Origin of the sequence: Candidatus Kurthia intestinigallinarum (assembly GCF_003991225.1) — a bacterium.
GTDB classification, from domain to species: domain Bacteria; phylum Bacillota; class Bacilli; order Bacillales_A; family Planococcaceae; genus Kurthia; species Kurthia populi.
Map to the genome: position 1 here is coordinate 57,672 of NZ_JTFC01000007.1, position 50,259 is coordinate 107,930.

The 50,259-nt window shown below is 40.1% G+C and carries 50 protein-coding genes, 1 tRNA gene, 1 riboswitch and 1 other annotated feature (1 of these 53 cut by a window edge); of the genes, 46 read left to right on the top strand and 5 right to left on the bottom strand.

Features of this window, described 5'->3' with window-relative positions; translation table 11 throughout:
* The 20 genes from QI30_RS01800 to QI30_RS01895 all read left to right on the top strand — a co-directional run.
* A protein-coding gene (locus QI30_RS01800) for a DUF5776 domain-containing protein (RefSeq protein WP_126989239.1) crosses the window boundary here: on the top strand, window positions 1–346 show its end. Its footprint begins 1,382 nt before the window's first position; 346 of the gene's 1,728 nt are visible here — the last part of the coding sequence; its start codon lies beyond the left edge, outside the window; its stop codon occupies window positions 344–346.
* A 98-nt stretch (window positions 347–444) separates the two neighbouring features.
* Entirely contained in the window at window positions 445–879 is a 435-nt protein-coding gene (gene dut / locus QI30_RS01805; protein WP_126989240.1) for a dUTP diphosphatase, read from the top strand.
* 104 nt (window positions 880–983) lie between these two features.
* A complete protein-coding gene (locus tag QI30_RS01810; RefSeq protein ID WP_126989241.1) occupies window positions 984–2,075 on the top strand; it encodes a M42 family metallopeptidase in 1,092 nt (363 codons plus the stop codon).
* A 70-nt stretch (window positions 2,076–2,145) separates the two neighbouring features.
* Window positions 2,146–3,060, top strand: a complete 915-nt coding sequence (locus QI30_RS01815; RefSeq protein ID WP_126989242.1) for a LytTR family transcriptional regulator DNA-binding domain-containing protein — start codon at window positions 2,146–2,148, stop codon at window positions 3,058–3,060.
* A gap of 133 nt (window positions 3,061–3,193) precedes the next feature.
* On the top strand, window positions 3,194–4,042 hold the full coding sequence (locus tag QI30_RS01820) for an ABC transporter ATP-binding protein (RefSeq protein WP_126989243.1): 849 nt from the start codon (window positions 3,194–3,196) through the stop codon (window positions 4,040–4,042).
* Window positions 4,039–4,707, top strand: coding sequence for an ABC transporter permease (locus QI30_RS01825; protein WP_126989244.1), 669 nt, complete (start codon window positions 4,039–4,041; stop codon window positions 4,705–4,707). Before QI30_RS01820 ends, QI30_RS01825 begins: the two co-directional genes overlap by 4 nt.
* Window positions 4,708–4,935: 228 nt before the next feature.
* Window positions 4,936–5,907 carry an ornithine carbamoyltransferase gene (argF, locus tag QI30_RS01830; RefSeq protein ID WP_126989245.1) on the top strand — a complete coding sequence of 324 codons (972 nt, stop codon included), beginning with the start codon at window positions 4,936–4,938 and terminating at the stop codon, window positions 5,905–5,907.
* 692 nt (window positions 5,908–6,599) lie between these two features.
* The gene (locus QI30_RS01835; RefSeq protein WP_126989246.1) at window positions 6,600–6,845 is read left to right on the top strand and encodes a hypothetical protein; all 246 of its coding nucleotides are present in this window, start codon (window positions 6,600–6,602) and stop codon (window positions 6,843–6,845) included.
* A 231-nt stretch (window positions 6,846–7,076) separates the two neighbouring features.
* Entirely contained in the window at window positions 7,077–8,510 is a 1,434-nt protein-coding gene (locus tag QI30_RS01840) for a hypothetical protein (protein WP_126989247.1), read from the top strand.
* A gap of 41 nt (window positions 8,511–8,551) precedes the next feature.
* Window positions 8,552–9,550 carry an NEAT domain-containing protein gene (locus QI30_RS01845; protein ID WP_126989248.1) on the top strand — a complete coding sequence of 333 codons (999 nt, stop codon included), beginning with the start codon at window positions 8,552–8,554 and terminating at the stop codon, window positions 9,548–9,550.
* Window positions 9,551–9,641: 91 nt separating this feature from the next.
* On the top strand, window positions 9,642–10,625 hold the full coding sequence (locus tag QI30_RS01850; protein WP_126989249.1) for a zinc-binding dehydrogenase: 984 nt from the start codon (window positions 9,642–9,644) through the stop codon (window positions 10,623–10,625).
* A 12-nt stretch (window positions 10,626–10,637) separates the two neighbouring features.
* Window positions 10,638–11,390, top strand: coding sequence for a Cof-type HAD-IIB family hydrolase (locus tag QI30_RS01855; RefSeq protein ID WP_126989250.1), 753 nt, complete (start codon window positions 10,638–10,640; stop codon window positions 11,388–11,390).
* A 91-nt stretch (window positions 11,391–11,481) separates the two neighbouring features.
* Entirely contained in the window at window positions 11,482–12,240 is a 759-nt protein-coding gene (locus QI30_RS01860; protein WP_126989251.1) for a TrmH family RNA methyltransferase, read from the top strand.
* 51 nt (window positions 12,241–12,291) lie between these two features.
* Window positions 12,292–12,518: a binding site (T-box leader), on the top strand.
* A gap of 102 nt (window positions 12,519–12,620) precedes the next feature.
* Window positions 12,621–13,658 (top strand): phenylalanine--tRNA ligase subunit alpha, encoded by a 1,038-nt coding sequence (gene pheS, locus QI30_RS01865; protein ID WP_126989252.1) that lies wholly within the window; start codon window positions 12,621–12,623, stop codon window positions 13,656–13,658.
* A 15-nt stretch (window positions 13,659–13,673) separates the two neighbouring features.
* Entirely contained in the window at window positions 13,674–16,079 is a 2,406-nt protein-coding gene (pheT, locus tag QI30_RS01870; RefSeq protein WP_126989253.1) for a phenylalanine--tRNA ligase subunit beta, read from the top strand.
* Between the two features lie 457 nt (window positions 16,080–16,536).
* A complete protein-coding gene (locus QI30_RS01875) occupies window positions 16,537–17,556 on the top strand; it encodes an ABC transporter ATP-binding protein (RefSeq protein ID WP_126989254.1) in 1,020 nt (339 codons plus the stop codon).
* Window positions 17,553–18,503 carry an ATP-binding cassette domain-containing protein gene (locus QI30_RS01880; protein ID WP_126989255.1) on the top strand — a complete coding sequence of 317 codons (951 nt, stop codon included), beginning with the start codon at window positions 17,553–17,555 and terminating at the stop codon, window positions 18,501–18,503. Before QI30_RS01875 ends, QI30_RS01880 begins: the two co-directional genes overlap by 4 nt.
* A gap of 1 nt (window position 18,504) precedes the next feature.
* Window positions 18,505–19,467, top strand: a complete 963-nt coding sequence (gene opp4B, locus QI30_RS01885; RefSeq protein WP_126989256.1) for an oligopeptide ABC transporter permease — start codon at window positions 18,505–18,507, stop codon at window positions 19,465–19,467.
* Between the two features lie 30 nt (window positions 19,468–19,497).
* Window positions 19,498–20,412: an ABC transporter permease gene (locus QI30_RS01890; protein ID WP_126989257.1), complete on the top strand. Its 915-nt coding sequence runs from the start codon at window positions 19,498–19,500 to the stop codon at window positions 20,410–20,412.
* A 29-nt stretch (window positions 20,413–20,441) separates the two neighbouring features.
* A complete protein-coding gene (locus QI30_RS01895; protein WP_126989258.1) occupies window positions 20,442–22,226 on the top strand; it encodes an oligopeptide ABC transporter substrate-binding protein in 1,785 nt (594 codons plus the stop codon).
* A gap of 59 nt (window positions 22,227–22,285) precedes the next feature.
* Here QI30_RS01895 and rnhC read toward each other — a convergent pair whose 3' ends face one another.
* Window positions 22,286–23,218 (bottom strand): ribonuclease HIII, encoded by a 933-nt coding sequence (gene rnhC, locus QI30_RS01900; protein WP_126989259.1) that lies wholly within the window; start codon window positions 23,216–23,218, stop codon window positions 22,286–22,288.
* A gap of 91 nt (window positions 23,219–23,309) precedes the next feature.
* On the opposite strand from rnhC, the gene zapA reads away from it, so the two are divergent.
* From zapA to QI30_RS01965, 13 genes are all read left to right on the top strand, one after another.
* Window positions 23,310–23,582: a cell division protein ZapA gene (zapA, locus tag QI30_RS01905; protein ID WP_126989260.1), complete on the top strand. Its 273-nt coding sequence runs from the start codon at window positions 23,310–23,312 to the stop codon at window positions 23,580–23,582.
* Window positions 23,575–24,114, top strand: a complete 540-nt coding sequence (locus QI30_RS01910) for a CvpA family protein (protein WP_126989261.1) — start codon at window positions 23,575–23,577, stop codon at window positions 24,112–24,114. Before zapA ends, QI30_RS01910 begins: the two co-directional genes overlap by 8 nt.
* A gap of 60 nt (window positions 24,115–24,174) precedes the next feature.
* Window positions 24,175–25,881 carry a DNA polymerase/3'-5' exonuclease PolX gene (gene polX, locus QI30_RS01915; RefSeq protein ID WP_126989262.1) on the top strand — a complete coding sequence of 569 codons (1,707 nt, stop codon included), beginning with the start codon at window positions 24,175–24,177 and terminating at the stop codon, window positions 25,879–25,881.
* A gap of 12 nt (window positions 25,882–25,893) precedes the next feature.
* A complete protein-coding gene (locus tag QI30_RS01920) occupies window positions 25,894–28,263 on the top strand; it encodes an endonuclease MutS2 (protein ID WP_126989263.1) in 2,370 nt (789 codons plus the stop codon).
* A gap of 15 nt (window positions 28,264–28,278) precedes the next feature.
* Window positions 28,279–28,686: a DUF350 domain-containing protein gene (locus QI30_RS01925; RefSeq protein WP_186439524.1), complete on the top strand. Its 408-nt coding sequence runs from the start codon at window positions 28,279–28,281 to the stop codon at window positions 28,684–28,686.
* 868 nt (window positions 28,687–29,554) lie between these two features.
* On the top strand, window positions 29,555–31,267 hold the full coding sequence (locus tag QI30_RS01930) for an AMP-binding protein (RefSeq protein WP_126989265.1): 1,713 nt from the start codon (window positions 29,555–29,557) through the stop codon (window positions 31,265–31,267).
* A gap of 77 nt (window positions 31,268–31,344) precedes the next feature.
* Window positions 31,345–31,926, top strand: coding sequence for a TetR/AcrR family transcriptional regulator (locus tag QI30_RS01935; protein WP_126989266.1), 582 nt, complete (start codon window positions 31,345–31,347; stop codon window positions 31,924–31,926).
* 52 nt (window positions 31,927–31,978) lie between these two features.
* On the top strand, window positions 31,979–32,752 hold the full coding sequence (locus QI30_RS01940; protein WP_126989267.1) for an enoyl-CoA hydratase: 774 nt from the start codon (window positions 31,979–31,981) through the stop codon (window positions 32,750–32,752).
* A 27-nt stretch (window positions 32,753–32,779) separates the two neighbouring features.
* Entirely contained in the window at window positions 32,780–33,553 is a 774-nt protein-coding gene (locus tag QI30_RS01945) for an electron transfer flavoprotein subunit beta/FixA family protein (protein ID WP_126989268.1), read from the top strand.
* A 35-nt stretch (window positions 33,554–33,588) separates the two neighbouring features.
* Complete coding sequence (locus QI30_RS01950; protein WP_126989269.1) at window positions 33,589–34,566, top strand: electron transfer flavoprotein subunit alpha/FixB family protein; 978 nt, start codon at window positions 33,589–33,591, stop codon at window positions 34,564–34,566.
* A 222-nt stretch (window positions 34,567–34,788) separates the two neighbouring features.
* Window positions 34,789–35,103, top strand: a complete 315-nt coding sequence (trxA, locus tag QI30_RS01955) for a thioredoxin (RefSeq protein ID WP_126989270.1) — start codon at window positions 34,789–34,791, stop codon at window positions 35,101–35,103.
* A gap of 108 nt (window positions 35,104–35,211) precedes the next feature.
* Complete coding sequence (gene uvrC / locus QI30_RS01960; protein WP_126989271.1) at window positions 35,212–36,984, top strand: excinuclease ABC subunit UvrC; 1,773 nt, start codon at window positions 35,212–35,214, stop codon at window positions 36,982–36,984.
* A 56-nt stretch (window positions 36,985–37,040) separates the two neighbouring features.
* Window positions 37,041–37,224: riboswitch (Lysine riboswitch) on the top strand.
* Between the two features lie 111 nt (window positions 37,225–37,335).
* The gene (locus QI30_RS01965) at window positions 37,336–38,565 is read left to right on the top strand and encodes an aspartate kinase (RefSeq protein ID WP_126989272.1); all 1,230 of its coding nucleotides are present in this window, start codon (window positions 37,336–37,338) and stop codon (window positions 38,563–38,565) included.
* A gap of 222 nt (window positions 38,566–38,787) precedes the next feature.
* Here QI30_RS01965 and QI30_RS01970 read toward each other — a convergent pair whose 3' ends face one another.
* Window positions 38,788–39,207, bottom strand: coding sequence for a YslB family protein (locus tag QI30_RS01970; protein WP_126989273.1), 420 nt, complete (start codon window positions 39,205–39,207; stop codon window positions 38,788–38,790).
* Window positions 39,208–39,480: 273 nt separating this feature from the next.
* Between QI30_RS01970 and QI30_RS01975 the strand changes: the two genes are divergently transcribed.
* The 10 genes from QI30_RS01975 to QI30_RS02020 all read left to right on the top strand — a co-directional run bounded on the left by QI30_RS01975 (window position 39,481) and on the right by QI30_RS02020 (window position 46,473).
* Window positions 39,481–40,092: a succinate dehydrogenase cytochrome b558 subunit gene (locus QI30_RS01975; protein WP_126989274.1), complete on the top strand. Its 612-nt coding sequence runs from the start codon at window positions 39,481–39,483 to the stop codon at window positions 40,090–40,092.
* Window positions 40,093–40,151: 59 nt separating this feature from the next.
* On the top strand, window positions 40,152–41,906 hold the full coding sequence (gene sdhA / locus QI30_RS01980; protein ID WP_126989275.1) for a succinate dehydrogenase flavoprotein subunit: 1,755 nt from the start codon (window positions 40,152–40,154) through the stop codon (window positions 41,904–41,906).
* 2 nt (window positions 41,907–41,908) lie between these two features.
* Window positions 41,909–42,676, top strand: a complete 768-nt coding sequence (gene sdhB / locus QI30_RS01985) for a succinate dehydrogenase iron-sulfur subunit (protein ID WP_126989276.1) — start codon at window positions 41,909–41,911, stop codon at window positions 42,674–42,676.
* Window positions 42,677–42,807: 131 nt separating this feature from the next.
* Window positions 42,808–43,257, top strand: coding sequence for an acyl-CoA thioesterase (locus QI30_RS01990; RefSeq protein ID WP_126989277.1), 450 nt, complete (start codon window positions 42,808–42,810; stop codon window positions 43,255–43,257).
* A gap of 74 nt (window positions 43,258–43,331) precedes the next feature.
* Entirely contained in the window at window positions 43,332–43,775 is a 444-nt protein-coding gene (locus tag QI30_RS01995) for a MarR family winged helix-turn-helix transcriptional regulator (protein ID WP_126989278.1), read from the top strand.
* A 10-nt stretch (window positions 43,776–43,785) separates the two neighbouring features.
* Entirely contained in the window at window positions 43,786–44,580 is a 795-nt protein-coding gene (racE, locus tag QI30_RS02000) for a glutamate racemase (protein WP_126989279.1), read from the top strand.
* 89 nt (window positions 44,581–44,669) lie between these two features.
* Window positions 44,670–45,260 carry an XTP/dITP diphosphatase gene (locus tag QI30_RS02005; RefSeq protein WP_126989280.1) on the top strand — a complete coding sequence of 197 codons (591 nt, stop codon included), beginning with the start codon at window positions 44,670–44,672 and terminating at the stop codon, window positions 45,258–45,260.
* 10 nt (window positions 45,261–45,270) lie between these two features.
* Window positions 45,271–45,765 (top strand): metallophosphoesterase, encoded by a 495-nt coding sequence (locus tag QI30_RS02010; protein ID WP_126989281.1) that lies wholly within the window; start codon window positions 45,271–45,273, stop codon window positions 45,763–45,765.
* 80 nt (window positions 45,766–45,845) lie between these two features.
* Window positions 45,846–45,919: transfer RNA gene (locus tag QI30_RS02015), tRNA-Arg, on the top strand.
* A 113-nt stretch (window positions 45,920–46,032) separates the two neighbouring features.
* Window positions 46,033–46,473, top strand: a complete 441-nt coding sequence (locus tag QI30_RS02020; RefSeq protein WP_126989282.1) for a hypothetical protein — start codon at window positions 46,033–46,035, stop codon at window positions 46,471–46,473.
* Window positions 46,474–46,643: 170 nt separating this feature from the next.
* On the opposite strand, the gene QI30_RS02025 is transcribed toward QI30_RS02020, so the two are convergent.
* Window positions 46,644–47,084 carry a hypothetical protein gene (locus QI30_RS02025; RefSeq protein ID WP_126989283.1) on the bottom strand — a complete coding sequence of 147 codons (441 nt, stop codon included), beginning with the start codon at window positions 47,082–47,084 and terminating at the stop codon, window positions 46,644–46,646.
* Window positions 47,085–47,270: 186 nt separating this feature from the next.
* Here QI30_RS02025 and QI30_RS20800 point away from each other — a divergent pair, with 186 nt between their 5' ends.
* Window positions 47,271–47,420, top strand: coding sequence for a hypothetical protein (locus QI30_RS20800; RefSeq protein WP_029499375.1), 150 nt, complete (start codon window positions 47,271–47,273; stop codon window positions 47,418–47,420).
* A 38-nt stretch (window positions 47,421–47,458) separates the two neighbouring features.
* Here QI30_RS20800 and QI30_RS02030 read toward each other — a convergent pair whose 3' ends face one another.
* Window positions 47,459–47,995: a cupin domain-containing protein gene (locus QI30_RS02030; protein WP_126989284.1), complete on the bottom strand. Its 537-nt coding sequence runs from the start codon at window positions 47,993–47,995 to the stop codon at window positions 47,459–47,461.
* 89 nt (window positions 47,996–48,084) lie between these two features.
* Window positions 48,085–48,543 (bottom strand): DUF1307 domain-containing protein, encoded by a 459-nt coding sequence (locus QI30_RS02035; RefSeq protein ID WP_126989285.1) that lies wholly within the window; start codon window positions 48,541–48,543, stop codon window positions 48,085–48,087.
* A gap of 133 nt (window positions 48,544–48,676) precedes the next feature.
* Between QI30_RS02035 and QI30_RS02040 the strand changes: the two genes are divergently transcribed.
* Window positions 48,677–49,039 (top strand): DUF2252 family protein, encoded by a 363-nt coding sequence (locus QI30_RS02040; protein ID WP_126989286.1) that lies wholly within the window; start codon window positions 48,677–48,679, stop codon window positions 49,037–49,039.
* A 228-nt stretch (window positions 49,040–49,267) separates the two neighbouring features.
* A partial coding sequence (gene tnpB / locus QI30_RS02045) for an IS200/IS605 family element RNA-guided endonuclease TnpB (RefSeq protein WP_148113846.1) occupies window positions 49,268–50,259 on the top strand: 992 nt, incomplete at its 3' end.

The window sequence follows — 50,259 nt, forward strand, 5'->3', positions numbered from 1 at the left end:
TCCAAAAAATAAAATTATTAAAGTAGCTGCTGTGACTTATTCAAGTGGTGGGGTACCACGTTTGAAATTAACGAGTGGGCAGTATATGACAGCGAAAAAAACAATTATGCAAAAAGTGGCATCGAATATTAATGAGTTCTATACAGAGATTCCAGAGCAAGTTGTAACGAAGTCACCAACATATGCCTATGATGGTTTATACTTTGGTAAGGCATCAATCACAAATACAATTGCAGCAAACACATCACTTGCTGTGAAAAGGATTGTGTACACATCAAATGGCTATCCGAAATTTGTGTTAGCGGATCATTCAATTGTTGGGGCAGAAAAAGCACTTTATTATTAAAACGAAGGACTGTACTTAAAAAGGTGCAGTCTTTTTTTATTCAAGTCTTTTTCTTTTCATCGAATTTCGTTACGATAAAGGGGATAGGAGTGAAGACAGTGACAACGTTTAAAGTAGAAAAATTAACGGAAGATGCCATTCTTCCGTATAAGGCACATGCAAGTGATGCGGGTTTTGACGTATTTGCAAATGAAGAAGTAGTAATTCCAGCAGGTGAATCACGTGGCATCGCTACAGGAATTCGTATGGAATTGCCTGAATGGACAGAGGCGCAAGTACGTCCACGTAGCGGTTTAGCACTGAAGCATGCTGTGACAGTATTAAATGCACCAGGTACAATTGATGCAGGGTACCGCGGCGAAGTGAAGATTATTTTAATCAACCACGGGAAAGAACAATTTATCGTCGAAAAAGGCATGAAAATGGCTCAAATGGTCATTGCACCTGTCATGAATATTACGATGGAAGAAGGCCCTGTAAATTTAGAGTCAGATCGTAAGGAAGCAGGCTTTGGTTCAAGCGGCAAATTTTAATCGAATGCGACTCGGTTAGTAATACTGAGTCGTTTTTTTAATGTGATAGTTCGGACTTCGTAGTATAATTAGTAAGAATGAGTAAAAATAAAGGGGATGCGAAGATGACACAACAAGTAGATGAAACATTGCACATGCTAAAAGAGTTAACAGATGCACGCGCCATTGCGGGAAATGAAAAAGAATCACGTGAGGTTATGGAAAAATACATTACACCTTATGCGGATGAAATCGATCATGATAATTTAGGCTCAGTTATCGCGAAGAAGGTCGGCGATGCCAATGGTCCGAAAATTATGGTGGCTGGACATTTAGATGAAGTCGGCTTTATGGTAACGCAAATTACAGAAAAAGGCTTTATTAAATTTCAAACGGTAGGCGGCTGGTGGGGTCAAGTCATGCTTGCACAACGTGTTCAAATTGTGACATCAAAAGGGGAAACAATTGTCGGTGTTATCGGTTCAAAACCACCACATATTTTACCGGCAGCACAGCGCTCAAAAACATATGAAATTAAAGACATGTTTATTGATGTAGGTGCCACATCAGATGAAGAAGTAAAAGAATGGGGTATTCGTCCAGGGGATATGATTGCACCATACTTCGAATTTACTGTCATGAAAAATGATAAACATTTATTAGCAAAAGCATGGGATAACCGTATTGGTTGTGCGATTGCAATTGAAGTATTAAAACGCTTAAAAGATGAACAGCATCCAAATGTAGTGTATGGCTGTGGTGTTGTACAAGAAGAAGTTGGTTTACGTGGCTCAAAAACAGCGACACATAAAATTAATCCAGATATCGGTTTTGCGGTTGATGTTGGTATTGCAGGCGATACACCGGGAATTTCGAAATCAGAAGCAGCAAGTGAAATTGGTAAAGGACCACAAATTATCGTTTATGACGGCTCAATGGTGTCACACCGCGGTCTACGTGAATTAGTTGTAGAGACAGCGGAAGAAAATGATATTCCATACCAATACGAGGCCATTCCTGGCGGTGGTACGGATGCAGGATCAATTCATTTAACGATGAATGGTGTACCCGCATTATCAATCGGCATCGCAACACGCTATATTCACTCACATGCAGGTATTTTACATCGTGATGACTTCGATAATACGGTGGATTTAGTTGTAGCCGTTATTAAAAAATTAGATGCAGACACAGTAAAACACATTACATTTGATTAATTAGAACAAGAGCTAGCTTCAAGCTAGTTCTTTTTTTGTGGTAAAATATTGAAAAAGAAAGGAGCCATCAATGAATATTCCAGCAGTGATTCAACATCAAAAAATCATTTATCCAGCATTTCATTTACCACTAAAACGGGGACTTATCGGCATTCATGCGAATGTTGCCTGCAAAAAAAGCTTGTTGCAGCAATTAGCCAATAGAGAAGGCTATATTTTCACAGCGAATCAGGGAGACTATGAGCGCCTAACGGTTCGTGAGACAGTACGGTTTTTATGCCAATTGAGCACGACGAAGCAACAGGACAAAGAATGGCTAAAGCGTTATCAACTAGAAGAAATAAAACGCATGAAGGTAGGCTCACTATCAGAAAGTGAACGAGCCTTTTTAAAGTTGCTACGCATAGGCTTTGCCGAACAGCAATTAATTGTTGTAGAAGAACCTTTTTTAGAATTAATGGATGCAGAACGACAAAAAGGACTTCAATTGTTTGAGGATTTACAACATAAAAACATAGTGATTTTATCGGCTAATTTAGAGGATTTATTGTCTTGTGACGAAATTTATCGTTTAGATGAGACAGGATTACATAGTATGGATATTTCGGATGACGCGGATGAGGTAGTTGAAGAAAATTCAAAGCCACTTGTTGTCGAGAAAATTAAGACGAAGAAAAATGATAAAGTTATTTTATTTAATCCACCTGAAATTGATTTTATTGAGAGTATTGAAGGTGTTGTACATGTCCATGTGGCGGGTGAGAGCTACATATGCCAAATGACGCTGACAGAAATGGAAGCAAAATTGCAGACCTATGGCTTTTATCGTTGTCATCGCTCGTATATTGTCAACTTGCAGAAAATACGTGAGATTATTACGTGGACAAAAAATAGCTATAGCTTACGCTTATCAACAGGGAAAGAAGCTGTTGTGCCATTATCAAGAGCAAAGCTGCAAGAGTTAAAAGAATTGCTACATATTTAATTTCCCGGGAAACTTTTTTACGGAAAAATAAGTACCATTCAGCCGGTATTTGCTACTGTTAAGCAAAAAACAGCAGTCAGATGGGCTTTTGTTGCGTATTGTTGAGGTACAAACGATACAAGGAGTGAGCGACATGCTAGCAGTCGATGTACAGCATATTCAAAAGCATTTTAAGCAGCAAACCGCATTAAATGATGTAACCTTCTCGATTAAAGAACGTGAAATTTTTGGTTTTCTTGGTCCAAGTGGCGCAGGAAAAACGACGTTAATTAAATTATTAACGGGACAACTTAGTCCAGATGCAGGGACTGGGGCGTTACTAGGACATTCGTTAAAAGATATGACGAAGCCTGCGATGCGTCAAGAAATCGGTGTGCTATCAGATAATAGTGGTCTATATGAACGGTTGACGATTCAAGAAAATTTAGTGTTATACCGGGATTTATATAATTTGCCGAAGGAAGCGGTGGACGAGGCACTTGCTTTTGTTAATTTATCAGAGCATCGAAAAAAACGTGTCACGCACTTATCAAAAGGGATGCGTCAGCGTGTAACATTGGCCCGCACCATTATGCATAAGCCAAAAATTCTTTTTTTAGATGAGCCGACTTCAGCATTAGATCCAGCGAATACGGCACATATTTATCGTGGATTACGTGCGTTAAATGAGCAGGGCACGACCATTTTCTTAACGACACATGATATGGCTGAAGCCGAAAATTTATGTGACCGTGTAGCCTTTTTACATGATGGTATGATTCAAGCGATTGGTACCGTAGAGGAACTAAAGGCACAGTACCGCGAGGAATTGATGATTGTTGAGTTAGAAGGTGGCGCTTCACATGAGTTAGCTTTAAATGGTGAAGAAACAGCTACAAAGGTAAGTGAGTGGATGCGTCAGGGAATGATTCAGCGTATTTTAACGAAGGAACCGACGCTAGGTGATATTTTTATGAAAGTAACGGGGAGTGATTTAATATGAATCTATCGATAAGACGAATACAGGCTATTTTTATGAAGGATTATAAAGAGTTTACACGTAATTATGCGATTTCGATTATGTTATTGGCACCGATTATTTTTGCCGCCATGTTTGAAAAAGAATTGATTATTGTCGTATTAAACTTAACATTTGGTATGTTGACAGCGTTTGTTCAGGCAACGTTAATTGCGGAGGAAAAAGAGCGCAATACCTTGCGTTCACTGACCTTAACTCCGGCATCGCCACTAGATATTTTAATTGGTAAAAGCAGTTTAGTATTTGTGATGACGGCATTTATTATTGCAGTAGTTGCCTTTGTGATGGATTTTGTACCGGATGCACCGATGACAATAGCCCTTATTTTGATGACGATTTTATTTATTGCGCTTGGTACAATTTGTGGTCTGTATGCGAAATCAGTAATGGAAGCAACATTGACAGTATTACCTGTACTATTTATTTTCTCATTAGGTAGTATGCTAAGCAGCTTTGCTGACCGTTTTCCATTTTTAAAAGTAGCGGATTATTTACCGAGTGCACAGCTACTACTACTTGATTTAGGTGAAAAAGGTGCGCCAGCTGTTATTATGAACATTTCGATTTGGACGATTATTGCCTGTATCGCCGCGTATCTATTGTATGTGAAACGCCTGAAAGATGAATAATATACAAAATAAAGTGTATAAACAGTATATTTTGCATAATGAAATTTGAAATTTGAAAATAAAAAAGAAAAATAATAAGCGCTGTAAATATTGTTAAATCAATGTTTATAGCGTTTTTAAAATGCAAAAATTAAAATTTTTTAGAAAAAACATAAAAATGCAGTTGACTTCATAAATATACAGTTGTATGATAGGTACATAAAGTTAAACGTTTAGGAGCGATGACAAATGAAATTACTAGAAGAAATTGAATTACAACCCGTTCATACATTAAAGGGCAAACACTTATTGTCATTAGTTGATTACACAAGCGATGAAATCAAACAGCTTGTCGAATTAGCTATCAAAATGAAAATTGTCACAAAAGAATCAGGTTCACCTAAATTATTAGAAGGTAAAACATTAGCGATGATCTTTGAAAAGAACTCAACTCGTACACGTGTTTCTTTTGAAGTCGGTATGCACCAACTAGGTGGTAAAGGCATGTACATGAATGCCCGCGACTTACAAATCGGCCGTGGCGAAACAGTTCACGATACAGCGCTTGTACTATCAGGCTATGTAGATGGCATCATGATTCGCGCAAACGAACATACAATGGTACAAGAATTAGCACAGTATTCAAAAGTACCAGTAATCAATGGCTTAACAGATGTGTCACATCCATGCCAAGCATTAGCTGACCTTGAAACAATTGCTGAAGTAAAAGGCTCATTTGAAGGCTTAAAAGTTGCGTATATCGGTGACGGTAACAACGTAGCGCATTCATTAGTAGCTGCTTGTGCACATGTTGGTATGGATTCAGTTATTGCTGCACCAGTTGGCTATGAACCAGATCCAGCAGTAATCGCTAAAGTACAACAAATTGCCGCAAGCAATGGCTGTACCGTAACGGTGACAACAGATCCTGTTGAAGCCGTAAAAGATGCAGATGTTATTTACTCAGATGTGTGGACATCAATGGGTCAAGAAGAAGAAGCAGCGAAACGTTTAAAAGACTTCGAAGGCTATCAAATTAACGAGGAATTAGTAGCACATGCAAAACCAGGTTATATGTTCCTACACTGCTTACCAGCACATCGCGAGGAAGAAGTAACAGCTGCAGTTATTGATAACCCAGAGCATTCATACATTTTCCATCAAGCTGAAAACCGCATGCACGCTCAAAAAGCTGTACTTGTGTCACTTTTAGCAGACTAATAAATACGAACAATCATTAAAAGGCGTCAGAGAACGTCAATGATAGCTAATAGGGAGTTCACTGAGTCGTAATCCACAGAGGGGGATGAACACTCAGCCGCTATTATACCCGGACCAACTTGGCAGAGGACAAGTTGGTCTTTTTTTTATTTAAGTGATGAATCGACTCGTTCAGATTCGAAGGGCAAATAAAGCTTCTGACAAGCGGTGTCTAGCCGCGTAGGAAGAAGTGATTTGACCCAAGAATCTAGTCGATGAATCCGGATAAGTTCGCTGGACGCTTATCTTCCTTGAGAAAATAAAGCAAGTGACGATCTATGTCACGTAAAAGAGTGCGAAACAGCCCAAAGAGTTAGCGCTTGCATTCGGATAAATCTAAGTGATGAATCGAATCTAGTCGATGAATCCGGATAAGTTCGCTGGATGCTTATCTTCCTTGAGAAAATAAGCGGTGTTCTTCGTCGAGTCGGAATGAACAAAACGACTCGAAGCACTGGTGTTTGAATCCAGATAATTTCAACTGCATACTTCTTTTCATGCAATAAATACGAAACTAACTACTTGATAGATGAAGTGAAAAACGTTCTTATAATTTAGTCACCTAAACAAATAGCCATCTATCGTCATTGCTAATCATTGAAAATATACCTATTTTTCTCTACAATAAGTGAAGGTAGAACGGAGGAAATAATGTGGTAGGCTTTATCTATTTACTTGTTGCATTGACGTTTTTAAAATTGACGTATGATACAACAAAATGGACAGCGCAAGATGAAGGAGACGAGAAGAACGCGATTCATCGTGGGCAATCGTCATTCGTTGCGGTGTTAATGGTAACATTACGTTTTATGCCATTAGATATTCGTAAAAAGGTCATGATTGCAGTATTTGCGATTATTACAATGGTGTTCTTTGTATTATTTTGGAAAACGTTTTAAGACATGAATTTCATGTCTTTTTTTATTGAAATTTTAATTGACAGAAAAAAAGTTCGGTGCATACTGAATAAATAGTGTGAATAGCTAATTTTACTCCTAAAAAATGGTAAAAAACAACGAAATTCGATTATCTATTTGAAAATGATAATTATTTTCAATTAGATGTTTACTTTTCGAAAATACCCTTGTTAAACTGTTAGTAACTTACATAATAAAAGGGGTTTTATTGACATGTATAAAAAATTATTCACAGCACCAATTGCACTAACAATCGCATTATCAGCAATTGCACCAACAATGGCACACGCAGAAGAAAGCGTAACGACTACCGAAGCAACGCAGGCAACAGCGGTAACACCAACGATTTTATACAAAGGTGTTCCAACAGCAAACTATAACGCAATGTTTGCGAACACAGAGGTTGTCAAAGATGGCGATGTATATAAAGTAACAATGGATGTTAGCAGTCTATTCACATTATTCCAAGTAAACGGTAAAGATGTTGTGCTAGAAAAAGGGGCAACAGATAAAGACCTACAAAAAGTGACGTTTACAATTGCGTCATTAGAAGAAGATCCAACGATTAAAATTGCATACACAGCAGGTCCAATGGGCGTGATGTCGCATGAATTCACATTTGATTTCACACCAACAGTTGCAGAAGTGCAAGCAGCATTCGATAAAGCGATTGCGACTATTAAATTAGCACCAATTACAACAGCAGAAGAGTTAAAAGCAGCAACAGCACAAATTTCAGCAGTCGATAATATTGTAGCATCTGCAAAAGCTTCGAATTTAGACGAATCAACATTCGTAAAACCAGCAGTCTATGCAGCACAACAAGAGGCGATTGCAGCATACAAAGCACCGTTCACAACAAAAGCAGCGGATGCATTTAGTAAATTAACATTTACAGCGGCAGAATCAATTACAACAAAAGCGCAGCTAACAAAAGCAACAGCACAATTACAAGCAGCGCAAGCAGCCATTACAAATGCGGTAGCTGCAGGTTTAACTGAGCGTACAGATTTAGCAGGGGTAGCTGGTTATGCAAATGTAGCAGCGCAAAAGGCAGTAGTGGAAGCTGGCGTGAAGGCTCCAGTAGAAGTGACACCAGTAGAAAAGGCTAAAACAGTCCGTACATTAACAGGTAAAGTGAGCAATGTAAAAGGTGCGGCAGATATCGTAAAAGTATATGGTCTGCAAAAAGGGGATACAGTCCGTCTTTATAACGCTAAAGGGAAAGTGCTTAAAACAGCAACAGCGACTGGTGCATACTTACGTGTTGCAGATGTAAGCTTAGGTAAAGCTGCTGGTAAAGTGTATGTGACAGCACAAGCGAAAGATGAAAAAGAATCAGCGAAAAAAGCCGTAGCATTCAAGGCTGAGCCTGTAGCTAAAGCAGTTGCGAAAACGCAAATTAGCGTACAAAACAATAAAGGCAAGGCGGATGTTGTGACTGTAAAAGGAACAGCAAAAGGTCAAAAAATTCGTGTTTACAATGCAGCGGGTAAATCATTGAAAACTGTAACGGCAACAGGGAAAACAACAAAAATCAGCATTAAGCAATTAGGTAAAGCAACCGGTAAAATTTCAGTGGCGCGTATTCAAGATGGCAAGCATATTAGTGCAAAAACAACTGTGAAATTCTCAAAAGAAAAATAATATAATGTGGCGATGGCCGCTTTTTAAAGGGAGCGAACGACATGAAGAAATGGTCTACATTTTGTTTGACGGCAGCACTTAGCGTCGCGACGATTGCACCGGCAACATTCGCACTATCACCAGAAACCGCACAGGCAGCAACCATTGATAATGGTGCATATACGGTACAGGTAGCACCGTATTATAAAGGTGAGTTATCAAAAAATACGCAAGCGAATATGAATTCAACAGCACAATTGACGGTACAAGATGGTATTGAAACGGTGAAAATTTCATTGCTAAATGGCTCGAGCTATCAAGACATTATCGATGAAAATGGAAATGAAATCCCACTTGAACGTCATGCAGATGGTACCGCAACATTAACGGTTAGCGGCAAAGATGTAATTGCAAATGGCATTCAAGCGAAGTTCCATATTGTCGTTGCAGAAATCAATTACGATCACTACTATGATATGAATTTGAAATTTGATGCGTCGACATTGATTTCAACTGCGGCACCAAAAACGAAGCGTACATTAAGTGCTACGGCTACAAACCGTGTAGCGAAAAGTGATACCGTAACGGTAAAAGGTGTGAAAAAAGGCGATATAGTGCGTGTTTCTCGTGGTAGCGCGGTGCTGGCAACAACGACAGCAACGTCATCCACAGTGAAATTATCAGTGAAACAATTAGGCAAAAAAGCAGGAAAAATCGCCATTACAGCACAAGCAGCTGGTGAGCAAGAATCAGCGAAAACACGTACTGCATTTAAAGCAGAGCATGTTAGTAAAGCGGTATCTGCAAAAAATGTCACAATTACGAATAAAAAAGGCAAAGCCAATGACAAAGTTGTCGTGAAGGGTCTTAAGAAGGGCGATGTCGTGAAATTTTACGATACGCTTGGGAATGGACTCGGGCGTGTAACGGCTACTTCATCTACGGCTACCTTTAAGCCAAAGTCGCTAAAGGCAAAAGGTGGGAAGCTCGTGATTACCCGCACAGAAGCAGGGAAAAATACGAGTGCGAAAATCAAGAAAAGCTATCAAGCTGAAAAATAATCACAAGAGCAGTCCGAAACGCTTTAGGGACTGCTCTTTTTTTGCTACACTTACAAATAGATTGATTATTTAGAAAAAAGGGGTTTTGGATATGAAAGCAGTGTATGTGGAGCAGCAACAAGTATGTGTAGGGGAGCTTGAGGTGCCAAAAATTGGTGCAAAAGATGTATTAGTACGAATTAAGGCGGCGGGGCTTAATCGTCGTGATTTATATACACCAAAGCGTCTTGCAAAAGATGCTACGCCGCTTATTTTAGGAAGTGATGCAGCGGGCATCATTGAAGCGGTAGGAGATGAAGTTACGCGCGTACAAGTCGGAGATGCGGTCATCGTTAATCCATCGCTTCGTTGGTACGACGAAAGTGCGGTACCACCAGATGACTTTGAAATTTTAAGCTTGCCGGATCATGGTACCTTTGCAGAGTTTTTAGCGATTTCAGAGGAGCAGGTAGAGGCAAAGCCTGCGCAGTTATCATTTGTTGAAGCGGCAACAATCGGCATTGCACCACTGACGGGCTACCGAGCTGTTGTGACAAAGGGGCAAGTAAAGGCTGGTGATACGGTGTTTATTCCAGGAGCAGGTAGCGGTGTTGCGACCTTTATGATTCCTTTAGCGAAAAGCCTTGGTGCACGTGTTATCGTATCTTCTCGTTCCGCAGAAAAACGCCAGGCCGCACTGGAATTAGGCGCAGATATGGCGTTAGCTAATGATGCAGACTGGCTACAGGAGCTCGCCGATGAAACAGTTGATGTCGTCATTGAAAGTGTTGGTCGTGCGACGTTTAATCGTTCATTAGCGGTGCTAAAACGTGGTGGTACGCTAGTTGTTTTCGGTGCTACAACAGAAGATATGGTGGACTTTGATTTGCGTACATTTTTCTATGCGCAACAAACGTTAAAAGGCAGTACACTTGGGAGTCGCGATGAGTTCCGTGCGATGCTACAGTGGATTGAAGCACAAAATATGCACCCGGTAATTGACCGCACGTATTCACTAGATGAAGCGGCGGCCGCGCTTAAATATTTAGAAATCAACGAACAATTTGGTAAACTAGTATTTGAAGTGAACAACTAGGAGGCAAATGGAGTGACAGTTCGATTACTAGCAATTGATGTGGATGGGACGCTGGCCAATTCAAAGGGTATCGTGACAGAACGTACACGACAAGTACTACATGAGGCGGTAGCACGCGGTCTTTACGTCGTGATTTCAACAGGACGCAGTCGAAGCTTTTTACAATGTGTGTCGGACCAAGTAGCGCTTGAGCAGCCACTCATTTGTAATAATGGCGCCGAAATTTGGAAAAATGCTGCTGAATTATTAGCACGTCGTTTTATGCCGGTTGAAACGGGGCAAGAGATTATCCATATTTTTAAACGTTACGGTGTGGAGCATATGTGGGGCAATGATGAACAGGGCGATTTTTCACCTGAAATGTTTCAGCAGGTATTACAAAACCCGCCAATGAAGCTCGGTGCTTTCTTTGAAGATGAGCACCAGCTAGCTGCTGTTCGCGCAGAAATTAATGCTCTACCAGATATAGAAATTACAAGTTCGGATGAATTGAATCTTGAGGTAATGAAATATGGTACATCGAAGGCGCATGGCTTAGCAGAGCTAGCGACTGAATTTTCGATTTCGCTTGATGACGTGATGTGCTTTGGTGATAGCTATAATGATATGGAAATGTTTGAAGAATGTGGTACGGCAGTCGCAATGGGAAATGCCAATGATGAATTAAAAGCGATGGCAACCTATATTACGGCCACAAATGATGAAGACGGTGTCGCACAGGCAATTGAACAATATGTTTTTGCTGTGCAGGAGCCGATTGCGTAAAATCCATCAGAAGATGTTCTCGAAATAATGGGGACATCTTCTTTTTTCGTGTATACTATTTGGAGGACTACAAACTAAAGGCGGTAAAAACATGAAATATATTGAATCAAACCAAAACTCGCTCGTGAAATATTGGAAAAAACTTGCGACAACTCGTAAAGAACGCGATAAATCAGGAGAATTCCTTGTTGAAGGTTTCCACTTAGTTGAAGAAGCGCTAAAACATACAGAAGTATTACATTTAATCATTCGTGAAGGTGTAGCGATTCCCGTATCATGGAATTTAGATGATGTTTTCTTAATCGAAGTATCTGAGGCGATTGCAAAAGAATTATCGGAAACAGAGCACTCACAAGGTATTTTTGCACAATGTAAACAAAAAGAAGTGGACGAAGCGGCACAAGCAGGCTGGACACGTCTATTATTAATCGATGCTGTACAAGACCCAGGAAATATTGGTACGATGATTCGTACAGCCGATGCAGCAGGGATTGATGCCGTTATTTTAGGCAAAGGCTCAGCCGATCCATACAATCCAAAAACAGTACGTTCAACACAAGGCTCTATTTTCCATATTCCTGTTGTACGTGGTGATTTACATGATTGGGTAGCAGATTTAAAAGAGCGTAATGTGCCTGTATACGGTACAGCGCTTGAAAATTCAGTTGTTTACAATGAAGTAGAAAAAGAGCATGATTTTGCTTTAATTATGGGTAATGAAGGTAGCGGTATTGATGCATCACTACTTGCACAAACGGATGCGAACGTCATTATTCCAATTAAAGGCGCTGCAGAATCATTAAATGTAGCGGTAGCGACAGGAATCGTTCTTTACCATTTTGCACTGTAACAACACTTGAAGTTATGACGTGACTTGTTTATAATGAATGGGAAACATAATGGAAATGCATTGACCGGGAAAAGTATAAGGATGTTGACTAGTAGGGACGCCACGCCATAGACTGCAAGCGAGGCGAGTGCCGCATTCTTAGAAGTTCACCCCGCTAGCAGCCACCGGGACCAGCATCACGCTGTAAAGGTTGGCCGGCAGATGAGCCGTTAATTCAAATGAGTGACTGCTTTGGCAGTAACTAGGGTGGTAACGCGAATTTTAACCTCGTCCCTTTTTGGGGGGCGGGGTTTTTCTTTTTTTACTGCGATTGAATGTAACGAAACCTAGAAATGCATCGGGGTTGAAGAGACCCTACACTTGGAAGGAGGAGCAAAAAAATGCAAGAGCAATTAGCACAATTAAAAGCAGAAGTACTGGAAAAAATCGCTGCTGCACAAGACTTGAAACAATTAAATGATGTCCGTGTTGCTTATTTAGGTAAAAAAGGACCAATCACGGATTTATTAAAAGGTATGGGGAAACTTCCTCAAGAAGAACGTCCAAAGATGGGTGCATTAGTAAATGAAACACGCGCACAAGTCCAAGAAGTTTTAGATGCTCGCAAAGTGGAGCTTGAAGCAGCTGCATTAGATGCGCAATTAGAATCTGAAACAATCGATGTCACATTACCAGGTCGTACGGTGAAAGTGGGGAATCATCATCCATTAACACGTATCATTGAAGAAATCGAAGACTTATTCATCGGTATGGGCTATGAAGTAGCGGAAGGTCCAGAAGTGGAAAAAGATTATTATAACTTTGAAGCATTAAATCTACCAAAAGGTCACCCTGCTCGTGATATGCAAGATACATTCTACATCTCAGAAGAAATCTTAATGCGTACACATACTTCTCCAGTACAAGCTCGTACAATGGAAAAAGCACAAGGTAAACCAATCCGTATTATTTGCCCAGGTAAAGTATTCCGTCGTGACAATGATGACGCGACACACTCACATCAATTCAACCAAATCGAAGGATTAGTTGTGGGCGAAGATATCGCAATGAGCGACTTAAAAGGAACACTTGATTTATTCGCTAAGAAAATGTTCGGCGAGGACCGCGAAATTCGCTTACGTCCAAGCTACTTCCCATTCACAGAGCCATCTGTTGAAATGGATATTTCTTGCTTCAAATGCGGCGGCGAAGGCTGTAATGTATGTAAAGGCACAGGTTGGATTGAAATTCTAGGCGCAGGTATGGTTCACCCGAACGTACTTGAAATGGCTGGCTATGATCCGAAAAAAGTAACTGGTTTCGCATTTGGTATGGGACCAGAACGTATTGCAATGCTGAAATATGGTGTGGATGATATTCGTCACTTCTATACAAATGACGTGCGTTTCTTAGAACAATTCCACCGCGCAGAAGATTAGGAGGAGGACGAAACAATGTTAGTATCATTAAAATGGTTATCTCAATATGTTGACATCAGTGGCTTAGAACCAGAAGAATTAGCGGAAAAAATTACGCGTTCAGGTATCGAAGTTGAAGCAGTCAATCACTTATCAAAAGGGCTTAAAAAATTACAAATCGGTCAAATCAAAGAAGCAACTCCGCATCCTGATTCAGACCACTTAAATATTTGCCAAGTTGATTTTGGCGAAGAAGAATTAGCACAAATCGTTTGTGGCGCACCAAATGTAGCGGTTGGTCAAAAAATCGTTGCTGTTCGTCCAAATGGTTATGTAGGCGGCAAAAAAATCAAAAAAGGTAAACTTCGTGGTACAGTTTCAATGGGGATGATTTGCTCGTTACAAGAACTAGGTATCGACGGTAAAACGGTTCCAAAAGCTTATGCTGATGGTATTTATGTCGTATCAGATGATGTTCCTGTTGGCGCAGACGCAATTGAAGTATTAGGTCTTGATGACGTTGTGCTTGAATTAGGCTTAACACCAAACCGCGCAGATGCGATGTCTATGCTAGGTGTAGCGTATGAAGTAGCGGCAATTTTAGACCAAGAAATTACTTTACCAGATACAGCACATGAAACAATTGCTGAAAAAGCAGCAGATGTCATCAAAGTATCAGTGGAAGATACAAAACTGAATCCAATGTATGCAGCGAAAGTTGTTAAAAATGTGAAAGTGGCAGAATCTCCATTATGGCTACAACAATATTTAATGGTTTCAGGTATCCGTCCATTAAATAACATCGTTGATATTACAAACTATATTCTTTTAGAATATGGTCAACCACTACATGCTTTTGACTATGACCAATTAGGTACTGGTGAAATCGCTGTTCGTTTAGCAACAGAAGGCGAAGCAATTAAAACATTAGATGAAAAAGACCGTACGCTAAAAGCGACAAACTTAGTCATCACAAATGGTGAAAAACCAGTAGCAGTTGCCGGCGTTATGGGTGGTTTTGACTCAGAAGTAACAGAAGCGACAACAACGGTTGTCATTGAATCAGCTTACTTCGACGGCTTATCAGTACGCTACACATCAAAAGACCTTGGCTTACGTAGCGAAGCATCAGCTCGCTTTGAAAAAGGCTTAGATCCAAACCGCGTATTACCAGCAGCAGAACGTGCCGCACAATTAATGGCAGAGCTTGCTGGCGGGGACGTCTTAGAAGGTACAGTTTTAGTTGATGAATTAGATAAAGAACCAGCACGCGTTGTTGTGTCACCTGACTTTATTAACAACCGTTTAGGTATGAAAATTTCATTAAACGAAATGGTATCTATTTTAAAACGTTTACGCTTTGATGTTGAGCCTGCAAATGGTTTATTAATTATTGATGCGCCAACACGCCGTCAAGATATTAAAATCGAAGAAGATATCGTTGAAGAAATCGCACGTTTGTACGGCTATGATGAAATTCCAACAACATTACCAGTTGCTGAAATCGTACCAGGTCACTTGAATCGCAATCAACAAGTCCGTCGTACAATCCGTTACCAATTAGAAGAAGCAGGTCTTTACCAAGCACTAACATACTCATTAACATCAGATGCATTAGCACAAAAATATGCATTAGAAACAGCACCAACAACACGCCTTCTAATGCCAATGAGTGAAGAACGTAGCACATTACGTCAATCCGTTTTACCACACTTAATCGAATCACTTGTTTATAACATATCTCGTCAAGCTGACACAGTGGCGTTATATGAAATTGGTTCAGTATTCTTAGGTGAAACAGCAGAAGGCCTACCACTAGAACGTGAACATGTAGCACTTGCGATGACAGGCAAATGGGTAGAAAATGCTTGGCAAGGTGAGCACAAACAAGTGGATTTCTTCGTCTTAAAAGGCGCGCTTGAAGCATTATTTGAAAAATTAAGCGTAGCAGACCGCATCACTTACGTAGCGGCAAAAGTTGACGGTATGCACCCAGGACGTACTGCGGACATCTTATTAGATGGTGAACGTATTGGTTTCTTAGGTCAATTACATCCACAAGAACAAAAAAATCTTGGCGTGAAAGATACATTTGTAGCAGAGTTCAATTTAGCGCAAGTACTTGCGGCTGACATTGCACCATTACAATATGTAGCAGTTCCTCGCTTCCCATCAATTTCTCGTGATATCGCATTAGTTGTAGACCGTACAACAACTGCTGCATCATTAGAAGAAATTATTACAGCTGCTGGTGGTAAATTACTAAAAGCAGTCAATGTATTCGACGTTTATGAAGGCGACCATATGGAAGCTGGTAAAAAATCAATCGCATTTAGCTTAACGTACTTCGATCCTGAACGTACATTAACAGATGAAGATGTCACAGCAGTACATGACAAAGTTGTTGCTGCATTACAAGAAAATGGCGTAACATTACGTTAAGACTATAAGCAATGTAAGACACCTCCAATAAAATTTTGTTGGAGGTGTTTTTTTGTGCGTAAAAATATGTCCGGGTATTACTGCGTATGATTGTTGCTTTTTCGACCTTGAAAAAGTATAAAAAGGGATTTTTTAGGTTTGATTTTATAGTAAAATGAGGAATAGATAGATGATATAAAACATTAATGAGAAAATTTAACTAAATTTTATTGTATAAAGACAGATGTTAATTTGAAAAATACAATAAATGTGTAAATAATTGTAATATAACAAAAAACTTTCAAGCGCCTATTGGACTAAAAATAAATTTTATATAGGTATGATTCATTTTAATGTTCTAAATATATAGACAATTTAGAAATTTATGTTATATTAATAAACAATATAACATTTTAATTACCGAAATATTTTTCTTTCGTAATAGTTTTGTGAATATAAACAGAAAGGAGTGGGCATGATGACACTTTCAAAGCCATTGTTAGAAATTAATCATTTATTTACAAGTTTTCGAATTAAGGATACATATTATGATGCAATTCACGATGTGAACTTAACATTAAATGAAAATGAAGTACTTGCGATTGTTGGAGAGTCAGGATGTGGTAAAAGTACACTTGCAACATCCATTGTAGGTCTACACCCACCGGGCAATACAACCGTAATTGGCGAGATTTTATACAAAGGAGAAAATCTTGTTAATTATTCGGAGGATAAATTAAATAAAATACGAGGAAATGACATCGGTTTTATTTTCCAAGATCCCCTTTCTGCACTAAATCCATTAATGCGTATCGGCGACCAAATCGAAGAGGGGCTTGTGTTCCATACGAAGATGACCGATCAAGAGCGAAAAGCACGTGCGCTAGAGCTGCTTGACCAAGTAGGAATCGTTAATCCAGAGCGTGTTGCGCGTCAATTCCCACACCAATTATCAGGCGGGATGCGTCAACGTGTAATGATCGCGATTGCGATTGCGTGTAAGCCACGTATCATGATTGCGGATGAACCAACAACGGCACTTGATGTAACGATTCAAGCACAAATCTTAGACTTATTAATCGAGCTACAGCAAGAAACAAATGCGGGAATTATGCTAATCACGCATGATTTAGGTGTTGTAGCAGAAGTCGCGACACGCGTAGCTGTAATGTATGCAGGACAGGTAATCGAGGTAGCACCAGTTGAGGAGCTATTTAGAAATCCGAAGCATCCATATACACGCTCATTATTAAATTCGATTCCACAAACAGAGCGTGATCATGACCGTCTGCAAGTGATTCAAGGGATGGTACCAACGCTTACGAAAATGCCAAAATCAGGTTGTCGTTTTGCGCCACGTATTCCATGGGTGAGCGAAAATGCACATGAAGTGGAACCACAAATGCATGAAATTTCACCAGGACATCTTGTACGCTGCACATGCTGGCAAACCTTCAATTTTGAAGAGCAAGAAACGAAGGAAGGTGTCGTACAATGACGTCGTTTATGGAAGTAAAAGATTTAAATGTGCATTATCCGATTCGCGGTGGCTTCTTTAATACAGTCGTTGACCATGTTTATGCGGTTGATGGTGTATCAATGGAGTTTGAAAAAGGGAAAACATACGGCCTTGTAGGCGAGTCAGGTTCAGGAAAATCAACGACAGGGAAGGCGATTATTGGTCTTGAAAAAATTACATCTGGAAAAGTGATTTACGAAGGACAGGATGTGACGAATCAACGTCGAAAACGTGATAGTGCGTATAATCGTGATATCCAAATGATTTTTCAAGATAGCCATTCTGCAATGAACCCACGTAAACGCGTACAGGAAATTATCGCAGAACCGATTCGCAACTTCTTGAACTTATCACCGCAAGAGGAGAAACGCCGCATTATCGAGCTGCTTGAAATTGTCGGCTTATCTGAGGAAGCAATGGTGAAATACCCGCATGAATTCTCTGGTGGTCAAAAGCAGCGTCTTGGTATTGCACGTGCAGTTGCTTGTAATCCGAAAATGATTATTGCGGATGAGCCGGTATCAGCACTTGATTTATCGGTACAAGCACAGGTACTGAACTTTATGAAGGATATTCAAACGGAATATGGTCTTAGCTATTTATTTATCTCACATGACTTGGGCGTTGTACGTCATATGTGTGACCATATTTCAATTATGTATAAAGGGCGCTTTGTTGAAACGGGTACACGAAATGATATTTTCAACAACCCACAACATATTTACACGAACCGTTTATTATCAGCGATTCCAAATATCGAGCCTGAGACACGCATCGAGCGTAAAATCGAGCGTCAAAAGGTCGAAGCCATTTATAAAGCCGATTCACATCGTTACTACGATCCAGACGGTAAAGTATATCCATTAAAAGAAATTTCATCGACGCATAAAACGGCGATGATTGGTCTCGAAAAGGGGGCTGAATAATATGTGGAAAACAGTTGTTAGACGATTTTTAATTATGATTCCACAGCTATTCGTGCTGAGTATGTTGATTTTTATTTTGGCGAAATTTATGCCAGGGGATCCATTTACAGGCTTAATTACACCACAAACAGACCCGGCGCGTTTAGAAGAGTTACGTCAGCAAGCAGGCTTCTATGATCCGTGGTATGTACAGTACTGGCACTGGGTAACAAATATGTTCCGCGGGGACTTCGGGGATAGCTATACCTTTAAAGTAAGTGTGGCCTCACTAATTGGTGACCGTGGTCTAAATACACTATGGTTATCACTGGTAAGTGTTATTTTAACGTATTTAATTGCGATTCCATTAGGTGTGATTGCAGGTCGTTATCAAAATACATTACGCGATAAAACAATTGTGCTTTATAGCTTTGTCAGCTATGCGATTCCAACATTCGTATTAGCGTTAATTTTCCTTTATATTTTCGGCTACCAGTTACAATGGTTCCCGACGTCAGGTACTGTATCTGTAGGGGAGGACCCTGGTACATGGGGGTACTTCTGGAGTAAGGTGTATCACTTAATTTTACCAGCGATTACGTACGCATTCTTAGCGACAACAAGTATCATTCAGTACTTACGCTCTGAAATTATTGACGCACAAACGCAGGATTTTGTGAAAACAGCTCGCAGTAAAGGGATTCCGATGAATAAAGTGTATACACGTCACATTTTCCGTAACTCATTATTACCGATTGCGGCATTTCTAGGTTTCTCTATTACAGGTATTCTTGGTGGTTCTGTATTCATCGAGACAATTTTCGGTTTCCCTGGTATGGGACAATTATTCATTCAGTCAATCATGGGGCGTGACTATAGTGTTATTACGGCACTTGTTATGCTATATGGCTTCCTTGCGTTATTAGGTAGTCTATTGTCAGATATTATTTTAAGTATCGTCGACCCACGAATCCGTATCGAATAATAACTTAAACCGAAAGAAGAGGTGAATACGATGGAACAACAATTTAACAATGATCAATTAACTGAACATGAGTTAGAAAGTACGCCAGCGACTGGTTTTCGGGTCATTTGGCGTGAGTTTAAAAAAGATAAAATCGCGATGGGTTCTTTAATCATCGTCGCATTCATTATATTAGGGTCGATTATTTGGGCACCATTTATCGACAAAGAAGCATTAATGAAAATTAGTTTATTAGATGAATTTGCGAAGCCAGGTGAAAATGGCTTCATCCTTGGTGCAGACCAGGGTGGTAGTGATATTTTAGGGCAATTAATTATCGGGGCGCGTAACTCTATTGTTATCGCCATTGCCATTACAGTCATTACGGGTATATTGGGCGTTGCGGTTGGGATTATTTGTGGCTACTACGGTGGCATCATTGATAACTTCTTCATGCGTCTAATCGATTTCATCATCACATTACCATCTACAATGATCATCATCGTATTCGTGACGATCATTCCAAAATATGATGTATGGTCATTTATTCTTATTATGAGTGCGTTTATGTGGGTAAGTACCGCAAGGCTTGTCCGCAGTAAAGCATTGTCGGAAAGTCGACGTGATTATGTTAGCGCCTCAAAAACGATGGGTACAAGCGACTTCGCGATTATGTTCAAAGGTATTATGCCAAACTTGAGCTCATTATTAATCGTCGAATTAACGCTTAACTTCGCCGGCAATGTCGGTATTGAAACAGGTCTTACATTCTTAGGCTTTGGTTTACCAGATACGACACCAAGTCTAGGAACCCTTGTCAGCTTTGCCAATAATCAAACGGTAATCGCTGAGAAGTGGTGGGTATGGTTACCAGCATCGCTGCTGATTTTAGTATTGATGCTTGGCATAAATTATATTGGACAAGCTCTACGACGTTCAGCAGATGCTAAACAAAGATTGGGGTAACAAAGAGGGAAAAAAGAGGAGGAGATTGGATGAAGAAAAAGAATTGGCTGATGCTACTTCTTGTCGGTATCATTACGTTAGTACTTGCAGCTTGTGGCGGCGGTAGTGACAGTGAAAAAGGCAAAGATAGTGGTAAAGAAGAGGTAGACACAAGTAAGTTAGCAGATACTGTGAAAAATGATGCAGAAGCAAAAAGCGGCGGTACATTACAAGTTGGCCTTGTAAGTGACTCACCATTCCAAGGGATTTTTAACTGGGAATTATACGAGGATGCTTATGATTCAACAATCATGGAATGGACTTCTAACTCGATTTTTGATACAAAAGAAGACTTCTTAATTAGTGATGAAGGCTTAGCATCTTTAAAAGTAGATGAAGATAAAAACACGGCAACTGTCACAATTAAAAAAGATGTAAAATGGTCTGACGGCAAACCATTTACAATCGAAGATGTTATTTATCCGTACTATATTATTGCCGACAAAGATTACACAGGTGTACGTTATGATTCTGATTTCCAAAACATCGAGGGTGCAAAAGAATACCACGATGGTAAAGCAAAAGAAATTAGCGGTATTAAAAAAGTGGATGACTACACAATGGAGTTAACACTTAAGAAAGTTTCACCAGCAATTTACTCTGGTGGTGACGGTCTATGGGGCTACGCAGCACCTAAGCACCAACTTGAAGGCATTAAAGCAAAAGATTTAGTAAAATCTGATGAAGTACGTAAAAATCCAGTAACACTTGGTGCATTCGTTGTTGATAAAGTTGTTAATGGTGAGTCTGTTCAAATGGTAGCAAACGAAAACTATTTCCGCGGCAAACCGAAATTAGATAAAGTTGTTATCGAAGTTGTGCCTTCATCTTCTGCAGCAGCAGCGATGAAAGCAGGTAAGCACGATATTTTACAAAGCTATGCAGCAAACCAATACGAAGATGTAAAAGATCTTAAAAACGCACAAATTCTTGGTCGCCCAGAATTAGCTTACTCTTACCTAGGTTTCAAAATGGGTAAATGGGATTCTAAAAAAGGCGAAGTTGTTGTAAATGAAGATGCAAAAATGAAAGATGTTAAATTACGTCAAGCAGTTGCTTACGCAATGAACGTTGAAGAAGTAGCGAAAGCTTACTACGATGGCTTACGTACACGTGGTAACTCATTAATTCCACCAGTATTCGAGTCATTCTATGATGATTCATTAACAGGCTTTAACTATGATGCTGAAAAAGCGAAATCTCTTCTTAAAGAAGCAGGTTACGAAGATAAAAATGATGATGGTTTTGTAGAAGATCCAGACGGTAAAGAATTCACAATCAAAATGGCAACAATGGCTGGTACGGATAAAGATGATAAAATCGTTCAATTCTATATCCAAAACTGGAAAGATGTTGGTCTTAAAGTTGAATTAACAACAGGTCGTCCAATCGAATTCAACAGCTTCTACGATAAAGTACAAGCAGATGATAAAGATATCGACATGTTTATGGCTGCATGGGGTACAGGTACAAACCCATCACCAATGGGCTTATATGCGAAAAATGCACAATTTAACTACAGCCGTTACACAACGCCTGAGTTAGAAAAATTATTAGCAGATATCGATTCAAAAGAATCATTAGATGCTGATCACCGTGGTGAAGCGTTCAAAGCTTGGCAAGAGTATATGTTTGAACAAGCAGTAACTGTTCCAACATACTTCCGTACAGAAATCGTTCCTGTAAACAACCGTGTGAAAAACTACGATATTAAATACGTAGATGGCGCACAATTACAAGATATCGAAGTAACTGAAGACGCTCCTGCAAAATAAGATTTAGAACACAAAAAAAGGGGAATGGTCCATAGCGGGCCATTCCTCTTTTTTGTTCGTTAAATCATACGGTTTTTCGCGGCAATACGCGATGCTTTTGTTGTATTGGCGAAATGCCATTTTGTAACGGATTGTAACGCTTCCTCACCTTGTGATAGTAAGATATTTGCAGCGACTTGGTCTACTTTCGCACTGGCACCTTTTGGTAGCTCAACACCGATTTCCACCGATAATTGGTCCATCGTAGAAAGAAAAGCATAGCGTGCGATAATCGATGCGGCAGCGACAGAGAGATGCAGTTGTTCTGCCTTTGTTGAGAATAAAACGTTATCACGAATGATATCTTTTTCTTCTTGGATATGACGATAATATGTGTCACGCTCTTCGAATTGGTCGATTAAAATAAAATCGGGCTTTGTTGGCGCAATTTTTGATAACACATGGCGCAGTGCTTGATTATGTAGGAGCGCCTTGATTTTCCCTTGGGACCAGCCCTGTGCCTTTACTTTATTGTATTTATCATTATGCAGTGTCAGCACGCTGTAAGGGACGGCTTCCATGATGGCAGGTGCGATAGCACGCATTTTGGCATCGGTTAGCATTTTTGAATCTTTGACGCCAAGTTCTTTGAGTAACGCCATTTTATCTTGAGGTACATACGCCGCCGCTACCGTAATCGGCCCGAAATAGTCACCCGTTCCTGTCTCATCTGAACCGAGTACATTCATGTTAGCGAATTTTTCTGGGAGCTTATCACCCTTTGGTGACGTCGTAGTAGTAGGTGCTTTAAATTCGCCGAAGCGATTTGCTTCTTGCTCCGCCTCCGTACCCTGGAACATTACTTTTCCAGACTTATAAGAGGTAATCGTTGCATACGGGGTTTTCGCCATAAAGACGGCTCCAGGTGCATTTGTTGGAACAGCTTGTGCATCATAGTAGTCATGAACTTTTTGTTGATCTTGAGCAGATAACTTTAAAACGATTGTAGACATAATTTCTCGCCCTTTCTTTTAGTAGATTATTCACATGATATTGCATTTCATGGTATTATTAGAAATAGGATTTAAAAGGAGGGAACGGGCATTGTCAGAGCAACGCTTAAATCGTATTTCTGTAAACATTTATGGACAAACCTATAACATGGTGGGAACGGAATCGCCGAGTCATATGCGGCATGTAGCAAACACCGTCGACGAACAAATGCGAGGTATTCGCAGTGCCAGCCCTTCTTTAGATATTGCCAAGTTAGCTGTCCTAACAGCAGTTAATGCGGTCAATGATTCGATGAACTACAAGCAACGCATCGAAGAATTAGAAGCACAACTTAAAAAATTAAAGGATGACGTGAATGATTGATTTAATCATTATTATAGTACTAATTGCAGGTATTCTTACAGGCGTCGGTCGTGGCGTACTGTATCAGCTTGTTAATTTAGTAGGACTAGTAGCGGCGATTATTGCTGCGCTTATCGGCTACAAATCGTTAGCTGAAAAATTTGTCATGTACGTACCATATCCAACAGTTGCCGATGATACTGCGCTGAAATTTGGTATGGATGGTGCAGACTTAATGCAAACATTTTATAACGTTTTGGCATTTGTCTTGATCTTCTTTATTGTCAAATTCGTTTTTAAAATTATTGCATCACTATTCAATTTCGTACAGTACGTACCAGTGCTAGGGGGCTTTAACCGTCTTCTAGGTGGTTTATTAGGCTTTATCCAGGTGTACTTCATGTTATTCTTCTTACTTTACATTTTGGCATTACTACCAATTGAAAGTATTCAGAACTTCATTGACAGTTCTATTTTAACAAACTTAATACTTAAATATACACCACTCATTTCGACAATGTTCCAACAATTGTGGTTCGTTTATACGAAATAATAACGAAAAGCGGGCGCCTACTGTTGTGGGCGCTTGTTTTTTAATAAGGGGATGCTCAGTATGAATAAAAAGAAAATTATTAACACATTAGAAACGATTGCAACGTATTTAGAATTAAAGGGTGAAAATCCGTTTAAAATCTCTGCTTTTCGTAAGGCAGCAGCTGCGCTTGAGAATGACCCGCGTAGCATCGAAGAAATAGAAGATGTCACAAAAATTAAAGGTATCGGTAAAGGGACAGCCGCTGTTATCCATGATTTATTAGAAACAGGTGAATCAAGTGATTTGACCTCGTTAAAAGAGGAAGTGCCAGCAGGCTTACCATTACTACTGAAAATTCCTGGTCTTGGTGGTAAAAAAATCGCGAAGCTTTATCAGGAGCTAGGTGTCGATTCGGCAGATAGCTTAAAGGCAGCTTGTGAATCAGGGAAAGTAGGTGAACTTGCGGGCTTTGGTAAGAAAACGGTTGAAAAGCTATTAAAAGAGCTTGAAACGTTTGGTCAGCGTTCAGAGCGCCATCCGATTTGGCAGCTTGAGGAAAATGTTAAAGAGATTAATGCTGTTTTAGAGGCCATTGAAGAGATTGAGCGCTTTTCTGTAGCGGGTTCATTCCGACGTGTAGCAGAAACGAGCAAGGATATTGATTTTATTATTGCCTCTGCACAGCCGCTTGTCGTGAAGGACAAATTATTAGCGGCATTATCGTATACCGAAATTGTAGCGGCGGGTGATACGAAAATTTCGGTTATTTTAGCAGGAGATGATGCAGCGAATGCCGATTTCCGTATTGTGACGGATGCGGAGTACCCAACCGCACTACATCACTTCACAGGCTCAAAAGAACATAATGTACGCATGCGTCAAATCGCTAAAGAGCGCGATGAAAAAATTAGCGAGTATGGCGTCGAGCAGCCGGATGGTTCTGTGTTAACATTTGAGACAGAGGAAGCATTTTTCAATCATTTCGATTTACCGTTTATACCACCGACGTTACGTGCCGGACATACAGAATTTGAACGCCATGCCGATATTCCACATCTCGTAACGCTTGCGGATATTCGCAGTGATTTACATATGCATACGACGTGGTCAGACGGCGCACATACCGTTCGCGAAATGGGTGAGGCGTTGATAGAGCACGGCTATGACTATGCGGTAATTACCGACCATTCACACTATTTAAAAGTGGCGAATGGCTTGACGCCAGAGCGTTTAGAACAGCAAAAAGAAGAAATCTATGCTTTCAATCACGCACATCCAGAATTTCATTTATTACGTGGTACAGAGATGGATATTTTACCGGATGGCTCACTCGATTTTAGTGATGACGTGATGAGTAGCTTAGATTTTGTTATTGCATCGATTCACTCAAGCTTCTCACAACCGCAGGAGCAAATTATGGAGCGTTTGCATACTGCACTAAAAAATCCGCATGTCGATATGATTGCGCATCCGACAGGACGTGTTATTCATCAGCGTGACGGTTACAACCCAGATATGGCACAACTCATTGCATGGGCGAAAGAATATGGTAAAATTTTAGAGTTGAATGCAAATCCATATCGCCTTGATTTATGTGTTGAGCATTTAGAGATGGCTGCAAAAGCAGGTGTACCCGTAGCGATTAATACCGATGCACATGCGATTGAACAACTACGTTATATGGATATTGGAACGAAATACGCACAAAAAGCGTGGCTTTACAAAGACATGATTGTCAACACATGGAGCTTTGAGAAGTTCATGGATTTTTTAAATAATAAGTAGGGGGCGTTTTGAATGATCGCCGAGCGCGCATTGAAAACACTAGAGTTTGATAAAGTACGTGAGCAAGTAGCGAGTTTTGCGACATGCTCACTTGGACAAGAAGGATTAGCAAAACTAGCACCAGAAACAGAACTTGAAGCCGTACAAGGTTTACTAGCGGAAATGGATGAAGCTTTATCTATTTTACGTCTAAAAGGAAGTGTGCCAATGGGCGGCATTTTTGATGTTCGTCCACACGCACGCCGCGCACAAATTGGTGGGATGCTAAGTCCGAAAGAATTAATGGAGATTTCAAGCACGATTCGCGCAAGCCGTATTTTACGCGAATTTATTGAAACCGTAGTGGCAGACGAAGAAGTTGCCATTCCATTATTTGAAGCAAAAAAAGAGGAGTTACCAATTTTAACTGGTTTACAGCATGAAATTAACAGCTGTATTGATGATAATGCCAAAGTGATGGATTCAGCGAGCCAAGCATTACGCGGCATTCGTACACAACTGCGTACACAAGAAGGCCGAGTGCGTGACCGTTTAGCGAGCTTAACACGCGGTAGTGCTGCAGCGAAAATGCTGTCAGACTCAATTATTACGATTCGTAATGACCGTTTTGTTATTCCTGTAAAGGCGGAGTACCGTAGTCATTACGGCGGTGTCATTCATGACCAATCCGCATCAGGTCAAACGCTTTACATTGAGCCAGATGCCGTTGTACAGGCGAATAATGAAATTCAAGGTCTAAAAGTAAAAGAAAAAGCAGAAGTAGATCACATCTTAATGGAGTTATCTGCAAAAGTGCAAGAAGTCGCACATAGCTTATTTATACTCGTACAAATTTTAGGTGCTATTGATGTTGTCCTTGCTAAGGCAAAATACGGTCAAGCGAATAAATGCACGATGCCTAAAATGAATGACCGCGGTTATATGAAATTAACAAAGGCGCGCCACCCGTTACTAGATATGGATATGGCCGTTGCCAATGACATTGAGTTTGGCGATGATGTTACAGCAATCGTTATTACTGGTCCAAATACAGGTGGTAAAACGGTTACGCTAAAAACGGTTGGTCTTTGTACCTTAATGGCACAAGCGGGGATTCCGGTTCCTGCATTAGATGGCTCAGAGCTTGCTGTCTTTACGCAACTATTTGCTGATATTGGCGATGAGCAATCAATCGAGCAAAGCCTTTCAACATTCTCAAGTCATATGGTGAATATTGTCGATATTTTACATGAGTTTGACCATGAATCTCTTGTGTTATTTGATGAATTAGGTGCGGGTACAGACCCACAAGAAGGGGCTGCACTTGCCATTTCGATTTTAGACGAAGTGCATGGTCGCGGCGCGCGTGTAATGGCGACGACCCACTATCCAGAATTAAAAGCATATGGCTATAATCGTCCAGGTGTAATTAATGCGAGTATGGAGTTTAATGTCGATACATTAAGTCCGACGTATCGTTTATTAATCGGGGTACCAGGGCGCTCAAATGCCTTTGAAATTTCACAGCGCTTAGGCTTACCCGAGCATATTATTGATACGGCAAAAAATTATACAGGTACAGAAACGCATGAAGTTGAATCAATGATTGCGTCCCTTGAAACGTCTCGTATTCAAGCAGAGAAAGATGCGGAAGAATCAGCACGCCTTGTGGCAGAAGCGAATGAGCTACGTGCCGACTTAGACCGTAAAATAGCGGAATACGAAGCGACAAAAGAAGAGCTAACGAAAAAAGCAAAAGAAAAAGCGCGTAAAATTGTTGATGCTGCGAAGCGCGAGGCAGAGGATGTTATTGATGAGCTTCATAAAATGCAGCACCGTGCGAATGAAGCGGTCAAGGAGCATGAAATTATTGATGCGAGAAAACGTCTTGAAGATGCGACACCTGCACAGGAAAATCGCGTTCTGAAAAAACAACGCCAACTAAATGCGCGTGCACAGGAATTAAAAGCAGGCGATGAAGTAAAAGTGCTTAGCTATGGTCAGCGCGGTACATTGCTGAAAAAAGATAAGTCAGGTGAATGGGCTGTTCAAATTGGTATTTTAAAAATGAAATTACCAGAGGAAGATCTAGAATACATCAAGCCTGAAAAAGTGAAAGATACCGTTAATGTCTCAAGTGTTCGAAATCGTAGCCAAGCAGTAAAACTTGAGCTTGATTTACGTGGTGAGCGCTATGAAGATGCGATGCACCGTACGGAGAAATATTTAGACGATGCCTTACTATCGAATTATCACCAAGTATCGATTATTCATGGTAAAGGAACAGGCGCGCTCCGCGAAGGAATTCAACAATTATTAAAACGACATCCTCGCGTAAAAGGCTACCACTTTGGTAATGCGAATGAAGGCGGCTATGGCGTAACGGTTGTAGAATTTAAGTAGAGGGGAACGGTGCTCATGGACGCATTTTGGCAACATCCAGTTGTAGAAATGACCGGTTATTATACCGTTGTACTACTATGCTTGCTTGTCGCAATGGCAATGTTTGAAGTGGTAACACGCTACAAAAACTGGGAGGAAATTCAGAAAGGAAACGTCGCTGTCGCACTGGCGACCGGCGGGAAGATTATTGGTATCTGTAATGTCTTTCGCTATTCGATTGAGCATCACGCCACATTACTCGCAACAATTGGCTGGGGTATGTTTGGTTTCGTATTATTAATTATTGCGTACTTATTATTTGAATTTGTTACTCCGCGACTTGATGTTGATAAGGAGATTGCAAAGGGCAATATGGCAGTTGGCTTTATTTCATTTGCAATTTCGTTAGGTCTGTCATTTGTTATCGGTTCGACGATTCCATAAGTTTTAAAGAGACTGCGTAAAAGCAGTCTCTTTTTTTTATTCATTTGAAATCGCTCATTACACTAAGAAGCGGTTTTTGGATACGACATATCTTTAAATATGTGCCATCGCTAAGAATATAGCCATGCTATTTTGTTAAACATCTGCATAAAAATAAGAAAATGAAAAATAATTATCAAACTACTGGCGATAGTTACGACATTATTGTAATCGAGAGATAAAAAAATGACCCGTTTCAGGTGCTCTAAAGGGCTATTTTTGTCCGATTTTAATAAATTAAGGGGTATTTTTGTTGCGCTATGGTCTGGTATTTTATGAGATCTGCTTAGGAAGCTGTTTTTATAAAAAGTTGTCATTTATTTTTTTGTAAAGTGAATGTATCGTCTGAAACGGTCCTTTAAAGAACCGGCGGAGAGCGCAAAACAGCCCTTTTTATGTTTTTTTAGGTCAAAAATGCTTCGGTTGACTGGGCAGCGTTGCTATATTTTTGCGCGTTTGTCGCAATTTAATTGTTTTTGTTGACAGTTTTTGCAACATCATTAGGAAAACGCTAAAAATTTATCCGACAATGGTCGCTAGCTGACACTTATTTTGAAATATGTCGTAGCTAAAACACGCTTTCTGAGGTTCTGACCATTTTGTGCTAGCTAATCTTTTGGTAATACATGCAGAAAAAATATTGCGGGCAAACATCCATAATCGTGTATCAATAATTAGAAATCGAACGTTCGAAAATAAAAAATTCTATTTTTGTTACGAATTTTCTCGAAAAAACGAAAAAATGAGTGACTATTCATTGAAAGTTCTATTTCCGTCCGATATACTTAATGTAAGTTTTTAACTTATTATTGCAAAGGGGTGTTCGCAAGTGACTGAGAAACTTTGGTTAAAAAGTTATCCGGAAGAAGTCCCAACATCACTCGATTACCGAGAGATACCGCTGCAACAGTATTTATCAGAGATGGCGGATAAGACACCAGATAATGTCGCGATCTATTTTATGGGAAAAGAAGTTCGCTTCAAAGAGTTACAACAATACGCGTATAAATTTGCAAATTATCTTCAAAAACTTGGCCTTCAAAAAGGAGACCGCATTGCGATTATGCTCCCAAATACACCACAGGCGGTAGTCAGCTTTTTTGGTGCGATGTATGCCGGCTGTACGGTTGTGATGACCAATCCACTTTATACCGAGCGTGAAGTGGCGTATCAACTAAAAGATTCTGGTGCAAAATTAATCGTTACACTCGATATTTTGTATCCACGTATTATGAAAACATGGAAGGATACAGACTTAGAACATATCGTCGTAACGGGCTTAAAAGATTTCTTACCATTCCCGAAAAATGTCGTCTACCCGTTCATGCAACGAAAAGAGTATGGTTTCAAAGTTTCAGTGGAACATCAAGGGGTAAATCATTTATTTACTGAAATTTTACGTACAAGCCCAGATACGGCAATACCAATCGATGAAGCATTTGATTTTAATGAGGATCTGGCATTATTACAATATACAGGTGGTACGACAGGATTCCCAAAAGGGGTTATGCTAACGCATCGTAATATTGTCTCGAATGTGCAGGCCTGTGCAATGTGGACGAATGATTATCGTATTCCAGAGGATGAGCAGGAGCCGGATGTGGTACTTGGGGTGCTACCATTTTTCCATGTGTACGGCATGACAACGGTATTAGCACTTAGTGTCATGATGGGCTTTAAAATGCTCTTAGTGCCGAAGTTTGATGCGACAGAGCTTTTAAAAACAATTGATAAGCATAAGCCGACATTATTCCCAGGAGCACCAACAATTTATATTGGCATTTTAAATCATCCGGATATTGCGAAGTATGATTTATCATCGATTAAGGCATGTATTAGTGGCTCAGCACCGCTACCAGTTGAAGTACAGGATCAGTTCGAGGAAGTAACAGGCGGTAAGCTAGTAGAGGGCTATGGTCTAACAGAATCTTCGCCAGTAACGCATAGTAATTTCTTATGGATTGACCGACGTGTGAAAGGCTCGATTGGTGTGCCTTGGCCAGATACTGATGCGGCGATTATGGATACAACGACGATGACGGAAGTAGCCGTTGGAGAAGTGGGCGAGTTATGCATTAAAGGACCACAAGTTATGAAGGGCTACTGGAATCGTACTGAGGAAACAGCACAAACATTACGTGATGGATGGCTATTAACAGGTGATATGGGGTATATGAACGAGGATGGTTATTTCTTCGTTGTGGACCGTAAAAAAGATATCATCATCGCAGGTGGCTACAATATTTATCCGCGTGAAGTCGAAGAGGTGTTATATGAGCATGAAGGGATTCAAGAATGTGTCGTTATCGGAGTACCAGATCCGTACCGCGGTGAAACTGTAAAAGCCTTTATCGTGAAAAAAGAAGGTGCAGAGGTGAGTGATGACGAATTAAATCGTTACTGCCGTAAAAATTTAGCATCATATAAAGTACCACGTATTTACGAATTTAGAGAAGAGTTACCGAAGACCGCGGTAGGGAAAATCTTGCGTCGTCAGCTTGTTGATGAAGAAAAAGCAAAACAAAATGATAACCTTGCTTGACAAAACTTACCAGGTGCATTTATTATAAAGATGTGAATGAATAACCATTCATTTTTTGGATATGGTGGTGATACAAAGTGAGGAAAGAAAAGCCGAAGTATAAGCAAATTATAGACGCTGCAGTAATTGTTATTGCAGAAAACGGCTATCATCAAGCGCAAGTTTCGAAAATCGCGAAGCAGGCTGGTGTTGCGGATGGAACCATTTATTTATACTTCAAAAATAAAGAGGATATTTTAATCTCCGTTTTTGAAGATAAGATGGCAGTTTTTATTAACCGCTTACAAGTGATTGTAGATCGCAATGAAACAGCTTCTGAGAAACTGCAAAAGATGATTGAAAGTCACTTTAAAGTACAAACGGATAATAAACATCTCGGGATCGTGACACAACTAGAATTGCGCCAATCCAATATTGAAGTTCGAGCGAAAATTAATGCTATTTTAAAAGGTTATCTCGATTTAATCGACGAAATCTTACGACAAGGTGTTAATGCAGGTGACTTCAGAGCGGATATGGACATTCGTTTGGCGAGACAATGTATTTTTGGAACCATTGATGAAGTAACAACTTCATGGGTGATGAAAGACCAAAAATTTGATTTGCTCGCACTAGCACCCAAAGTATATGAGTTATTGCTAAATGGTATTAAGTCATAATTTAGAGACTGAGCTTTTGCTCAGCCTCTTACATATAGGAGGGAATTAGCGAATGAGCTTTCTACAATTATCGAACCAAGGCGCCCTAGCAGTCATTACGATTAATCGCCCACCCGCGAACGCAATGAGCTATGCGCTGATCGTCGAGCTTGACGGTCTATTTGATAAAATTGCCAACGATCCAGATACACGTGTTGTCGTTATTCACGGCGAAGGCCGATTTTTCTCAGCTGGTGCAGACATTAAAGAGTTTACGCAAGTTGAAACGGAAAAACAAATGCATGATCAGACAATGGCTGTGCATAAAATTTTCAGAAAAATCGAAACTTTCGAGAAACCAGTTATCGCGGCCATTCATGGTGCTGCGCTAGGTGGCGGATTGGAATTAGCCATGAGTTGCCATATCCGATATGTCGCGTCTAATGCCAAGCTTGGGCTTCCTGAGCTTAACCTTGGATTAATTCCAGGGTATGGTGGTACGCAACGATTACCGAGCCATGTTGGACTTGCTAAAGCAGCAGAAATGATGTTTACGTCCGAGTCATTAACAGGTGAGGAAGCTGTACAGTGGGGGTTAGCTAATGCCCATTTTCCAGAAGAGGAGCTGAAAGCGAGTGTACTTCAAAAAGCACAAAAAATTGCTGAAAAGAGTCCACTAGCATTAAAATCAGCCATCGACCTACTTCGTTTAGGCGATACACCCAATCTAAAGGAAACATTAGAAGCGGAAGCCGAGCACTTTGCAGCATGCTTTAAGACAGAAGATGCAAAAGAAGGCATCACAGCGTTTGTAGAAAAACGCAAGCCAGTATTTAAGGGAAAATAGATAATACACATAGGGAGGTTTACGATTATGAACATCTTTGTATTAGTAAAAAGAACTTTTGATACGGAAGAAAAAATCGTTATTAACGGAGGCCAAATTCAAGAAGACGGTGCGGAATTCATCATCAATCCGTACGATGAATATGCCATCGAAGAAGCGATTAAAATCCGCGACGCTGAGGGCGGCGAAGTAACAGTACTGACAATCGGTAATGAGGAGTCAGAAAAACAACTTCGTACGGCATTAGCAATGGGCGCAGATAAAGCCGTATTAATCAACGCTGAAGAAGATTTAGATGATTTAGACCAATATACAATCTCAGCTATTTTAGCAGAATACCTAAAAGATAAAGAAGCAGACTTAATCCTAGGCGGTAACGTTGCAATCGACGGCGGCTCAGGTCAAGTAGCTCCACGTTTAGCAGAATTATTAGGCATTAACTATGTAACAACTATTACTTCTCTTGAAATTAGTGGCGGTAAAGCAAACATCGTTCGCGACGTTGAAGGGGATTCAGAAGAAATCGAAACAGCTCTACCTCTATTAATCACAGCACAACAAGGTTTAAATGAACCTCGCTATCCTTCATTACAAGGGATTATGAAAGCGAAGAAAAAACCGCTTGAAGAATTAGAGTTAGATGATTTAGACATCGATGAAGACGATGTAGAACCAAAAACAAACGTTGTGGAAATTTTCCTTCCACCAACAAAAGCAGCAGGTCGCGTACTTGAAGGTGAATTACCAGCTCAAGTGAAAGAATTAGTATCATTACTACATTCTGAAGCGAAAGTTATTTAACATCCTAAGTAAACAAATTGATGGGAGGATTTACAATGTCAAAAAAAGTAGTTGTTTTAGCAGAAGCACGTGAAGGCGCGTTACGAAATGTATCATTTGAAGCAATCGCAGCAGGTAAAACGATCTCTGGCGGCGGCGAAGTCGTTGCAGCATTATTCGGCCAATCAGTAGGTGACTTAGCAGGTGAGCTATTCGCTTATGGTGCTGACCGCGTTATTACAGTGGAGCACCCACACTTACAACATTATACTTCTGATGGTTTCGGTCAAGCGCTTAACGCGGTAATCGATCAAGAAGGTCCAGAAGCAATCGTGTTTGGTCACACAGCACTTGGTAAAGATTTATCACCAAAAGTTGCGGCAAAACTAGAAGCAGGTCTTATCTCAGACGTCACAAAAATCGAGGGTGAAGGCGATAGCGCACAATTTATCCGCCCAATCTACTCTGGTAAAGCGTTTGAAAAAGTGGAATCTCAAAGCTCTCCACTATTAGTATCTGTACGTCCGAATAACATCGAGCCTCTTGAAAAAGATGCATCGAAGTCGGGCTCTGCTGAAGCATTATCAGTAGATATTACAAACTTACGTACAATCGTGAAAAACGTTGTTCGTAAATCGACAGAAGGCGTTGACCTTTCAGAAGCGAAAGTAATCGTTTCTGGTGGTCGTGGCGTAAAGAGCTCTGAAGGCTTCGAACCATTAAAAGAGCTTGCTAATCTTCTTGGTGGTGCGGTTGGCGCATCTCGTGGTGCATGTGACGCAGAATACTGTGATTACTCACTACAAATCGGCCAAACAGGGAAAGTTGTAACACCAGACCTTTATATCGCTGCAGGTATCTCTGGTGCAATCCAACATTTAGCGGGTATGTCGAATTCAAAAGTCATTGTTGCTATTAACAAAGACCCAGAAGCAAACATCTTCAACGTAGCTGACTACGGAATCGTAGGCGACTTATTCGAAGTAGTACCTCTTCTAATCGAAGAAGTTAAAGCGCTTCAAGTGAACGCGTAATTTTAAAAACACTGGGGAATCACAGCAATGTGGTTCCCCGTTTTATATTAAAAAAGATATGAAAGAGACGACTTTATAGGAAATCCGCATTGGATAAAAGAGATACCAGAAGATTCATTTGCTAGATTATGCGGATATATCTTTATATCAAGCAAAAAAGTCGCAGGCACCCTTGAAATGTGCTAAACTTTCGGTAATGAGAACTAAGGAGGCTATATAATTATGGCAATTAAACATGCAACAGACGCGTCATTCCATGGCGATATTGAAAAAGGTTTAGTATTAGTAGATTTCTGGGCAACTTGGTGTGGACCATGTAAAATGATCGCGCCAGTTCTTGAAGAACTAGCACCTGAAATTGAAGGACAGGCAGAAATCGTAAAAGTAGATGTTGACCAAAACCAACAAACAGCTGCTGAATTCGGTATTATGTCAATTCCTACACTTGTATTATTCAAAGATGGCGAATTAGTAGATAAAGTTGTTGGTTACCAACCAAAAGAAGCTTTAGCTGAATTCGTATCAAAACACGCTTAATACGCAACAACATATAGAAAGAAGAGCGCTTGTGCTACGGCATAAGCGCTCTTTTTTTGTGAACGCCTGTTCGATTTTGTATAATGAGTATATGAGGGGGGAACGTCGTTGAATGACTTATTAAAACAAAAGCTCGCCATCTTACCGGATAAGCCGGGTTGCTACTTAATGAAGGACCGACAAGGAACGATTATTTATGTAGGGAAAGCGAAAGTTTTAAAAAATCGTGTGCGCTCGTATTTTACCGGTTCACATAATGCGAAAACGGAGCGCTTAGTTAGTGAAATTGTCGATTTTGAATACATTATGACATCCTCGGATATGGAAGCCTTTTTACTAGAGCTTAATCTAATTAAATTACATGACCCAAAATATAATATTATGCTGAAGGATGATAAAACATATCCTTATTTGAAAATAACAAATGAACGCTACCCACGCCTAATGATTACGCGTAAGGTGAAAAAGGACCGCGCAAAATACTTTGGTCCTTATCCAAACGGCTATGCCGCTGCTGAAACGAAGAAGCTACTAGATCGTTTATATCCATTACGCAAATGTGATCCGATGCCAAATCGCGTTTGTCTCTATTATCATATCGGCCAGTGTCTTGCGCCTTGTGTCAAAGACATTCCTAAGGAAACCTATGATGACATGAAGCAGGAAATTTCACGCTTTTTAAAGGGCGGGCAGGATGATGTCAAAAAAGAATTAACGAAGAAAATGTATGAGGCCTCTGAGCAGCTTGATTTTGAGCGAGCAAAGGAATTTCGAGACCAAATTGCGCATATCGAAAAAGTTGTAGAACATCAAAAAATTATTATTAATGACTTCACAGATCGCGATATTTTTGGTTATGCGGTCGATAAGGGCTGGATTTGTGTACAGGTCTTTTTTGTACGTCAAGGCAAGCTAATCGAGCGTGAAGTATCGATGTTCCCGTCCTACGGAGAGCCGGAAGAAGAATTCTTAACATTTGTGGCGCGCTTTTATGAAAAAGGGCATTTGCTACCGAAGGAAATACTCGTCCCACAACAAATTGATGCGAAGATGCTAGAAGAGGCGCTGCATGCTACTGTACTACAGCCACAAAAGGGTAAGAAAAAAGAATTGCTAGAGCTTGCGACGCAAAATGCGCAAAACTCGATTGATGAGAAATTTAAGCTGATTGAGCGTCAAGAGGAGCGCACGATTGGAGCCTGTGAGGAACTAGGGGATGCATTACAAATCGTTACACCGCTGCGCATCGAAGCCTTTGATAACTCACATATTTTTGGTGCCGATACCGTCTCTGCAATGGTTGTATTCGTTGACGGTAAGCCGAGTAAAAAGGATTATCGTAAATTTAAAATTCAGCAGGCAGAGGCGCATGATGATTACGGAGCGATGCGTGAGGTCGTACGTCGTCGTTATACACGGATGTTACGTGATGACCAGCCTTGGCCTGATTTAATCGTCACAGATGGCGGTAAAGGGCAAATGGAGGTCGTGCGCGAGGTGCTAGAGGATGAGCTAGGGCTCGATATTCCGATTGTTGGTCTGGCAAAGGATGATAAGCACCGTACGAAGCAGCTGCTATACGGTATGCCACCGGAGCTTGTGCCACTCAAGCATAATAGTGAGGCCTTTTATTTATTACAGCGTATACAAGATGAAGTGCACCGCTTTGCGATTACGTTCCATCGTCAGTTGCACCAAAAAAATGCGATTACGTCGGTATTAGATGAGATACCAGGCGTTGGTCCAAAGCGAAAGCAGCAACTACTGCGTCATTTCGGCTCGATTAAGAAAATTAAAGAAGCAGATGAGGCACAATTAGTAGAAGCTGGACTACCAAAATCATTGAGTAATACCGTAATTGCGTATTTTTCAAAAAAATAATTGTCCTTTTCCAAATATTGTGATAATGTTAAAGCACCAAATAAAATCACTAGATTAGTGATGATAGAGGCGCGGAACTCTAATAGTAAACATTCTTAGGTTGGATAGAACCGGTGAGGAGTGTTGAAAGGGGAGGCCGCCGAAATGGTTAGGAAATCTATTCTTTCTAACTGTTGGTTCTACATTTAAGAAATGTGGAATTGTCAGAATCAGCAATGGTTCTGGAGGGCTATCACACATGAATGTTCGAACGATGAACGTACATGCGAAGGTCGGCCTAAAATTTAGGTCGGCCTTTTTTTAATTCATGTTGACTGCCTGACATAGACAATATGTGGGGAGCGAATAAATTTGAGTACTTTAGTTGTAAAATTTGGCGGTACTTCGGTAGCGACAACAGAACGAATTCAGCACGTAGCACAGCGAATTCAAAAGGAATATAAAAAAGGGCATAGCATTGTGGCTGTTGTATCTGCAATGGGGAAAACGACCGATCAACTTGTCGCAATGGCAAATGAGATAGCAACGACTCCTTCAAAACGTGAAATGGATGTTCTGCTAACAACAGGTGAGCAGGTGACAATTTCATTATTATCGATGGCGCTTCAATCTTTAGGCATTGAAGCACAGTCTTTTACAGGGTGGCAAGCGGGCATTGTTACGGAGCAAGTACCGAGCAATGCACGTATTGAAAACATTCAAGCAAAAACAATTCAGCAAGCATTAAATGAGCATAAAATTGCTGTTGTAGCGGGTTTCCAAGGCATTGATGCACAAGGGAATATTACGACGCTCGGTCGAGGTGGCTCAGATACGACAGCGGTGGCACTTGCGGCAGCTCTTGGCGCAGAACGCTGTGATATTTACACCGATGTGGACGGCGTGTATACAAGTGACCCACGCTATATTAAAGGCGCGCGTAAGCTACAGGAGATGTCTTATGATGAAATGCTTGAACTCGCACATTTAGGCGCGGGTGTGCTTCATCCACGTAGCGTGGAGGTCGCTAAAAATCATCGTATGCCGATGACCGTTCGCTCGAGTTATGAAGAAGTTGAGGGAACGATTTTGAAGGAGGAAGTTATAGTGGAAAAAAATCTAGTAGTGCGCGGAGTTGCCTTTGAAGAGCAAATCGTGCGTATGACCGTTTATTATAATGAAAGCTATACCGGCTCACTTGCCAATATTTTTACAACATTAGCTAAAAATCATATCAATGTTGATATTATTGTACAGGCGCTTGTCGCACAAGGCAGTCCAACGGTATCATTCTCTGTTAAAGAATCACAGTTACAAGAGACATTAGCCGTTTTAGCAGCACATAAAAGTACATTAGGCTATGACCATATCGAGCATGAGAGTCAATTAGCAAAAGTATCGATTGTTGGCTCAGGTATGGCCTCTAATCCAGGAGTTGCGGCGGCGATGTTTGACCGTCTATACCGCGAAGGCATCGGTGTGAAGATGGTTAGTACATCTGAAATCAAAGTGTCGGTCGTAGTAGCGCATGAAGATATGTTAAAAGCCGCCAATGCTCTACATGAGGAATTTGAATTAAGTAAAGTTTCAGTAGAAGTTTAAACGGAAAAGAAATAAAAAAAGAGTAGTCTTTTGTGTAGGCAAATGTCCAGTTATCTAAGTGGAAATTGAACAGAAATCTCTAAAAATTTTGAGTTTCTTCTATTTAAAAATGAAATGACATGAAAGGCATCGATAATAAACGATTATTTTCATAAATCAGTCATTTTATTATATAAAAAAAGGATTGCGGCTTTCGCAATCCTTTTTTGAGCATTGAAGGAATTAACGTTCGATTGGATCTTTTAAATCCCATTTTACATGGAAGGTTACGCTGTTTTTTCGTTCATGCTTATCATCTAAACATTCTGTAAGAAGTCCAGACATATTTTGGTGCTGCTCAGCTAAAAAGCCAGCTTCTAAGCGGAAGCAACGATGTGTAATATGTAGTAAATCTTCAGCACCTGATAATGTAAAGAACGCTTCATCTTTTGATTGTTTATCAAGTGTTAAGATGCCCCAACTAGCATCTGCAAAAAATTGTAATACTTCTTCTATTGTCGTAGCGGGGAATTTGCGTGCTAGCTCTTTACCAGCCCAGTAGAGAATATCTTCTTCATTTTTACCTAAGATAGAAGACAGAATATGGTCTCGAATAAGCTCGTAGCCAAACGCAGAAACATTTTGTGTTAATTCTTGCGACATATGACCACTTCTTTCTTAAAATTTGTCTAAAATTTGAATGAGATAGAAAATATTTGCTTGAAATAGATAATTCAACTCATTTATAGCGGTTTCCACACGTATAGGACGCTTTGAAATTGCTTTGGTTTCCTTGACGCTCAATAGTTATGAGAGTACAATGAACTTGTCATAATATTGTACCATGATAAAGCTTGTAGTGAAACCATACGTTAGCGAATCTAACGATGGTTAATCTTGTGCTGCAAGTTTTAAGTACTGAGGGGGGTAACAGTCTTGGCGAAAGAAAAAGAGTTTTATTGGCGTCGACTACATTCACTACTTGGTTTAATTCCTGTAGGTCTGTTTTTAGTGTTCCATTTATTAGTCAACTTCCAAGCTACTAAAGGTGTAGAAGCTTTCAACGAAGCAGCAGGCTTAGTTGAAAAAATGCCATTCTTATTAGTTTTAGAATGGGTTGTAATTTATATTCCATTAATGTTCCATGCATTCTATGGTGTATATATTGCATTTACTGCAAAATCAAATCTAAAACGTTTTGGTACAACACGTAACTGGTTCTTCATGTTACAACGTTTATCAGGTATTTTCTTAGTAATTTTCATTGCTTGGCATATCTGGCAAACACGTTTACAAAAAACGCTTGCAGATGCTGAAGTTAACTACGATATGATGGCTGACATCGTATCAAACCCAGCAATGTTAGCATTCTACATTGTTGGTATCATCGCAGCTACATTCCACTTATCTAACGGTATCTGGTCATTCTTAGTTAGCTGGGGTATTACACAATCTAAACAATCTCAAAAAGTTGCAACTTGGGTAACAATGATTTTCTTTGTATTGCTATCTGTAGTAGGCGTAATGGCAATTTTAGCTTTCGTTTAATCGATAAGCTAATTTATTGAAAACGCTAACTACTATTTGAACGAGGAGTGAGAAAAAACATGGCGAAAAGCAAACTTCTAGTTGTTGGCGGCGGTTTAGCCGGCTTAATGACTACAATGAAAGCTGCTGAAATGGGCACAGAAGTAGAATTATTCTCATTAGTTCCGGTTAAGCGTTCACACTCTGTATGTGCGCAAGGCGGAATGAATGGTGCCGTTAATACTAAAGGTGAAGGGGACTCACCTTGGATCCACTTTGATGATACTGTTTATGGCGGTGACTTCTTAGCAAACCAACCACCAGTAAAAGCAATGTGTGAAGCAGCACCTGGTATCATCCACTTACTAGACCGTATGGGCGTTATGTTCAACCGTACACCAGAAGGTCTTTTAGATTTCCGTCGTTTTGGCGGTACAATGCATCACCGTACAGCGTTCGCTGGTGCAACAACTGGTCAACAACTTCTATACGCACTTGACGAACAAGTACGTAAATGGGAAGTAGAAGGCTTAGTTACAAAATTCGAAGGCTGGGAATTCCTAGGCCTAATCTTAGATGAACAAGGCGTATGTAAAGGTATTAAAGCACAAGACCTTGCAACTCACGAAATCCGTGCATTCCGTGGTGACGCAGTTGTTATGGCAACTGGTGGCCCTGGTATCATCTTCGGTAAATCAACAAACTCAATGATCAACACTGGTTCTGCAGCATCTATCGTGTACCAACAAGGTGCTAAATACGCAAACGGTGAAATGATCCAAATCCACCCAACAGCAATCCCTGGCGATGACAAATTACGTCTAATGTCAGAATCTGCTCGTGGTGAAGGTGGCCGTATCTGGACTTATAAAGACGGTAAACCTTGGTACTTCTTAGAAGAAAAATATCCTGCGTACGGTAACTTAGTACCTCGTGATGTTGCGACTCGTGAAATCTTCGACGTATGTATCAACCAAAAATTAGGTATTAACGGTGAAAACGTTGTATACCTTGACTTATCTCACAAAGATCCACACGAATTAGATATTAAACTTGGTGGTATCATTGAAATCTACCAAAAATTCGTAGGTGATGATCCTCATAAAGTACCAATGAAAATCTTCCCAGCAGTTCACTATTCTATGGGCGGTTTATATGTAGATTACGATCAACATACAACAATCCCTGGTTGCTTCGCTGCAGGTGAATGTGATTACTCTCAACACGGTGGTAACCGTCTTGGCGCTAACTCATTACTTTCAGCTATCTACGGTGGTACTGTAGCTGGTCCAAACGCAGTTAACTACATTAAAGGTTTAGACAAACACGTTGAAGACCTTCCATCTAAAATTTATGATGATGCAGTTCGCGAAGAACAAGCTAAATGGAATGAAGTTATCTCAATGGATAAAGGTAACGAAAATGCTTACCTTCTTCACAAAGAGCTTGGTGAATTAATGACAAACAACGTAACAGTTGTTCGTTACAACAAACAATTACAAGAAACACTTGAAAAATTAGCTGAATTCAAAGAACGTTGGAACAACATCAACGTAAATGATACAGCTAAATGGTCTAACCAAGGTATTCAATTTACTCGTCAATTACGTAACATGCTTGCGCTTGCAAACGTAATTACAAAAGGTGCGTTACTACGTGATGAATCTCGTGGTGCTCACTACAAACCTGAATTCCCTGAACGTGACGATGAGAACTTCTTAAAAACAACAATTGCTGAATTCACACCGTCATTTGATCCAATTATCACTTACGAAGAAGTTGATTGCTCTATGATCAAACCTCGTAAACGTGACTACACAGGAGGTGCTCACTAATCATGGCAGAACAAAAAACAATTACTGTTAAAGTAAAACGTCAAGATAGTCCAGAGGCATCGACTCGTTGGGAAGAATTCGAAGTTCCTTACCGCCCAAATATGAACGTTATCTCTGTTCTTATGAAAATTCGTGAGAACCCAGTAACTACAAGCGGTAAAAAAACTACTCCAGTAGCATGGGACATGAACTGTTTAGAAGAAGTTTGTGGCGCATGTTCAATGGTTATCAATGGCCGTCCACGTCAATCATGTTCAGCTCTTGTTGACCAATTACAACAACCACTTACAATCGAACCAATGAGCACGTTCCCAATTATCCGTGACTTACAAGTTGACCGTTCACGCATGTTCGACTCACTTAAAAAAGTTAAAGCTTGGGTTCCAATCGATGGTACGTACGATTTAGGTGAAGGTCCTCGTTTACCAGAACGTAAACGTGAATGGGCTTATGAGTTATCAAAATGTATGACTTGTGGTGTTTGCTTAGAGTCATGCCCTAACGTAAACTCTGGCTCTTCATTCATGGGTCCAGCTCCTTTATCACAAGTTCGTTTATTCAACACTCACCCAACTGGTGCAATGGTGAAAGACGAACGCTTAAACGCTATTATGGGAGACGGCGGTCTTGCTAACTGCGGTAACTCTCAAAACTGTGTTCAAGCATGTCCTAAAGGTATTCCTTTAACAACTTCTATTGCTTCACTTAACCGTGCTGCAACAGTTCAAATGTTCAAAAACTTCTTCGGTTCTGACCACATGGTCGACTAAGAATATTGAACAAAAGCCACTCGCTTCTGCGGGTGGCTTTTTTGTTTGTAAAAAGAAAATATGTGCAATTGCGAGAAAAAGTTGGTAAAATATGAGAATGAACAACTATTCATTTATTTGGGGGGATTTACATGTTACCAGCATATATTGAGGATGTACAAACATGGTTGGCAGATTTTTATTATTTCGAGGATATTAAAGTACGTTTTTGTGAAACAGATTTATTTGGTCATATGAATAATACAGTGCCATTCATTTATTTCGAGCAAGTGCGTACAGCGTATATGGAAAATAGCGGCTTAATGGCACAAGAGCTTGAGCCAGGTGTCTTCGGTGTGCCGGTCATGGCAAATCTTCATTGTGACTATGTGCAACAGGCCTACTACAATGATGTGTTAAAGGTTGGTGTGAAAATAGCACGTATTGGCCGCTCATCGATTGATATGCATTATGTTGCACTGAAGGGTCAAGAAATTATTTTTACAGGAACAAGTACAGTCGTACAAATGAATAAAAATACAGGAAAATCTATAGCGTTCAATAATGAGCAATTAGAGTCACTTACCGGAACAGTTAAATAATTCAGAAATAACTTGCTTATTAAGGCATTTAAAGTCAAAATAGAGGTTATATATACTTTACGGGAGTGATTTTAATGCCGCATGACGAGTTAACTGAAAATATTTTAAGTGTCGAAAAAAGTTTGCGACATATCGCCGGCAACATCAAACAAAAAGGACGCGAAATTTTGAGTAATTATACAATTACGCCACCACAATTTATCGCGCTTCAGTGGTTAGATGAACTTGGGGACATGACAATTGGCGAACTTTCTACTAAAATGTATTTAGCGTTTAGTACAACAACTGATTTAGTCGATCGTATGGAACAGAAAGAATTAGTCATTCGTTCTCGCGATACGAAAGATCGTCGTGTGGTCCGTGTACATTTGTTGGAAAAGGGTAAACAAATTATTACGGAGGTTGTTGAAAAGCGACAAGGCTATTTACAAGACGTTGTTAAAGATTTTGACGATTCGGAAGTGGAGGTTCTTTCAACACTCCTCTTACGAATGTATCAAGAAATGAAAGAGGAATGAGGCGGTTAACGTGAATGCTCCAATTGGAGTTATTGATTCAGGTGTTGGTGGCTTAACCGTTGTAAAAGAAATGCTTCACTATTTACCTAATGAAGAGATTTACTATATCGGTGATACAGCGCGCTGCCCATACGGTCCAAGAACGCCTAAAGAAGTCGTGAAATTTACATGGCAAATGGCGAATAAACTGGAAGAGATGGGTATAAAAATGCTTGTCATTGCATGCAATACGGCAACATGCGTAGCATTAGAAAGTCTACAAAAACATAGCAACATTCCAATCATCGGTGTCATCAATGCAGGTGCACAAGCCGCAATCAAGGCGACGAAAACACATGATATCGCAGTTATCGCAACAGCGGGTACAGTGAAAAGCGGGGCGTATGAAAATGCCGTAGCATCACTTTATTCATCAAGTAAAATTTCATCGCTTGCATGTCCACCGCTTGTACCGCTTGTAGAAAGTGGCGAGTATGAAAGTGAATTTGCTTTTGACTTAGTGAAAAAGACATTACAACCATTAGAAAAAAATCAGTTTGACACATTAATTTTAGGATGTACCCATTATCCAATTATTAAAGATTTGATTCAACGTGCAGTTGGCGATCAGGTACATATCGTATCCTCAGCTACTGAGACAGCGAAGCAAGCATTAGATATTCTACAATTCAAAGGTATCGAACGAAGTGCCACAACTGCACCACAACATCGATTTTTTGCAACAGGCTCATTGCCAATCTTTAAAGATATCGCAACGAACTGGCTACCAATCGATGACGTGAATGCAGCGCGCATTACGTTATAACAAACAAGGGGCTGTCCCGCAGGAGCTTTTCTTCAACAGAAGAAGGTTTTGCATGGCAGCTCCTTTTCTACATATGGAGGGAATTAATTATGAAGCAAGTCGTTATCGCTACAAAAAACAAAGGGAAAGCACATGATTTTGAAGCCATCTTTAAACCACTTGGCTATGATGTATTAACACTATTTGATGTCGCACCAAGCATGGATATTGAGGAAACAGGAACAACATTTGAGGAAAATGCCATTTTAAAAGCAGAGGCACTAGCAAAAGATTTACAGCAATTAGTCATTGCCGATGATAGTGGCTTAGAAGTGGATGCACTAAACGGCGAACCAGGCGTTTATTCAGCACGTTACGCAGGCGACCATGATGATGAAGCGAATATCGATAAAGTGCTTGAAAAGCTCTCAGAAACGCCAGATAAGGACCGTACAGCACGTTTCGTATGCTGCCTAGCAATCACAGGTCCAGAGATGGACACGATGACTGTAAAAGGCTACTGTGAGGGTCAAATCTTACGTGAACGCCAAGGAGAGGATGGCTTTGGCTACGATCCGATTTTCTACATGCCAGAGCTCGGCAAAACATTAGCACAAGTAAGCGCAGAGGAAAAAGGCAAGGTGTCTCATCGAGGCAATGCACTGCGTTTACTAACAGAAAAATTAGCGGGTAAATTATAGGAGGGATTCGATGAAGATTGTCGTATTAAGTGATACACACGGAGATGCTGCGATTATTCCAGACGTTATCGCAGCACATCCAGATGCAGCGTATTATTTCCACTGTGGCGATAGTGAGCTTGCCTATGAGGATGTGCATATAAAAGACTGCAAGCGTGTACGCGGGAACTGTGATTATGATGTGAACTATCCAGTAGAGGAAGTGGTCAATGTCGAGGGTAAGACGGTATTTATGACACATGGGCATTTATTTAACGTCAAAACGACGCTGACACCACTTGCGATGCGTGCACAGGAAGTTAATGCCAATATCGTGTTATTTGGTCACTCGCATGTTTTAGGCGCTGAATTAGTTGATGGCACACTCTTTTTAAACCCTGGCAGCCTCAAATCACCACGTGGCCGTAAAGAAAAAAGCTATGCGGTTATTGAGACAACAGCCGATAGCTATAGCGTTACATTTCTAGACGATCAACATCAGCTCATTACAAAAATTAATTTCTAATTCTATATTAAAAAAATTTATTGACGCTTCTAAAAACGTCCTATATAATAAGTATTGTCCTAATCGAATTAGGCAATACCGTCTCAGTAGCTCAGCTGGATAGAGCAACGCCCTTCTAAGGCGTCGGTCGGGGGTTCGAATCCCTCCTGGGACATCAAGGTGTCATCGAAAAACGCTTTAAGTTCTTATTACATAGGAATTTAAGGCGTTTTTTGTTTTCTAGAAAATGATAAAATAAAGAGAATATGGCATAGGGAAGTGGACAGAATGATCGATTATTATCTTGTATTGCTTGTGGGTATTGTGATGGCGGCTGGCAGTATCTTTCTTTTAATCACAATGGTTAAGGACCGGGTTTTCCCGTTTTTACGTATTTTAAAAACGCTCGGGCTATTTGTAGTAGGAATCGGACTACTCGTATTTACGGTGCCGGATTTAAAATCAATTGTGGCAAAAGACTATGACCAGCTAGAGGGGAAATGTACGATTGATACCGCTAAAAGTGGGCGACATCATACGACGAAAACGTATTTTGATATGGTGTATTTAGACGAGAAAATTAGGAGTAAGGGTAAACCGGAGTTACCCGCATATGGCGAGGCCAATCCATATTATTGTGAGATTACGGTAAGTCACAATCATCAGTTTGAAATGGATTACAAAGTATATGACTGGAAGACAAGAGAATTGCTTGAGACGAGTGACTAACAGTACATACGAGAGAATAGGAATGAAATCACTAGGAGAGGGTTTTCAATATTTTAAGCTAAATTGCGATGATATTTTGAGCATATTGAAGCGGAATTTTAAACGATAGAAAGCCATATATAAACATGAAAACCCCCACCGTATTCAAACGACGGTGGAGGTTTTATTTATTAGCGCATATTTGTTAGGATAGACGAACGATTATCTTGCATTTTTTTAATGAAATTAGTCATTGTATCAAATGCTTCGTTGCGTTTATTTGATAAACTTTGAAGACGAAGCGTATCCATTTGCTGCGAATTGGCTAGCGTATCCATTTGTTGTTTAATCAATGCTCTTTCCTCTTCATTCTTACAAGTAGCTAACCGTTCATTAAGTTTTGAAATCTCAGCATTTCGTACTTGTACCTGTTCTAGCTGATTCTTTAGTTGATCTTCCAATAAACCTGCGCGCTTACTTTGCACGGCCAATAATGCGTTCTCGAGATCCATACCTTGCAAGCTTGATAAATTTGTTTGTGCTGCAGTTGTTACTGTAGTTGCAGACGAGTGTCCAGCACCTGTAAATAATAAAGCAACAGCCATACTACTACTAATTAAACATTTTTTCATTGTAAACCTCCATTCATTTTTAGTGGTAGATTACCACTTCTTACTACCTATCTTATAGGCCAAAGGTTAAGATGAGGTTAAAAAGAAAAAATAAGGTAGCATCTTTTTCCAAACATTCTCTTTACACGAATCGTCGAAAATAATGTATAGTAGTATGGTTACGTTAACAAAAAGTAGGTGAACCAAATGGGAAAATATCAATTAGATTCAAAAGGCCAGGCAGCAGTAACGAAGTTCCACGAAAAAAACAAGCCGGCTCAGTCCAATAAACAAGAACGTCTTGCACAATTACGTGAGGCATATTTACAAAAGAAACAAGCGAAGCAAGGGAAATAATAAGAAAGAGGCTTTCACATGTGTGAGAGCCTCTTTTTTTATGCTTCAATATAATATTTTTCTAATTCTTTTAACGTACCGTTTTTCTCAGCTTTCGCTAAAATGCGCTTCGCAATAAAGCGTTGAATGCTAATTGGAATACCAGCAATCCATGTGTTTTGGAAGTACAGGATAATAGCTAGATGGGTAAAATTTTTCGGATTACCTTTATCATCTGTTAGATTATCGTCCATCAGTCCATAATGAATGCGCACAGACGTCTCAAAATCACAACGTGGTGTTAGTGTCACACGAAATGTTACCGGCTCTGGATGTGCATTTGTGAAGCGGTGCGCCTGTTTTAGACGAACAAGTGCTGCATCACCTGGCTTTAAAATGGTCGTTTTTTTATTTACAGTGACCGTTAGTTGACCGCTAATGACTTCAAAATTTTCCTCATAGCGGTCATGCTTATGTAGTGGTGGGCCATCCCCGTTGGCTGGTAGTGTTACTTCAATAATGGTGTAGTCTTTCGTGCGTTCGACAAACGTAATTTGTTCGCCTGTATAACGGTGTTTTACGGTAGTTGGCAACATAGTCTAATCCCCTTTAAATCAATACATTTAGTGTAACAGAAACAGTCGAAATTGCCTATGTCCTTTTTCGCCCTACAATAGCTTACAAATTACTCCTCAAGCTTCTTAAAACCATTTTCTTTTAAAAGCATTTCGGTCTTGATTTTATTTACTTGAACCGGATTTGTCGATTCTACTTCAAACGTAACGCCCTGCAAGTTTTCAAGTGCCTCTAAATGTTCGATTTTATCATAATCAATCGTCAAATTGGTTGCAATCGCATTCCTTTTATAATTTGCTTTATAGCGTATACCAGCTTCGTGATTATATTCTTGCTCAGCATCTAAATTCGCTTCACGTGCAGCTTCTTTTGAAGCGTAGCCAAGCGTTTTATATGACATCGTCGTTTCAATTTGCTGTTTTGTAATAGTATCATCTACATAATAATTTTTGACGGTCATGTCGATGCCGTCTTGCTGCATTTCATAGGTTGCTGTATCTTCTTGTGTGCAAGCACCTAATAAAAAACTTGTACCGACGAGTAGGGTACATAGTGTGCGTTTCATCATTCGAATCACCAACCTTTTCTTTTTTTACGTTGTTAAGTGTATCGAAATGAAGGGTAATAATATAGACAAAACCGTGAAATTACATGAAATTGATAGCTTCGTTACATAGTTGAAATGTTAGAGGGGGAATTTGATGCCAATTAATAACGAACGTGTGAAAAACACACGCCAAGCTTTGCGTAAGCATTTTATTGAAACCGTGCTACATGAATTTGATGTGGACTGTATGGGACTAAGTGATGCACAGCGCCAAGCAAAGTATGACAAGATGCAGGAGAGTGCGTACCGATTTTTTAGAGGGAGCGCCTATTTGTTTTACTATGATGTGACGAAGATTCCATCGCTTTATCATACGCCTGAGCATAGACCTGTATGGATTCAAGGAGATATGCATATGGATAATTTCGGATGCTTCCAAAATGAAGCGGGACAAATCGTTTTTGATGCCAATGATTTTGATGAAGGCTATGTTGGCTCGTATTTATCATGTCTGTAGCAGAAGACGCCCACCTCAAGGAGCGAAGTGAGTAGGTGGGCGATGCATGCTGTGCTTTTGACGAATAGCACGTTTCAAGAGATGCTCGTTAAAATACTCGTTAATAGGGCTTGCTATTGATTGAAAAAGGGTATGGAAAGACTAGAACTGTTTTGCTCTAAAAACGACTGTCGGATCTCTACTGGCGGTATTTCAATCGAAACGATTAAAAACTAATGAGCGGAAGAGGTGAACGTATTGTCACAAAATAAAGCCTACAAATTTAGATTATATCCAAATAAGGACCAACAAGCACGCATCCATCAAACGCATGGTCATTGTCGTTTTGTCTATAACCATTTTCTTGCACTTTGGAACACTTCTTATAAGGAAGATGGCAAAAGCTTAAATCGTTGCCTGATGTCTAAAGTCCTCACGAAGATGAAGAAACAAGATGAAACAGCTTGGCTGAGAAACGTAGACAGTGTGGCATTACAAGCCTCTTATGAATGTTTAATCGATGCCTTCAATCGATTTTTTAAGAAGCAAAACAACTACCCTCGTTTCAAAAGCAAAAAGAATCCCGTACAAAGCTATACAACCAAAAATACAAATAACAATATCGCGATTGTCGGCAAACGAATCAAACTACCGAAGCTTGGGCTTGTGAAGTTTGCGAAGTCTTGTGAGGTAGAAGGCCGTATACTGCGCGCAACGATCAAATATCATGCAAGTGGCCATTTTTACGTATCGATTGCATGCGAAGTGCCGGATGTTCATCCGTTACCGAAAACCAATCAATCTGTAGGGATTGATTTAGGTATCACTGATTTCGCCATATTTTCTGATGGACGTAAAGTGGATAACCAACGCTTTACGGCGAAGATGGAACAGAAACTAAAGCGTGAACAACGCAAGTTATCACGTCGCTACGAACAAGCAAAAAAAGAGAACCGCGTTTTACGTGACTGCATGAACTACCAAAAGCAACGCATGAAAGTTGCGCGTTTGCGTGAACGTGTCGCGTTTCAGCGGGAAGACTTTTTGAATAAGTTATCAACGGAACTCATTCGCCAGTACGACATCATCTGCCTAGAAGACTTACACACCAAAGGCATGTTGAAAAATCATAAACTAGCGAAAGCGATTAGTGACGTTTCTTGGACTTCTTTTGTGCAAAAACTGATGTATAAGGCGAAGTGGTATGGCCGAAAAATCGTAAAAGTTTCACGCTTCTATCC

Bases quoted from the DNA above. Each gene is read 5' to 3' on its own strand.
- QI30_RS01875 (WP_126989254.1), top strand. From the start codon at position 16,537: ATGACACTTTCAAAGCCATTGTTAGAAATTAATCATTTATTTACAAGT.
- QI30_RS01820 (WP_126989243.1), top strand. From the start codon at position 3,194: ATGCTAGCAGTCGATGTACAGCATATTCAAAAGCATTTTAAGCAGCAA.
- QI30_RS01920 (WP_126989263.1), top strand. From the start codon at position 25,894: ATGATCGCCGAGCGCGCATTGAAAACACTAGAGTTTGATAAAGTACGT.
- opp4B (WP_126989256.1), top strand. From the start codon at position 18,505: ATGTGGAAAACAGTTGTTAGACGATTTTTAATTATGATTCCACAGCTA.
- sdhB (WP_126989276.1), top strand. From the start codon at position 41,909: ATGGCAGAACAAAAAACAATTACTGTTAAAGTAAAACGTCAAGATAGT.
- QI30_RS01845 (WP_126989248.1), top strand. From the start codon at position 8,552: ATGAAGAAATGGTCTACATTTTGTTTGACGGCAGCACTTAGCGTCGCG.
- QI30_RS01880 (WP_126989255.1), top strand. From the start codon at position 17,553: ATGACGTCGTTTATGGAAGTAAAAGATTTAAATGTGCATTATCCGATT.
- QI30_RS02040 (WP_126989286.1), top strand. From the start codon at position 48,677: ATGCCAATTAATAACGAACGTGTGAAAAACACACGCCAAGCTTTGCGT.
- QI30_RS01910 (WP_126989261.1), top strand. From the start codon at position 23,575: ATGATTGATTTAATCATTATTATAGTACTAATTGCAGGTATTCTTACA.
- QI30_RS02025 (WP_126989283.1), bottom strand. From the start codon at position 47,084: ATGAAAAAATGTTTAATTAGTAGTAGTATGGCTGTTGCTTTATTATTT.
- QI30_RS02005 (WP_126989280.1), top strand. From the start codon at position 44,670: ATGAAGCAAGTCGTTATCGCTACAAAAAACAAAGGGAAAGCACATGAT.
- QI30_RS01995 (WP_126989278.1), top strand. From the start codon at position 43,332: ATGCCGCATGACGAGTTAACTGAAAATATTTTAAGTGTCGAAAAAAGT.
- QI30_RS02010 (WP_126989281.1), top strand. From the start codon at position 45,271: ATGAAGATTGTCGTATTAAGTGATACACACGGAGATGCTGCGATTATT.
- pheT (WP_126989253.1), top strand. From the start codon at position 13,674: ATGTTAGTATCATTAAAATGGTTATCTCAATATGTTGACATCAGTGGC.
- QI30_RS01990 (WP_126989277.1), top strand. From the start codon at position 42,808: ATGTTACCAGCATATATTGAGGATGTACAAACATGGTTGGCAGATTTT.
- QI30_RS01860 (WP_126989251.1), top strand. From the start codon at position 11,482: ATGAAATATATTGAATCAAACCAAAACTCGCTCGTGAAATATTGGAAA.
- QI30_RS02030 (WP_126989284.1), bottom strand. From the start codon at position 47,995: ATGTTGCCAACTACCGTAAAACACCGTTATACAGGCGAACAAATTACG.
- QI30_RS01945 (WP_126989268.1), top strand. From the start codon at position 32,780: ATGAACATCTTTGTATTAGTAAAAAGAACTTTTGATACGGAAGAAAAA.
- polX (WP_126989262.1), top strand. From the start codon at position 24,175: ATGAATAAAAAGAAAATTATTAACACATTAGAAACGATTGCAACGTAT.
- QI30_RS01890 (WP_126989257.1), top strand. From the start codon at position 19,498: ATGGAACAACAATTTAACAATGATCAATTAACTGAACATGAGTTAGAA.
- QI30_RS01850 (WP_126989249.1), top strand. From the start codon at position 9,642: ATGAAAGCAGTGTATGTGGAGCAGCAACAAGTATGTGTAGGGGAGCTT.
- QI30_RS02035 (WP_126989285.1), bottom strand. From the start codon at position 48,543: ATGATGAAACGCACACTATGTACCCTACTCGTCGGTACAAGTTTTTTA.
- argF (WP_126989245.1), top strand. From the start codon at position 4,936: ATGAAATTACTAGAAGAAATTGAATTACAACCCGTTCATACATTAAAG.
- QI30_RS01810 (WP_126989241.1), top strand. From the start codon at position 984: ATGACACAACAAGTAGATGAAACATTGCACATGCTAAAAGAGTTAACA.
- QI30_RS01825 (WP_126989244.1), top strand. From the start codon at position 4,039: ATGAATCTATCGATAAGACGAATACAGGCTATTTTTATGAAGGATTAT.
- QI30_RS01940 (WP_126989267.1), top strand. From the start codon at position 31,979: ATGAGCTTTCTACAATTATCGAACCAAGGCGCCCTAGCAGTCATTACG.
- sdhA (WP_126989275.1), top strand. From the start codon at position 40,152: ATGGCGAAAAGCAAACTTCTAGTTGTTGGCGGCGGTTTAGCCGGCTTA.
- QI30_RS20800 (WP_029499375.1), top strand. From the start codon at position 47,271: ATGGGAAAATATCAATTAGATTCAAAAGGCCAGGCAGCAGTAACGAAG.
- QI30_RS01950 (WP_126989269.1), top strand. From the start codon at position 33,589: ATGTCAAAAAAAGTAGTTGTTTTAGCAGAAGCACGTGAAGGCGCGTTA.
- QI30_RS01815 (WP_126989242.1), top strand. From the start codon at position 2,146: ATGAATATTCCAGCAGTGATTCAACATCAAAAAATCATTTATCCAGCA.
- trxA (WP_126989270.1), top strand. From the start codon at position 34,789: ATGGCAATTAAACATGCAACAGACGCGTCATTCCATGGCGATATTGAA.
- QI30_RS01840 (WP_126989247.1), top strand. From the start codon at position 7,077: ATGTATAAAAAATTATTCACAGCACCAATTGCACTAACAATCGCATTA.
- rnhC (WP_126989259.1), bottom strand. From the start codon at position 23,218: ATGTCTACAATCGTTTTAAAGTTATCTGCTCAAGATCAACAAAAAGTT.
- QI30_RS01895 (WP_126989258.1), top strand. From the start codon at position 20,442: ATGAAGAAAAAGAATTGGCTGATGCTACTTCTTGTCGGTATCATTACG.
- pheS (WP_126989252.1), top strand. From the start codon at position 12,621: ATGCAAGAGCAATTAGCACAATTAAAAGCAGAAGTACTGGAAAAAATC.
- QI30_RS01925 (WP_186439524.1), top strand. From the start codon at position 28,279: ATGGACGCATTTTGGCAACATCCAGTTGTAGAAATGACCGGTTATTAT.
- QI30_RS02020 (WP_126989282.1), top strand. From the start codon at position 46,033: ATGATCGATTATTATCTTGTATTGCTTGTGGGTATTGTGATGGCGGCT.
- QI30_RS01970 (WP_126989273.1), bottom strand. From the start codon at position 39,207: ATGTCGCAAGAATTAACACAAAATGTTTCTGCGTTTGGCTACGAGCTT.